Source organism: Streptomyces sparsogenes subsp. cuspidosporus, from assembly GCF_039532705.1.
Classification (GTDB): Bacteria; Actinomycetota; Actinomycetes; order Streptomycetales; family Streptomycetaceae; genus Streptomyces; species Streptomyces sparsogenes.
Map to the genome: position 1 here is coordinate 57,672 of NZ_BAAASD010000036.1, position 43,153 is coordinate 100,824.

Annotated in this window: 36 protein-coding genes (1 of these 36 running past the window's edge); 12 read left to right on the forward strand and 24 right to left on the reverse strand. The window is 74.5% G+C overall.

Going from position 1 to position 43,153, the window contains the following annotated elements:
- The 3 genes from kdpB to ABFY07_RS31695 form a co-directional block, all read left to right on the forward strand.
- Positions 1–966 carry the end of a potassium-transporting ATPase subunit KdpB gene (gene kdpB, locus ABFY07_RS31685; protein WP_346177790.1) on the forward strand. It extends 1,182 nt beyond the left edge of the window, so only the last 966 of its 2,148 coding nucleotides appear in the window; its start codon lies off the left edge, out of view; the stop codon is at positions 964–966.
- Between the two features lie 5 nt (positions 967–971).
- Positions 972–1,640 (forward strand): potassium-transporting ATPase subunit C, encoded by a 669-nt coding sequence (locus tag ABFY07_RS31690; RefSeq protein WP_346177791.1) that lies wholly within the window; start codon positions 972–974, stop codon positions 1,638–1,640.
- Between the two features lie 108 nt (positions 1,641–1,748).
- Positions 1,749–2,624, forward strand: a complete 876-nt coding sequence (locus ABFY07_RS31695; RefSeq protein ID WP_346177792.1) for a universal stress protein — start codon at positions 1,749–1,751, stop codon at positions 2,622–2,624.
- On the opposite strand, the gene fdhF is transcribed toward ABFY07_RS31695, so the two are convergent.
- Together fdhF and ABFY07_RS31705 are read right to left on the reverse strand one after the other, a co-directional pair.
- Positions 2,582–5,305 (reverse strand): formate dehydrogenase subunit alpha, encoded by a 2,724-nt coding sequence (gene fdhF / locus ABFY07_RS31700; RefSeq protein WP_346177793.1) that lies wholly within the window; start codon positions 5,303–5,305, stop codon positions 2,582–2,584. The genes ABFY07_RS31695 and fdhF overlap by 43 nt on opposite strands.
- On the reverse strand, positions 5,302–6,987 hold the full coding sequence (locus ABFY07_RS31705) for an NAD(P)H-dependent oxidoreductase subunit E (protein WP_346177794.1): 1,686 nt from the start codon (positions 6,985–6,987) through the stop codon (positions 5,302–5,304). The genes fdhF and ABFY07_RS31705 overlap by 4 nt, the downstream gene beginning before the upstream one ends.
- A gap of 169 nt (positions 6,988–7,156) precedes the next feature.
- On the opposite strand from ABFY07_RS31705, the gene ABFY07_RS31710 reads away from it, so the two are divergent.
- Positions 7,157–8,044 carry a universal stress protein gene (locus tag ABFY07_RS31710; protein WP_346177795.1) on the forward strand — a complete coding sequence of 296 codons (888 nt, stop codon included), beginning with the start codon at positions 7,157–7,159 and terminating at the stop codon, positions 8,042–8,044.
- Positions 8,045–8,071: 27 nt separating this feature from the next.
- Positions 8,072–8,731, forward strand: coding sequence for a CBS domain-containing protein (locus ABFY07_RS31715; RefSeq protein ID WP_346177796.1), 660 nt, complete (start codon positions 8,072–8,074; stop codon positions 8,729–8,731).
- Here the strand turns inward: ABFY07_RS31715 and ABFY07_RS31720 are convergent, their stop codons facing one another.
- Positions 8,732–9,979, reverse strand: a complete 1,248-nt coding sequence (locus tag ABFY07_RS31720; RefSeq protein ID WP_346177797.1) for an Acg family FMN-binding oxidoreductase — start codon at positions 9,977–9,979, stop codon at positions 8,732–8,734.
- A 152-nt stretch (positions 9,980–10,131) separates the two neighbouring features.
- Here ABFY07_RS31720 and ABFY07_RS31725 point away from each other — a divergent pair, with 152 nt between their 5' ends.
- Together ABFY07_RS31725 and ABFY07_RS31730 are read left to right on the forward strand one after the other, a co-directional pair.
- Complete coding sequence (locus tag ABFY07_RS31725) at positions 10,132–10,791, forward strand: CBS domain-containing protein (protein WP_346177798.1); 660 nt, start codon at positions 10,132–10,134, stop codon at positions 10,789–10,791.
- 76 nt (positions 10,792–10,867) lie between these two features.
- Positions 10,868–11,743, forward strand: a complete 876-nt coding sequence (locus ABFY07_RS31730; protein WP_346177799.1) for a universal stress protein — start codon at positions 10,868–10,870, stop codon at positions 11,741–11,743.
- 95 nt (positions 11,744–11,838) lie between these two features.
- Here ABFY07_RS31730 and ABFY07_RS31735 read toward each other — a convergent pair whose 3' ends face one another.
- The 13 genes from ABFY07_RS31735 to ABFY07_RS31795 form a co-directional block, all read right to left on the reverse strand.
- Positions 11,839–12,483 (reverse strand): V-type ATP synthase subunit D, encoded by a 645-nt coding sequence (locus ABFY07_RS31735; RefSeq protein WP_346177800.1) that lies wholly within the window; start codon positions 12,481–12,483, stop codon positions 11,839–11,841.
- The gene (locus ABFY07_RS31740; RefSeq protein WP_346177801.1) at positions 12,480–13,895 is read right to left on the reverse strand and encodes a V-type ATP synthase subunit B; all 1,416 of its coding nucleotides are present in this window, start codon (positions 13,893–13,895) and stop codon (positions 12,480–12,482) included. The genes ABFY07_RS31735 and ABFY07_RS31740 overlap by 4 nt, the downstream gene beginning before the upstream one ends.
- The gene (locus ABFY07_RS31745; protein WP_346177802.1) at positions 13,892–15,655 is read right to left on the reverse strand and encodes a V-type ATP synthase subunit A; all 1,764 of its coding nucleotides are present in this window, start codon (positions 15,653–15,655) and stop codon (positions 13,892–13,894) included. Before ABFY07_RS31745 ends, ABFY07_RS31740 begins: the two co-directional genes overlap by 4 nt.
- Entirely contained in the window at positions 15,652–16,179 is a 528-nt protein-coding gene (locus tag ABFY07_RS31750; protein ID WP_346177803.1) for a hypothetical protein, read from the reverse strand. The genes ABFY07_RS31745 and ABFY07_RS31750 overlap by 4 nt, the downstream gene beginning before the upstream one ends.
- The gene (locus ABFY07_RS31755) at positions 16,176–16,388 is read right to left on the reverse strand and encodes a hypothetical protein (RefSeq protein WP_346177804.1); all 213 of its coding nucleotides are present in this window, start codon (positions 16,386–16,388) and stop codon (positions 16,176–16,178) included. The genes ABFY07_RS31750 and ABFY07_RS31755 overlap by 4 nt, the downstream gene beginning before the upstream one ends.
- Before the next feature lie 11 nt (positions 16,389–16,399).
- Positions 16,400–16,825 (reverse strand): ATP synthase subunit C, encoded by a 426-nt coding sequence (locus ABFY07_RS31760; RefSeq protein ID WP_346177805.1) that lies wholly within the window; start codon positions 16,823–16,825, stop codon positions 16,400–16,402.
- Positions 16,822–18,294, reverse strand: coding sequence for a V-type ATPase 116kDa subunit family protein (locus ABFY07_RS31765; protein WP_346177806.1), 1,473 nt, complete (start codon positions 18,292–18,294; stop codon positions 16,822–16,824). The genes ABFY07_RS31760 and ABFY07_RS31765 overlap by 4 nt, the downstream gene beginning before the upstream one ends.
- A complete protein-coding gene (locus tag ABFY07_RS31770; RefSeq protein WP_346177807.1) occupies positions 18,281–19,207 on the reverse strand; it encodes a V-type ATPase subunit in 927 nt (308 codons plus the stop codon). Before ABFY07_RS31770 ends, ABFY07_RS31765 begins: the two co-directional genes overlap by 14 nt.
- Positions 19,207–19,704, reverse strand: a complete 498-nt coding sequence (locus ABFY07_RS31775) for a hypothetical protein (RefSeq protein WP_346177808.1) — start codon at positions 19,702–19,704, stop codon at positions 19,207–19,209. Before ABFY07_RS31775 ends, ABFY07_RS31770 begins: the two co-directional genes overlap by 1 nt.
- A gap of 96 nt (positions 19,705–19,800) precedes the next feature.
- Complete coding sequence (locus tag ABFY07_RS31780) at positions 19,801–20,682, reverse strand: universal stress protein (RefSeq protein WP_346177809.1); 882 nt, start codon at positions 20,680–20,682, stop codon at positions 19,801–19,803.
- 370 nt (positions 20,683–21,052) lie between these two features.
- Positions 21,053–22,495 (reverse strand): RtcB family protein, encoded by a 1,443-nt coding sequence (locus ABFY07_RS31785; RefSeq protein ID WP_346177810.1) that lies wholly within the window; start codon positions 22,493–22,495, stop codon positions 21,053–21,055.
- Positions 22,492–22,926, reverse strand: a complete 435-nt coding sequence (locus tag ABFY07_RS31790; protein ID WP_346177811.1) for an archease — start codon at positions 22,924–22,926, stop codon at positions 22,492–22,494. Before ABFY07_RS31790 ends, ABFY07_RS31785 begins: the two co-directional genes overlap by 4 nt.
- Before the next feature lie 40 nt (positions 22,927–22,966).
- On the reverse strand, positions 22,967–25,411 hold the full coding sequence (locus ABFY07_RS31795) for a glycoside hydrolase family 65 protein (RefSeq protein WP_346177824.1): 2,445 nt from the start codon (positions 25,409–25,411) through the stop codon (positions 22,967–22,969).
- Positions 25,412–25,583: 172 nt separating this feature from the next.
- Between ABFY07_RS31795 and ppk2 the strand changes: the two genes are divergently transcribed.
- Positions 25,584–26,426 carry a polyphosphate kinase 2 gene (ppk2, locus tag ABFY07_RS31800; protein WP_346177812.1) on the forward strand — a complete coding sequence of 281 codons (843 nt, stop codon included), beginning with the start codon at positions 25,584–25,586 and terminating at the stop codon, positions 26,424–26,426.
- Positions 26,427–26,706: 280 nt separating this feature from the next.
- Positions 26,707–26,925, forward strand: coding sequence for a hypothetical protein (locus ABFY07_RS31805; RefSeq protein ID WP_346177813.1), 219 nt, complete (start codon positions 26,707–26,709; stop codon positions 26,923–26,925).
- A 144-nt stretch (positions 26,926–27,069) separates the two neighbouring features.
- Here the strand turns inward: ABFY07_RS31805 and ABFY07_RS31810 are convergent, their stop codons facing one another.
- Genes ABFY07_RS31810 through ABFY07_RS31835 form a run of 6 tightly spaced genes read right to left on the reverse strand, consistent with a single transcriptional unit; the run spans position 27,070 to position 33,419 of the window.
- Positions 27,070–27,786 (reverse strand): sulfite exporter TauE/SafE family protein, encoded by a 717-nt coding sequence (locus ABFY07_RS31810; RefSeq protein ID WP_346177814.1) that lies wholly within the window; start codon positions 27,784–27,786, stop codon positions 27,070–27,072.
- Positions 27,783–28,880, reverse strand: coding sequence for an ABC transporter ATP-binding protein (locus ABFY07_RS31815; protein WP_346177815.1), 1,098 nt, complete (start codon positions 28,878–28,880; stop codon positions 27,783–27,785). Before ABFY07_RS31815 ends, ABFY07_RS31810 begins: the two co-directional genes overlap by 4 nt.
- Complete coding sequence (locus ABFY07_RS31820) at positions 28,873–29,886, reverse strand: ABC transporter ATP-binding protein (RefSeq protein ID WP_346177816.1); 1,014 nt, start codon at positions 29,884–29,886, stop codon at positions 28,873–28,875. Before ABFY07_RS31820 ends, ABFY07_RS31815 begins: the two co-directional genes overlap by 8 nt.
- Positions 29,883–30,878 carry an ABC transporter permease gene (locus ABFY07_RS31825; RefSeq protein ID WP_346177817.1) on the reverse strand — a complete coding sequence of 332 codons (996 nt, stop codon included), beginning with the start codon at positions 30,876–30,878 and terminating at the stop codon, positions 29,883–29,885. The genes ABFY07_RS31820 and ABFY07_RS31825 overlap by 4 nt, the downstream gene beginning before the upstream one ends.
- Positions 30,879–30,892: 14 nt before the next feature.
- Complete coding sequence (locus tag ABFY07_RS31830) at positions 30,893–31,822, reverse strand: ABC transporter permease (RefSeq protein WP_346177818.1); 930 nt, start codon at positions 31,820–31,822, stop codon at positions 30,893–30,895.
- A gap of 1 nt (position 31,823) precedes the next feature.
- Positions 31,824–33,419 (reverse strand): ABC transporter substrate-binding protein, encoded by a 1,596-nt coding sequence (locus ABFY07_RS31835; RefSeq protein ID WP_346177819.1) that lies wholly within the window; start codon positions 33,417–33,419, stop codon positions 31,824–31,826.
- Between the two features lie 296 nt (positions 33,420–33,715).
- Here ABFY07_RS31835 and ABFY07_RS31840 point away from each other — a divergent pair, with 296 nt between their 5' ends.
- Positions 33,716–34,669: a 2-hydroxyacid dehydrogenase gene (locus ABFY07_RS31840; RefSeq protein WP_346177820.1), complete on the forward strand. Its 954-nt coding sequence runs from the start codon at positions 33,716–33,718 to the stop codon at positions 34,667–34,669.
- Positions 34,670–34,730: 61 nt separating this feature from the next.
- Here the strand turns inward: ABFY07_RS31840 and ABFY07_RS31845 are convergent, their stop codons facing one another.
- A complete protein-coding gene (locus tag ABFY07_RS31845; protein WP_428837045.1) occupies positions 34,731–36,404 on the reverse strand; it encodes a PucR family transcriptional regulator in 1,674 nt (557 codons plus the stop codon).
- A gap of 192 nt (positions 36,405–36,596) precedes the next feature.
- Between ABFY07_RS31845 and ABFY07_RS31850 the strand changes: the two genes are divergently transcribed.
- Complete coding sequence (locus ABFY07_RS31850) at positions 36,597–38,141, forward strand: PH domain-containing protein (RefSeq protein WP_346177821.1); 1,545 nt, start codon at positions 36,597–36,599, stop codon at positions 38,139–38,141.
- Between the two features lie 154 nt (positions 38,142–38,295).
- Positions 38,296–39,744, forward strand: coding sequence for an FG-GAP-like repeat-containing protein (locus tag ABFY07_RS31855; RefSeq protein WP_346177822.1), 1,449 nt, complete (start codon positions 38,296–38,298; stop codon positions 39,742–39,744).
- 72 nt (positions 39,745–39,816) lie between these two features.
- Here ABFY07_RS31855 and ABFY07_RS31860 read toward each other — a convergent pair whose 3' ends face one another.
- Positions 39,817–42,663 (reverse strand): SpoIIE family protein phosphatase, encoded by a 2,847-nt coding sequence (locus ABFY07_RS31860; protein ID WP_346177823.1) that lies wholly within the window; start codon positions 42,661–42,663, stop codon positions 39,817–39,819.
- Positions 42,664–43,153: the final 490 nt, after the last annotated feature.

The following is a 43,153-nucleotide window of genomic DNA, read 5'->3' on the forward strand; positions in this document are numbered from 1 at the left end:
GCCGAATGGGTCGCCTTCACCGCCCAGACCCGTATGTCGGGCGTCGACGTGGACGGCAGGAAGGTCCGCAAGGGCGCGGCCGGTTCGGTCATCGCCTGGGTCCGGGGGCAGGGCGGCACGGTCACGGAGGACGCGGCCGAGATCGCCGACCGGATCTCCGCGTCGGGCGGCACCCCCCTGCTGGTCGCGGCCCGCGACTTTGCCCCGGACGGGAAGGGCGAGGCCCGGGTGCTCGGCGTCATCCACCTCAAGGACGTCGTCAAGGACGGCATGCGGGAGCGGTTCGAGGAGCTGCGCCGCATGGGCATCAAGACCGTCATGATCACGGGCGACAACCCGCTGACGGCCAGGGCGATCGCCGAGGAGGCGGGCGTCGACGACTTCCTCGCCGAGGCCACCCCCGAGGACAAGATGGCCCTCATCAGACGGGAGCAGGCCGGCGGCAAGCTGGTCGCGATGACCGGCGACGGGACGAACGACGCCCCGGCCCTGGCCCAGGCGGACGTCGGCGTGGCGATGAACACCGGCACGTCGGCCGCCAAGGAGGCCGGCAACATGGTCGACCTCGACTCCAACCCCACCAAGCTCATCGAGATCGTCGAGATCGGCAAGCAACTCCTCATCACCCGGGGCGCCTTGACGACGTTCTCCATCGCCAACGACGTCGCCAAGTACTTCGCGATCATCCCGGCCCTGTTCGCGGCGGTCTACCCGGGCCTGGACAGGCTCAACATCATGGGCCTGTCCTCACCCGACTCCGCGATCCTGTCCGCGGTGATCTTCAACGCGCTGATCATCATCGCGCTGGTGCCGCTCGCGCTGCGCGGCGTGCGGTACCGCCCGGTCAGCGCCGACAAGATGCTCCGCCGCAACCTCGCCGTCTACGGCCTCGGCGGGCTCGTCGCGCCCTTCATCGGCATCAAACTCATCGACCTGCTCATCTCGCTGATCCCCGGGATCGGATGAAGGACATGACCAACTCCCTGACGAACACCGCCCGGCTGCTGGGCGCGGGCCTGCGCGCCCTCCTCGTGCTGACCCTGGTGACGGGCGTCCTCTACCCCCTGGTCGTCACCGGCGTCGCCCAAGGGCTGTTCCGCGACAAGGCGAACGGCTCCGAGATCAGGTCGGACGGGAAGGTCGTCGGCTCGTCCCGGATCGGCCAGGCCTACGACCTGCCGCTGAAGAAGGGCCAGAAGACACCCGAGCCGGACCTGAAGTGGTTCCAGGGCCGCCCGCGGAACGGACTCGGCGGCAACACCGTCAACACCCGGTACCACCTCCTCGTCTCCGGCGCCACCAACCGCGCCGCGGACAACGCCGAGCTCGTCCAGTGGGTGAAGGCCGCCAAAGCCGCCGTCATCAAGGACAACTCGGTGCCCGGCCACCCGGTCCGCCCCTCCGACGTCCCGGCCGACGCGGTGACCTCCTCCGGCTCGGGCCTGGACCCGGACATCTCCCGCGACTACGCCGATCTCCAGGTCCACCGCGTCGCCCAGAAGAACGGCCTGCCCGTCTCCCGGGTGCGGAAGCTGGTCGAGGAGCACACCCAGGGCCGCACGCTCGGCTTCATCGGCGAGCCCCGGGTCAACGTCCTGAAGCTGAACATCGCCCTCAAGGAGCTGCTGGCGAAGAGCTGACGCGGTGCGCGTGTCGCGAGGGGCCCCGAGCGGTGCGACGGTATTACAGGGGCGCTCTCGGCGTGACAGGGGCGCTCTCAGCGGTCGGCGAGGAAGGCGGTGGGACCGATGGAAACCCCGATGGTGGTGGGCGTCGACGGGTCGGATTCCAGCCTGGACGCGGTGGACTGGGCGGTGGACGAGGCGGCACGGCACGGGGTGCCGCTGCGGCTCGTCTACGGCTCCCTGTGGGAGCGCTACGAGGGAGGGCGCCCGTCCTTCGGCACCGATCGTCCCGCCGACGAGATCATGGCCGAGCACATCATCGCCTCAGGCGCGGAGCGGGCCCGGCTCCGCGATCCAGGGGTGAAGGTGTCCGGCGAGGTGCTGCCCGAGGACGCCGTCTCCGCGCTGCTGCGCGCGGGCCAGGAGGCGAGTGCCCTGATCACCGGCTCCCGCGGCCGCGGGGAGCTCACCGGGCGGCTGTTGGGCTCGGTCGGCCTCGCGGTGGCCGGGCGCGCCGAGTGCCCCGTCATCGTGGTCCGTGGCCCGGAGCGGAACCGGCGGGGAGCCTTCGGGCGGGTGGTGGTCGGCGTGGGCGACTCGGCCGAGGGCTCGGGCGCCGTGGGGTTCGCCCTGCGCGAGGCCGAGGCGCGCGGCTGTGCCCTCGAGGCCGTGCGCGCTTGGCGCTGCCCGGCCCATGAGCACGCGGACCACCCTCTGCTCGCGGACGATGCCGCCCGGGTGCACGCGGAACGGGCGTCCGCCGAACTCACCGACGTGCTGCGCGAGGCGGTACGGGACCACCCCCGGGTCGACGTACGTCGTGTGCCGGTCGAAGGCCCGGCACACAAGGTCCTGGTGGAGATGTCGGCGGATGCCGACCTGCTGGTCGTCGGCGCCCCGCGGCGGCAGGGCCGCTTCGGTCTGCAGCTCGGCAGGGTCGCCCACGCCCTGCTGCATCACTCCCACTGCCCGGTCGCCGTCGTGCCGCGGCGCGGCTGACCGGACACGCGCACCGCCGTGACCTTGTACTCGGGGCAGGAGGTGACGGTGTCCGCGTGGTGCGAGGTGAGGCGGTTCACTCCGCTCCCGGGGAAGTGGATGGCGCAGAACACCTGGCCGGGGGCCGTCTGTTCGCTGATCCGGGCGATGAGCCGGGCCCGGCCGTGCCGGCTCTCCACGGTGACCGGCACGCCGTCGTCCACGGCGTACCGGAGGGCGTCGCCGGGGTGGAGGTCGAGGAAGTCGACCGGATCGAGCGTGAGGTTGCCGCCTCGGCGGGTCATGCTCCCGGAGTTGTAGTGGGCCCAGCGCCGCCCGGTGACCAGGAGCAGCGGATAGTCGTCGTCGGGCTGTTCACCCGGTGGCAGATAGGGGGGTGCGGCGAGGTGCGCCCGTCCGTCGGCCGTGGCGAACCGCTCCTCGTACAGCTTGGCCTCTCCGGGGCGGCCGGGGTCCGGGCAGGGCCAGGGGACGGCACCCTCGCGGTCCAGCCGGCCGTGCGTCAGGCCCGCGAAGACGGGCGCGACCCGTCCGCACTCGGCCAGCGCCTCGGCCGGCGTCGCGCATCCGAGGGCGGTGCCCATGGCCGACGCGACGGCGTGCACGATGGCGAAGTCGGCGCGAGTCCCGCCCGGCGGGGGCACGGCGGGCCTGACCCGCTGGAACCGCCGGTCGAAGTTGACGAAGGTGCCGTCCTTCTCCAGCCAGGACGCCGCCGGCAGCACGATGTCGGCGTGGCGGGCGGTCTCGGAGAGGAACAGTTCGTCGCAGATGACGAGGGGGCAGGTGTCCAGGGCTCGGGTCACCTGGTTGGCGTCGGGGTCGGTGGCGCAGACGTCCTCGCCGATGACCCACAGCGCCCGCAGCTCCCCCGCCCGCGCGGCGGCGAACATGCCGGGGATCCGCAGTCCGGGCCGCTCCGGGACCGGTACCCCCCATACCGCCTCGGCCCTGGACCGTACGGCGGGGTCGGTCACCCTGCCGTAGCCCGGCAGGACGTCGGGCAGCGCGCCCATGTCCGAGGCGCCCTGGACGTTGTTCTGGCCGCGCAGCGGCATGACCCCGTGCCCGCGGTCGGTGCCCACGGCGCCGCGCAGAATCGCCAGGTTGGCCAGGGACCGCACCCCGTCCGTGCCGTGCAGGTGCTCGGTGACGCCGAGGCCGTAGAGGATGGCGGGCCGGCGGGCGCGGCCGTACAGCCGGGCGGCGGCCACCAGGTCGGTGGCGGGCACCCCGGTGATGTCCGCGACCCGGTCGGGCGGGTAGTCGTCCAGCAGTGCGGCGAGTTCCGTCAGGCCGGTGGCCCGCTCGCGCAGGAACTCCTCGTCGATGAGGTCTTCGGCGAGCAGGACGTGGGCGAGCCCGTGAAAGAGGGCCACGTTGGTTCCGGGGCGGGGGCGCAGATGCACGTCGGCGTGCAGGGCGAGGCCGACGGCGCGGGGGTCGGCGACGACCAGCCCGGCGCCGTGCAGCACACGCCGCAGCAGTCGCGCTCCGACCACCGGGTGGGCTTCGACGGGGTTGGCCCCGACCACCAGCAGGCAGTCGGACCGCTCGACGTCGTCGAAGGTGTCGGTGCCGCCGGAGAGCCCGAAGGAGGCGGTCAGGCCGGCGGCGGACGGGGAGTGGCACAGCCGGGAGCAGTTGTCGACGTTGTTCGTGCCGACCACGACCCGCATGAACTTCTGGACGAGGTAGTTCTCCTCGTTGGTGGCGCGGGCCGAGGAGATCGCCGCCACGGCGTCCGGGCCCCCGGCGGCGACGGCCGCCCGCAGCCCGCGGGCGACCTCCCCGATGGCCTGGTCCCAACTCGCCGGTTCCAGGCGGCCGTCGCGCCGCAGCAGGGGCCGGGTCAGCCGTTCGGGGGAGGTGAGGTAGCCGTGGGCGAAGCGGCCCTTCACACACGCGTGCCCCTGGTTGACGGGGCCGTCCCGGGCAGGCAGCACCGCGGTGACCTCGCCGTCGCGGGTGACGACGTCCAGCGCGCAGCCGACACCGCAGTACCCGCAGGTCGTACGGGTGGCGCTCGGCCGGTGCGCGGAGGTGAGCCCGCGGCCCGGCCCCGGCTCGGCGATCGCGCCGGTGGGGCAGGTGTCGACGCAGCCGCCGCAGGCCACGCAGTCCGACTCGGCCCAGGGGCCGCCGGTCCCGGGGGCGACCTGGGTGTCGGCGCCCCGGCCGACCAGGGTGAGGGCGAAGGTGCCCTGTACCTCGGCGCACATGCGGACGCACCGGCCGCAGGCGATGCACAGGTCCCGGTCCAGGTGGACGTACGGGTGGGAGTCGTCCCCGCCCCGGCCCCCCGCGCCCCGGGCCGCCTCCTGGCCGATGTCCAGCGACCGGCACACCCGCGCCAGTTCGCTGCGGTTGCCGGTCGTGAGGGCCCGGGAGGGCAGGGCGGAGACGATGACCTCCACCGCGTCCCGCCGGAGCCGCCGGAGGTCGTCGGTGGCGGTCTCCACGCGGGCGCCGGGCGCGGCCGGGGTGACACAGGCCGCCGCCACCCGCCCGTCGGCCCGCACCAGACACGTACGGCAGGAGCCCGCGGGGGAGAGCCGGTCGTCGGAGCAGAGCGAGGGCAGCTCGATCCCGGCCGCCCGCACCGCCGCCAGCAGGGAGGCCCCCTCGGGGACGGCGACGACCGTGCCGTCGACCTCGACCACCGTCTCGGGGCCGGTCATGCGGCCCACCCCGGCAGCCGGCCCCCGTAGGCGCGGGCGAGGCTGTGCACGGCGGGCGGGATCCGTCGTCCGAAGGCGCACAGGCTCGCCTCGGCCAGAACCCGCGCGAGCCGTTCCCACTCCGCCCCGGGCGGGGCCCCGGTGGCCGCCAGCTCCAGCCCGCGGCGGGAGCCGACCCGGCAGGGTGAGCAGGCGCCGCAGCTCTCGGCCGCGGCGAACCCCCAGATGTGCCGCAGCACCTCCTCCGGGGGCACCCGCTGGTCGAAGGCGACCAGTCCGGCGTGGCCGAGAGCGGCGCCCCGGGACGCGAGATCGGCGGTGGTCAAGGGCGTGTCCAGCGCGTCGGGGGCGAGGAAGCCGCCCAGCGGCCCGCCGACCTGGAGAGCGGTCAGCTCACCTCCGTCCCGCAGCCCGCCGCCCAGCCCGTCGACGATCCGTGGCAGCGGGGTGCCCAGCTCCACCTCGTACGCCCCCGGCCGGGCGAACCGCTCCGACAGGCAGACCAGCTTCGTCCCGGTCTCGCCCGGAACCCCGCGCCGGGCGTATGCCTCACCGCCCCGGGACACGATCCACGGGACGGCCGCCAGGGTCTCGACGTTGTTCACCACCGTCGGCGCGTCCCACAGCCCGCGCCGGGTCGGGTAGGGCGGGCGTGGCCGGGCGCAGCCCCGGTCCCCCTCCAGGCTCGCGATCAGAGCGGTCTCCTCACCGGCGACGTACGAGCCGGCCCCCTCGACCACATCGATGTCCAGAGCGGTCGTCGTGCCGTGAACGGCCGAGCCGAAGTGCCCGTCGGCGTAGGCCCGCCCCACGGCCTCCCGCACGCGGGCGAGCGCACGCGGATACTCCGAGCGCACCAGCACCACACCCCGGCGCGCACCGCACGCGAAGCAGGCCAGCGCCAGACCCTCCAGTACCCGCTCCGGTGCCCCCTCCATCAGCAGCCGGTCGGCGTAGGAGCCGGGGTCCCCCTCGTCGCCGTTGGCCACCACCACGGTGCCGGGCGCCCGCCCGGCCGCCGCCCACTTCGCGGCCACCCCGAATCCGGCTCCGCCCCGTCCCCGCAGCCCGGACACGGCCACCTCCCGCCGGACCTCGTCGGGGGTGCCCGCCGCCACCGTCCGCGGCCACACCTGCCAGGGGAGCTCACCCGCCACCACGCCTCCCAGCAGTACGGGGTCGCCGGTGTCGTCGGCCGCCGGGATCTCCGGCGCCCGAGGGGGCTCCCGCCCCGCGAGCTGACCGGCCGCTGTCGGGCCCGTGCAGGCCTTCTCTCCGTCGAGCGCGGCGGGACCCGCGTAGCAGTACCCCAGACAGCGGACCGCCTGCACCGATGTCCCGCCGTCCGGTGAGACCGCGCCCACCGGTACGCCCAGCTCGTCCGCCACCTCGGTGAGATGCCGTCCGGCCCGGGCGGCGAAGCACGCGGTCCCCGCGCAGACCCGGACGTGACGGCGGCCGTGCGGGGCGGCGAGGTCCGCGTAGTATCCGGCCGGTCCGAGCGCGGCGGCGGCGGGCAGACCGAAACCGGCGGCGACCGCCGGGGCCCATACCTCGGGGCCGTCCGCCGTGCCCGCCCTGGCCTCGGCCAGCGACTCGATCAGCCTGTGTCCCGGGCGCCCGCGCCGGTCGGCCAGGGCCCGGAACGCGTCGAAACGGTCCGCAGGACCCGCGGGGACCATGACCTCATCGTGGAAGCATCCGCGTCATGGTGCAATTCGGGCACGGGCGCTGCCGGGCGGCCCGTCGCCGGGCGAGGAGGCGGCGCCGCCGGATGGTGACCGGCGGCGGACGGGGTCAGGCTGGAGAGGTGCGAGACGCACGGGGCGGGGCGGATCCCGGGAGGTCGCGATGACGAGTCCGCGAGGGCGCCGGCCGGTCGTGGTGGGTGTCGACGCCGACCCCACCAAGCGGATGGCGCTCGCCTGGGGCGTGGACGAGGCGGCGCGGCGCGGGTTGCCGTTGCGGCTGGTGCACGCCCAGGGTGTCCCGACCAGGGGCTACCGGTCGAGGGAGGTGCGGCCGTCCTGGGAGGAGTGGAACCAGGCGCTGCACACCGAGGGCGAGCGGGTGCTCGGGGAGGCGGTCGCCTTCGCCGAGTCCCGGCGCCCCGGGGTGGAGGTGTCCGCGCTGCTGGCGGAGGGAGACCCGGCGTGGGTCCTGCGGGAACAGGCGGCGGACGCCGGGGCGGTCGTGCTGGGCTCGTGGCATCTGAGCGCCGCGCAGGAGCTGTTCACTTCCGCCTCGGTGGCGCTGCCGGTCATCGCCCACGCGCACTGCCCGGTCATCGTGGTGCCGGAACCGGAGCACGTCACCCAGCGCCCGCCGTACCTGGTGGTCGGCGTGGACGGCAGCGCCCACTCGGCCGCGGCGGTCGACTTCGCGTTCGAGGAGGCCGCCCTGCGTGGTGCCGCCCTGCGGGCGGTCTGTGTGTGGCACCCTCCGCTGCTCGGCACCCTGGACGAGCACGCGGCGCTGGGGGAGTGCCGCCGGGTGCTCTCCGAGACGGTCGCCGGCCGCACCGCGACCCACCCGGAGGTGGAGCTGCACCACGAGGTCGTCACCGGCCACCCGGTGGAGGTGCTGACCGAGGCGTCCGCCCACGCGGTCGGTCTGGTGGTGGGGACGCGGGGACGCGGTGGTTTCACCGGCATGTTGCTGGGCTCGGTGAGCCAGGGCGTGCTTCACCACGCGCGGTGCCCGGTGCTCACCGTTCCGCGGCCGGGCCGCGTCGACTGAACCGGACGGGCTATAGAGGAGGTTTCCGTGTCCGAGACTCCGCACCAGGTGAGCGAGGTGATGACGCGCACGGTGGTCGCTGTCGGCCGGGACGCGTCGTTCAAGGAAATGGTCAGGACCATGGGGCAGTGGAGAGTGAGCGCCATCCCGGTCCTGGAGGGCGAGGGCCGGGTGGTCGGGGTGGTCTCCGAGGCGGATCTGCTGCCCAAGGAGGAGTTCCGGGACAGCGACCCGGACCGATTCGAGCAGTTGCGGCGCCTCCCCGACCTCGCGAAGGCGGGGGCGGTGACGGCGGAGGAGCTGATGAGTGCCCCGGCGGTCACCGTTCACGCGGACGCCACCCTGGCCGAGGCGGCCCGGATCATGGCCGTCCGGCGGGTCAAACGGCTTCCCGTGGTCGACAGCGAGGGGATGTTGCAGGGCATCGTCAGCCGGGGTGATCTCCTGAAGGTCTTCCTGCGGCCGGACGAGGACATCGAGGAGGAGGTCCGCCGCACGGTGATCTCCTACCTCTTCCCCGGGGTGAGCCATGCCGTACACGTGCGGGTGGAGGAGGGCGTCGTCACGCTCGGCGGGCAGATCTCGAACGCCGCGATGATCCCGGTGGCCGCGCGTCTCATCCGGGCGGTGGAGGGGGTGGTGGACGTCGAGTGCCACTTCACCAGCGCCCGGCGAGCCGACGGGTGATCAGGGCAGGAGGTCGAGAATGTGGCGGGTCGGGCGGCGCGGTGTTCTGGGGCCCGGCGGGCCGTAGCCGAGGCGCAGCACCATGTGGACGTGTCCCGCCCCGGACACGGGGTCGCGCAGCGGCCAGCGCAGGTCGGGCCATTCGAGGGCCTGGGTGACGAAGGAGCCGGCCAGTCCCTCGCGGGTGGCGGTCAGCAGGACGCGTTCCATGGCCTGGCCCGCCCGCAGCCAGTCCGCCGCCTCGTCGCCCGGGGTGGCCAGCAGCGCCAGCTGAGGGGTGCTCTCGAAATCGGCGGATTCCCGGCCCGGGACCGGCCTGCCGCCCGCGAAGTCCCGCACGGGGGCCTTGCCGCCGCGCCGGCGCGGGCCGAAGGCGTCCGGAGGCACCCCCTCGCCGGCGGACCGCGGCGTCTCGGCGGAGAGCCCGGTCCAGTGGGTCAGGTCCTCGACGCTGCCCTGGTCGGTGAGGTTGCGCGCCTCGGCCTCCGAGGCCAGGTCCAGCACCGTCCGCAGATGCCATCCCGACGCGAAGGACAGCGACACGCCCTCCGCCCCGGCCGCCTCCCGGAGGGCGGCGCGCACCGGCTCGGGGATCTCGGTCTCGGCGAACGGGGACCGGCTGGTGTGCCGGGCGTGGACGGCCGGGTACAGCCCGGCCAGGTCGTCTTCGTCTCCGTCGCCGAGGGGACCGGCCAGTGACACGGCGGCGAGCAGCGTGGGGTCGTCGGGCTCGGGCAGGAGCCGGGTCGCCGGCCGCCGGCCCGTGTGGGCGGCCGCGACGCGCAGGTTCATCAGGGCGGCACCGCAGCCCAGGTGGAGGGCGCGCAGGTCCGCGTCGGAGTGCGGCAGGGTCCTCGCCAGGTCCGCGATCACCTGGAACACGCGGTCGCGGCGGAAGTACCGGAACCGCCAGGGCTGCGCGTTGTGCATCGACGGGGCGGCCGCCGCGTCGCGCACCAGATCCGTCACCTCCGCGTCGGAGAGCGGGCCCGCGCTCGCCCGCGCTTTCGCCCCCGGCCTGAGGCCGGAGGCTCCTGGCGCCGCGTCGGAGGGGTGGCCGATGTGGTGCACATGGGCGTCCGGCCCGGGGAACACGAGGGTCACGTGTCCGGAATCCGACCAGCGCACGTCATAGGGGGGCGTCCCGTCGGCGTGATGGATCCCGACGATCTCGCCGTCACGCCTGGTCGCACCCGTCGTAGGGCTTTCGACAATCAGTTGGTCGCCGACATGGGCACGCATCGGCATCCCCGCCTCTCCGTCCTTCCGTCTTTGTCCAGGGTTTCACGATCGGAGACCATTGGTATGGGCGAAATGTCCTTGGATGGGTACCCGATGGTCCTCATGCCGCGCAAAGTGGCGGGTGCGGGGGTCCGAGCGTGTCCGAAGGGAGCCGGGAGATGCACCACAGGACGGTCGGGGAACTCATGACCCGCAACGTGGTCCGGGCGCCGCGCGAGATGCCGTTCAAGGAGATCGTGGAACTCCTCGCGGAGAACGATGTCACCGCCGTACCGGTCGTGGACGCCTCGGACCGTCCGATCGGGGTGGTGTCCGAGGACGATCTGCTGCGCAAGTCCTCCGGCCAGGCCGATCCGTCCGGCCGGGTGCCGATTCCGCACCTGGAGGCCTGGGAGCGCGCGAAGACCGAGGGCACGAGGGCCGAGGAGCTGATGTCGGGTCCCGCGGTGTGCGCGCGTCCGGAGTGGACCGTGGTCGAGGCGGCCCGGCTGATGGCGGTCCAAGGAGTCAAGCGGCTCCCCGTGGTCGACGAGACCGACAAGCTGCTGGGCATCATCAGCCGCGGCGACCTGCTGCGGATCTTCCTCCGCCACGACGACGCGCTCCGCGAGGAGATCGAGCGCGACGTCCTGCGGCGGACCCTGCGGCTCGCCCCCTCCGCGGTGACGGCGGAGGTACGGGAGGGGGAGGTCACGCTGCGCGGCTCGGTGGAGAGCAGGAGCCTGATCCCCGTCATCGAACGGCTGTGCCGCAGCGTGGACGGGGTTGTCTCGGTCACCGAGCACATCGCGTACGCCACCGACGACACACACGGCTGACACGGCTGACACGGCTGACACCCGGACGACACGGATGACACGCGGATGACCGCTACGCGCGAGACGGAGCAACGCCATGGACGAACAAGTCGTGACCGTGGGCCTCGACGGCTCGCCGGAGAGCCTCGCCGCCGCCCGCTGGGCCGCCGACGAGGCGAAGCGCCGCGAACTCGCGCTGCGCCTGCTGCACGCGTGGGTCATGCTGTCCCCGCCCACGCCGGACAGCCCCGCGGCCGACGACCAGAACTACTGGGCGAAGAGGATCGTGCACGACGCGCGCACGGAACTCGGCCGCCGCCACCCGGATCTGCCCATCACCGAGGAACTGGTCGCCGAGGAGGCCGAGACCGCCCTGCTCGACGCGGCCGCCCGGTCCCGGATGCTGGTGCTCGGGTCGCGGGGGATGGAGCCCGTGGCGAGCTTCTTCCTCGGCGACATCAGCCTCTACGTGGTCGGCCGGGCCGAGCGGCCCGTGGTCCTGGTGCGCGCCGGCGAGGCGGATGAGGCACGGACCCCCGAGGCCCGCGAGCGGGACGTGGTGGTCGGGCTGAGCCTGCACGGCCCCCAGGACAACCTCCTCGAGTTCGCCTACGTCACCGCGTTCACCCGCGGTGTGCCCCTGCGCGCCGTCCACGGGACCGGCCTGCCAGTCCAGGCGTTCGTCCCCTGGGGCGTGGACCCCGGCATCGCCAAGGAACTCGCCGAGAAGGCGCAGCGGGAGCTGGACGAGGTGCTGCGGCCGTGGCGGGAGAAGTTCCCCCGCGTCCGGGTGATCGACGAGGTCCGGCTGGAGAGCCCGGCGCAGGCTGTCGTACGGGCGGCCGCCGGCAGCGGGCTGTTGATGATCGGCCGGCGCAGGCACCGGGCCGCCCTGGCGCCCCGGCTCGGCCCCGTGGTGCAGGCGGCGGTGCACCACGCGACGTGTCCGGTCGCCGTGATCCCCCACGAATGAGCGGGCCCCGCCGCACCCCCGCATCACAAGCCGTCATGAGCTGTCGCCGACACGGAACAGGGGTCGCGGTGGGCCGGAGGGCGCGCGGCCCCGGCTCACCGGCGGTGGCCGGGGCCCGGTCCGCCGGCGGTCCCCCGGGCGGCCCACCGACGTCGTACGGCGTCCTCGTGCTCGGCCTGTTCCAGGGCGAGGACGACCCGGGCGAGCGACTCCTCCAGCCGGGGGATCCAATGGCGGCGCAGGGCCCGGACCCTCCGCCGGGTGCGCGCCACCTCGTCTCCCACGAGCCGGGCGGCCGTCCGCGCCGCCGCGCACTCCGCGCCCGCCCGCAGCGCCTCGCGGTAGGCGGCTTCCGCGTGCGTCAAGGCGGTGTTGCGGGGAGCGGCGGCCTCGGGGGAGCGCTCCGGGACGCGGCACGCGGCGAGCGTGGGGTGGCGGACCCCCGTCGTCGACTCCTCGCCCCACGTGACCTCCGCGTCGCCGACCCCCTCGGCCGCCGTCCGGAGGCCGTGCTCGCCGCCCAGGAGGAGACCCCGAAGAAGCCAGGTCTCGGCGGCCCGCACCGAGTCCCGCCACGCGCGGGCACGCGTCTCCTCGGCCCGCAGCAACTCCTCGTGGCGCGACCGCAGGACGCGCAGTTTCCGCTCCAGGAGGTCGGCTCCGCGCAGCGCGACGTCCAGGCTGTGCCGCAGGCGCAGGCGGTCGGCGCGTGAGGGCGGTGTTCCCGGGGCGGTCGTCATTCCTCCGCTCCTTCGCGCTCGCCGCCGGCCGGCACGTCCCGGCCGCCGTGCGCGTCGAGCAGTGCGGTGGGCAGCAGCGCCAGCTCGCTTCGCGGAAGCGTGAGCAGCACCTGCCAGACGGCGTCCAGGGTCTGGTCCAACGGGCGCGCCTCGTCGCGGGGCTGAGCCACGAAACGGCGCCAGAACGCCTGGTCGAAGTCGAGATAGCGGCGGTCGGTCGGGCTCAGCGCCCCCTGCCCGACCAGGTCCGACAGCTCCCGGACCTGCCGTGCCCGGGAGAGCGCGGCCAGCGTCTGGGCCGCGACATCGAGGTGGTCCGGGCGGGTACGTCCGGGGCCGGCGCCCTTGCGCATCAGACGGGACAGCGAGGACAGGGCGTCCACCGGGGGGTACACCCCCAGGGCGTGCGGCTGCCGGGAGAGCACGATCTGGCCCTCGGTGATGTATCCCGTCAGGTCGGGCACCGGATGGGTGATGTCGCCCGCGGGCATGGTCAGCACGGGCAGGACCGTGACCGAGCCGCTCCGGCCGCGGATCCGTCCGCAGCGTTCGTACAGCGAGGCCAGGTCGCTGTAGAGATAGCCGGGGTAGGCGCGGCGGGCCGGGACCTCGCCGCGGGCCGCCGAGACCTCGCGCAGCGCCTCCGCGTAAGCGGTCATGTCGGTCATCACCACCAGCACGTGGTGTCCGCGGGCGAAGGCGAGGTGTTCGGCCACGGTCAGCGCGATGCGCGGGGTCAGGATCCGCTCGATCACGGGGTCGTCGGCGGTGTTGAGCAGCAGGACGAGTTCCCCCGCCGCGGCGCGCTCCTCCAGGGCGTCCCGTACGAAGGAGGCGTCCGCATGGGTCAGGCCCATCCCGGCGAACACCACGCTGAACGCCGCGCCGCCGACGGTGGACTGCGCGGCGATCTGGAGGGCTAGCTCCAGATGGGGCAGCCCGGCCACGGAGAACACCGGCAGCTTCTGCCCGCGCACCAGCGTGGTGAGCGCGTCGATGACACCGACGCCCGTGAGGACCGGATCCGACGGCGGCTCCCGCCGGACCGGGTTGATCGGCGTGCCGCCTACGGGCGCGCTCGCCCCGCCGAAAACCGGCGGGCCACCGTCCACCGGCTCGCCACGGCCGTTGCACGTCCGGCCCAGCCAGCCCGTCCCGACCGGGACGCGCAGCGGCTCGCCGGCGAAGGACACCCGAAGCCGCGCCGGGTCCATCCCGGAGGTGTCCTCGAGCACCTGGACCACGGCGAGTTCACGGTCCACCTCCAGCACCACGCCGTAGCGCCGCTCGCCCGAATCCAGGGTGATGCGCACGAACTCGTCCCAGCCCACCCCCGAGACCCCCGCCACGACGGCCAGCGGGCCGCGCAGCTCGCGCACCGCCGTGTACTCGACCTCGCTCCAGGCGGTCACCGCGGCTCCCCGAGCCGGTCCAGCATGGTCTGACGCCGCGCCTCCACCCCCTCGGTGTCGTGCGGCCCCACCTCCTCGCGGGCCCGGAGCACCGGGCCGAAGTCCACCGCCTCCACGGTGGCCGCCGGGACCCCCGAGGCGACGAGCTCACGGCAGCGGTCGACGGTCGCGAGCACGGCGTCGGCCAGCGCCGCGGCCTTGTCCGGCCCGCAGTAGGCGTCGTTGGCGGACAACGCGCTCTGCCGCAACACCCCCTCGCGCACCAGACGCCCGGCCAGGACGCCGACGCGTTCCGGATCGGGCAGTGCCGTGACGCCGACCAGGTCGACCAGATCGGCCAGCCGGTCGGCCTCGGCGAGCACCGCCGCGAGCCGGGCCCGCCGGTCGGCCCAGGCGGCGTCGCCCGCCGCGGCACGCCGCTCGGCGAGCACCGCGGCGTCGCGCGAGAACGACCCGGACCACGACAGCGCGGGGTAGTGGCGGGCGTAGGCGAGGTCGCGGTCCAGCGACCACACCGAGCGTACGAACCGCTCGGTGTGCGCGGTGACCGGCTCGGTCAGATCGCCGCCGGGCGGGGACACCGCCCCGATCATGGTGACCGAGCCCCGCTCGCCACCCAGCGTGACCACGGCCCCCGCGCGCTCGTAGAACGCCGCGATGGCCGACGCCAGGCCCGCCGGGTACCCCTCCTCGGCCGGCAGCGCGCCGGTGCGCGAGGCGAACTCGCGCAGCGCCTCCGCCCAGCGCGAGGTGGAATCGGCGATCACGACGACGTCGAGCCCCATGTCCCGGAAGTACTCGGCGACCGTGGCGCCCGTGTAGACGCTCGCCTCACGGGCCATCATCGGCATGTTGGAGGTGTTGGCGATGGTCACCGTCCGGTCGGCGAGCCGCCCGCCGGTGCGCGGGTCCTCCAGCGCGGCCAGCTCGGCGATGACGTCCGCCATCTCGTTGCCGCGCTCCCCGCAGCCGATGTAGACGATCACGTCCGCGTCGCACCACTTGGCGATCTGCTGCAGCAGCATCGTCTTGCCCGTGCCGAATCCGCCGGGGACGGCCACCGTGCTGCCGCGGGCGACGGGGAACAGCAGGTCGATCACGCGCTGTCCGGTGCCCAGCGCCTCGCGCTCGCCACCGCGCTCGCGCACCGGACGCGGCCGGCGGACCGGCCACGAGGCGCCGATCCGCACCTCGGCCCCGCCCACGACCGCCACCACCTCGTCCTGCCGGTACGCCCCCGCGGCGGCGACGCGCTCCACCACGCCGCCCACCCCCGGCGGCACGAGAACCCGCGAGCGGACCGGCCCGCCGTCCCGGATCTCCCCGACCACGCCGCCCTCCTCGATCCGTCCCCCCTCGCTCACCCCCGGCACGAAGGACCAGGTGCGCTCCGGGGTGGCGGGGCGGACGCTCCCGGGCCGGAGCCATTCCCCGCCGCCGGACAGCGGCCGCAGCAGACCGTCGAACACGCCGCCCAGCAGGCCGGGGCCGAGGGCGGCGGACAGCGGCGCGCCCAGGGGCCGCGCCGTGTCACCGGGCGCCAGACCACCGGTGTACTCGTAGGACTGCACGGTCACCACATCGCCGCCGATGGCCACCACCTCGCCGGGCAGCCCGGCCTCCCCGAGGGAGACGAGGTCGTACATGGCCGTTCCGCCGACGTACTCCACCTCGACCAGCGGTCCGGCGACCCGCAGGATCCGACACGGGCGAGCCGGACCCTCCGGGTGCCCCGGCCGCTCCGCCGCGGTGGCGGTCATGCCGACCACAGCGTCTCCACCTCCGCTCCGAGCCGGTCCACCGCGCGCGCGGTGAGGGCCTCCAGGGTGTAGTCGGCGCGCCGGTCGGCCAGCCGGGCCACCACCCCTCCGCCGGGGGCCTCGGTGACCTCGGTGTCCGGGCCCAGCACCCGTCGGGCGCGGGAGCGCAACAGGCCGAGGTCGGCCGGGCGGGTTGTGGCGTCCCACGCCTCCCGGACGCGTGCGAGGGCCCGGGAGCGCAGATCCTCGTAGATCCGGCCACGTGTGGCCAGCTCCCGGGCGCGGGCCGTGCCGCGGGCGCGGGCCCGTATGCCGCGGGCGGCCGCCGCGCCGTCCCGCTCGCCCTGCCGGCGGGCATCCTCCAGCAGCGACCGCGCCCGGTCGCGCGCCTCGGCGATCAGCGCCCCGGCCTCCCGGTCCGCACGGTCCAGCAGCTCCCGGGCCTCGGCGGCGGCCGCGCTCAGCAGCGCGGTGCGCACGGGGGCGAGGGCGGCCTCCGCCTGGTGGGGGAGCGGCTGTGTCACGACGGCATCACCACGGTGAGCGGGCGGGTGCCCGCCCCGAGCGCGGGGCCGAGCGCGTCGGCCGCCGCGGGCGTCAGGATCACCAGGGTCACGTCGGGCGGCAGGCCCCGCCACGCGTCGCGGACCGCGCGCGGCTCCTCGGCGGCCACGACGGTGACTCCGGCCAGGGCCAGCCCGGCCACTCGGCTACGCTCCCCGACGGCCGCCACGCGTCCCACCGTCACGCCTTTCCGATCAGGATGATGGCGATCACCAGGCCGTAGATCGCGATGCCCTCGGCGAGGCCGACGATCACCATGGCGCGGCCGAAGAGCTCGGGGCGCTCGCTGAGCGCCGCCACCGCGGCGGCACCGGTGTAGGCGACGGCGATCGCCGCCCCCAGGGACGCCCCGGCGACCGAGATCGCCGCGCCGATCAGCGCCGCGGACCCGGAGCCCGTCGTCGGGGCCGCCGCGGCCACGGGGGCGGCGGCCTGTGCGGACCGGCCGTCGAGCGCCACCACCAGGAGCGCCAGGGCGGCCGCGAACAGCAGGGCGTTCGCGGCGAGCACCCAGCGCAGGGCCGTGCGGCCACGGCGTACGGTCAGTCGGCGCAGTCCCGCGGCGACCACGGCGACGAGGGGCAGGGCGATGAGCCAGGCGATCACAGGGCCTCCTTGTCCGGCGCGTCCCGCCGAGGCGCTGTCGCCGCGACGCCCCCGCCGTTCGGCCCGCCGTCCAGCACGGGGAGCCGCCAGGGGCGGAAGGGACGGCCTTGGGCCTCGAAGACGCGGGAGAACAGCTCGTAGAACTCGAGACGCAGCGCCTGCACCCCGGCGACCAGCGCCTCGAGCGCGAAGGCGAGCGCGTTGCCGACGACGAACAGCACGGCGGCGGCCACCAGCGCCGCCTGGCCCGCGCGCGCCAGCGCCGTGGTGCCCTGCCACACGATCGCCCCCAGCGCGGCATGCGTGAGCCCGAAGGCCGCGAGCCGTGCGAAGGAGACGACGTTCGACCCGATGCGCAGCACCCCGTCGAAGAGCTGGACACCGACCTGGACCACTCCGCCCGGACCGCCACCGGTCACGGCGAACAGCCCCCAGCTCGCCAGGACGAGGCCCGCGCCCGCGATCGTGGCCCCGGCGAACAGCACACCGGCGCGGCTCAGCCACAGTGCGCCGCCCATCACCGCGAGCCCCAGGTAGAGCATCGCCCCGGCGACGCCGGACAGCGCGTACAGGGCGCCCGACGGCCCGCTTTCCCGCCAGCGGTTGACGATCCCCGCCCCGTACGCGACGGCCAGCAGCACGGCGCCGAGACCCACGGCGGCGGCCATCAGCCGCAGGGGGTCGTGCAGCGGGTTCAGCCACAGCGCCGGGAGCACCCCGGTCGGACCGAAGAACTCCCCGTAGGCGATGCCCGCCAGGGTGCTGGTCACCCCGGCCCCGACGACGAACGGCCACAGGCCGCGCAGCGGCCTTGCCCGGCGGGGACGGCCGAGCCGCAGCGACAGCCCGGCGAGGAGCAGCAGCGCCCCGTGCCCGGCGTCGCCGAACATCACCCCGAACATCACCACGTAGACGACGCCCGCGGGCACGCTGGGGTCCAGGTCCGCGTACGGCACCGTCCCGTATGTGCGCACCAGACCGGCGAACGAGCGTCGCACCGCGCCGGTGCCACGCAGCAGGGTGGGAGGGTCGACGCCACGCGGCGTGCGCAGGGGAACCAGCGAGCCTCCCGCCGGGGCGAGACGCTCGGCGGTCGCCGAGACGTCCGCGGCGGGACACCAGCCGGCCAGTGCCGCCACGGCGCCCTGCCGTACCGCGCCGCCGAGACGCTCCTCGAGTTGCGCCTCGCCGGCCAGCAGATCGGTGCGGCCCGCTCGCTCCAGCGCGTCGAGATCGGGCGGAGCGGCACTGAGCACGGCGCCTCCCGGCTCGGTTCGGGCGGCCCGCAGCCGGCGGGTGGCGGAGCCCGGCGCGGTGCGGGGCGCGTGTGCCCCGCCGCCGTCGGCGGAGTCGATCTCGACGCGGCCGGCCTCGGCGACCCGCACCAGGACGTCCCGCAGCGCGGCACACGGGGCGACGATCGCCACCCGCCGCATCCGGACCGGGACCATCGGCTCAGGCCGGAGCATCGAATGCCTCCCACCGGCCACCGCCCCGGGCGGCCAGCTCGAGCGCGCCTCGCGCCCGCCACGCGTCCGCGGAGAGCACCGCCGCGGCGCCGACCACCGGCGCGCGGCCCAGCCGGGCTCCGTGCGTCAGGCCCCGTCCGTCCTCGGCGAGCCGGTGCCACCACCGCCATTCGGCCCGCCACAGCTCGCCCGGTCCTTCGACCCCGGCCACGGCCCACCGCGCGGCGGGCGGCAGGCGCCGCTGGAAGTCGGGATACGACGACGCGGCCATGGCGTCCGTACCCAGCAACCGCCCCGCCCGCAGGCCGGACGCGCGCGGGAGCGAGCGGCGGGCGACGAACGTCTCGCGCCCGACCAGCAGCGCGAGCCGCCCCGCCGCCCAGCGCGCGGCCTCCGGGACGGCCGTCGCCGTGCGCACCGCGGCCGAGACCCGCATGCCGACCGCCACCGCCGCGGGGGTGGCGGCCCCCGGGTCACCCCAGGCGGAGGCGGCCAGCGCGGCCCGCAGCTCCTGGGGCGAGCCGGTGGAGGCCAGCCGGGGCCAGGCCGTCGCCAGCGTGCCCAGCCGGTACGGCGGCCGCGGCGGCCCGCCGTCCGTCAGCGCCCGCAGATGGTCTTCCGCGTTGGAGATCTCGAACCCGCAGGCGAGCAGCCGGAGGGCGGTCACACCGCTCGGCGGCTGCCACCCGGCCAGCACCCGCAGATGCCACACCAGGGTTTCCGCCACCGCCCGCTGGGCCTCGGCGACAGACGCCTCGGACGGCAGGTCGTGGCCGTAGGCCGAGGCGCTCAGGTACCGCACGGCGGCGTCCAGACCCGGGGCCGAGGCCACCTCCCCGGCCCGCTCCGCACCGAGCGCGCGGGAGAGCATGGCCCTCGCCCGCGTCACCCCCGCCACCCATCCGGCGCCCATCACGGGCCCCGCTCCGGCGGGCCCCCGTCGGCACCTCGCGCCGGGGCCCTTCCGGCCACCGGCGGCCCGGATGCCTCGATGTCCTCGATCACCAGGCGCGCCACCCGGTCCAGGAGAGCGGGCATCCGGGCCCGGGCCCGGGCACGGGTCGCGGCCGCGTCCCGCTCCGCGGTGGCGAGGAGCTCCGCCGCCTCGGCCTCGGCGGCTCGGCGGGCCCGGTCCGCGGCCTCGGCCCGCACCTCGCCGGCCCGCGCCCGGGCCTGCCCCACGATCGCCTCCGCCTGTCGCTCGGCGTCCCGCCGCTTCGCCGCCGCCGCGCGGGCGGCCTCCTCACGGATGCGCCGCGCCTCGGCCTCCGCCGCCTCCAGATGGGACAGCGGAGGCGCCAGCTCGGCGGCGAGTTCGGCGGCGCGGTCCGCCGGGACGCCGCCGGGCGCCGCCCGGCCCGGCGAACCCACCGGACGGAACCGCAGCAGGAAATCCCGGAATCCGGCCACGCGCGCTCCTCACGGTTCGCCGCCTTTCCCCAAGTGTCCGCACCCGGAGCCGTTCTGTCGCGCCGGGCCGGCTCGTCCACGGGGGCTCGGCCACCGTCACGGGCGGTCCGGCACGACGGCCACCGGACACGCGCAGTGGTGCAGAACGGCGTGGCTGACCCGGCCGAGCTGCAGACCGGTGTGGTCGGGGCGGCGGAGGGCCCCGACCACCAGCAGGTCGGCATGCTCCGACAGGTCCAGCAGCACCCGGTGCGCGGGCCCCTCGACCACATCGCGGTGGCAGACGATCCCGTCCCGCTCACCCTCGACCCGGCCCAGCACCTCGCCGAGGACGCTCGCCGCCTGGTCCTCGTAGAGCAGGGTGGTGGCCTCCTGCGTGTGCAGCGGCCGGCCCGCGTGCCGCTCCGCCGGGCACAGCCAGGTCCGTACGGCCCGCACTTCGGCGTGGCGGGTCCGCGCCTCGGCGAAGGCGAACCGCGCCGCCGCCGAGCCCTCCGCGGGATCGCCGATCGCCAGGAGGACACGGCCGAAGGCCCCCGCGCGGTTCCGCTCCCCGCCGCGGACCACGACCACCGGGCACGGGGCGCGCGCCGCCACCGCCAGGCTGACCGAACCGAGGAGCGACCCGGCGAGCTCGCCCGCGCCGCGCGCGCCCGTGACCACGGCGAACGCCTCACGGCTGGCCGCCAGCAGCGCGGTCACGGTGTCCTCGGCCACCGCCTCGCCGCAGGCCTTGACGTCCGGGTCGCGCAGCGCCGCGCGTTCCGTGGCGGACGCGGCGATCCGCTCGGCCAGGATCTCCGCGGAGGGCGGGCGGCCGGTGTCGAAGTAGGGGAGGCTCCCCTCGTACCGGTCCCAGCGGGAGGCGTGGATCAGGCGCAGGGGCAGCCCGTGGCGCGCCGCCTCGTCCACGGCCCAGTCCACCGCCTGGAGACTCGACTCCGATCCGTCGACGCCCACGACCAGCGAGAGCGACATCGTCCCCACCGCCTTCCTGCGGCCGGTTCATCCGCTTCGGGTGCTTCCTGTGTCCACCGTGGCACCGGCCGGGCTCGCCCGGACGGGCGGACCGGCCCTCGGGCGGGACTGGTCGGCCCTTCCGCTCGGGGCGGCGCGGTGGTGTGATGGAAGTGGCACCGAGGGCGACAAGAGACACGGAGAAGCGGTCCACAACCGCGCACCGTGCAATCAGGGCCCACGAGAAGCGGGCAGCCCTCGGCGCTGTAGTGCGTTCGGGGCCCGTGAGGCGTGCCATGGGGCAGGGCCTCGGACACGGGCCCGCAAGGCATGCCGTCTGGGCCGTCTGGCCCGCAAGGCATGCCGTCCGGATCGTCTGGGCCATCTGGGGTCATCCCTTGACCACGCCGAGGGGGACCAGCCGGGCCACCGCCCTGGCGAGCCCGGCGCCTTCGGTGGCGGCGACCACCGCGTCGACGTCCTTGTAGGCGGCGGGGGTCTCCTCGGCGAGCCCGCGCCACGACGACGGCCGGACGGCGATGCCCCGGGACTCCAGCTCCTCGCGCAGCTGTTGGCCACGGACCTGGCGCAGCGCCTGGTGGCGGCTCCACACCCGGCCCGCGCCGTGGCAGGCGGACGCGAAGGCGTCGTTCCCGGGGGTGCCGACCATCACGTACGAGGCGGTGCCCATGGTGCCGGGCACCAGGACGGGCTGCCCGGCCTCGGCGAGGTCCTCCGGCAGGTCGGGGCAGCCGGGCGGGAGGGCCAGGGTGGCGCCCTTGCGGTGGACGCACAGCCGGCGCGGCACGCCCTCCACCTTGTGGGTCTCGAGCTTGGCCATGTTGTGGGACACGTCGTACACCAGGTCGAGGCCGGCCCGGGTGGCCGAGGCGAACGCCCGGCGCGCGGCCTCGGTGAGCAGTTGCCGGTTGGCGCGCCCGTAGTTGGCCGCGGCCGCCATCGCGCCGAGGTAGGCCCGGCCGGGCGGCGAAGCGACGGGGGCGCAGGCCAGCTGGCGGTCCGGGAGGCCGAAGGCGCCGGTGTACGGTGAGCGGTCCATGACCCGTACGTGGTCGGCGCACACCTGGTGGCCCAGGCCGCGTGAACCGCAGTGGATCATCACGCACACCTGGCCGGGGCGCAGACCGAAGGCGGCGGCCGCCCCGGGGTCGTACACCCGGTCCACGGCCTGGACCTCCAGGAAGTGGTTGCCCGAGCCCAGGCTGCCCACCTGCTCCAGCCCCCGGTCCACGGCCCGCTGCCCGACCTGGGACGGATCGGCCCCGGCCAGGCTCCCGTGGTCCTCGCAGCGGGCCAGGTCGCGGGGTGTGCCATGGCCGCGCTCGACGGCGTACCCGGCGCCGTGGGCGAGGAGTTCCTCCATCTCCGCGCGCCCGGACAGCCGCCACAGGCCGCCGCGCCCCGCGCCGCGCGGAATGGTGTCGCCGAGGATGTCCATCAGTCGCCGCAGGCGCGGAGCCAGCTCCGCCCGCTCGAGGTCGGCGGCCAGCAGCCGGACGCCACAGGAGATGTCGAACCCCACCCCGCCGGGCGAGATCACCCCGCCGGTGTCGATGTCCGTGGCGGCGACCCCGCCGATCGGGAAGCCGTAACCCCAGTGCACATCGGGCATGGCGAAGGAGGCGCGGACGACGCCGGGCAGTGTCGCCACGTTCACCACCTGCTCCAGTGCCCGGTCCCCGACCGCCTGCGGCAGCAGTTGCCGGCTGGCGAAGACGACGCCGGGCACGCTCATCCGGCCCCGCGGGTCGATGCGGAAGCGGAACGGGCTCTCCTCCGTCACCGTGATGTCCATGCCGGCCGTCCTCGTCACACGTCGAGTGTCACCGCGCACCGCCACCCGTCGGGGCCGGGGCCGAAACGCAGATCATGGAGGGTGACCGCCTTCAGCGCGGCCCCCGTCGCGGGGAGCGACCGGGTGTCCGCCATGTGCAGTCCGGCCCGCAGCCCGCCCGGGACGGTGGTCAGCTCCACCTCGACCGGGATCTCGTCCGCGGTGTCGAGCCAGTAGATGACCTCGTCCAGGAGATCCGCCAACAGGTCCTCGTCCGTGTCCGCCCGCAGCACGACCTCCCGCCTGCGGACACCTGCCGCGCCCGCCAGGTCGAGGCACGACGCCAGCACGCCCCGGACCGCCTGCGCCAGGCACTCCTCGCGGGTGGGGGCCCACGCCTCCACCCGGAGGTCCGCGGTGTGCGGAACACCGCGGTAACCCCCGCGCCGCGTGGCGTCCTGCGGCGGCATCCGGCTCACCTCTCTGACGCGTGGGTGGCCCCCACTCCCATCATGGCGTGTCGGGTGCGGCCTCGCGCTGTCGGCCGCGACCCCCGCCCGGCAGGGCCAGCAGGCGGGTCTCGCCCGGGGCCACGGACACCGTGCGGCCGGCCGACGCCACCTCGATCGGTTCCCGGTCGGAGACCGGCACCGTGATCCGCAACCGGCCGCCGCCCAACCGCAGGCGCACCCCCCAGTGGCCCCGGTAGCGGACCGACAGCCCGAACCGGGACAGCTCCGGCAGCGGCACGGGATCCAGCCGCAGCACCCCGCCCCGGCACTCCAGGCCGGTCAGGCCGCGCTGGACGAGGTCGAGGGTGCCGGCCATGGCGCCGAGGTGGATGCCCTCCCCGGTGGTGCCGCCCTGCACATCGGCGATGTCGCCGGTGAGGACCTCCTGGCAGAACCGCCAGGCGTCCGCCCGCCGCACCCGGGGCAGCACCCAGGCGTGGACGAGGCTGCTGAGGGTGGAGCCGTGGCTGGTGCGGCGCAGGTAGTAGTCGACGGTGCGCCGCCAGGCGGTGTCGTCCAGCTCGTGGCCGAGCCGCCGGAAGAGGCCGTGGAGCTCGGCCGGCGCGAACAGGTAGCCGAGCATCAGCACGTCGGCCTGCTTGGACACCTGGTAGCGGTTGACCGTGTCGCCCTCGGCCTCCAGGATCCGGTCCAGGCGCCGGATGTCGCCGTAACGCTCCCGGTAGCGGTCCCAGTCGAGCTCCGCCAGCTCGCCGTACCCGTCGAACTGGCTGACCACCCCGCGGTGCCAGGGCACCAGGAGGCCCCGGGACACCTCCTCCCACACGTCGAGCTCCCCGCCGTCCAGCGCGGTGCGTTCGTACAGGTCCCGGCGGCGCGGCTCGGGCAGGGAGCGCAGCAGGTCGAGGGCGCGGGCCAGCACCCACGCGGCGCTGACGTTGGTGTACGCGTTGTCGTCGATGCCGGGGCGGGAGGCCCCGGGGTAGGCGTCGTGGTACTCGTCGGGACCTACCACGCCGAGGATCCGATACCGTCCGCGGGCGCTGTCCCAGGTGGCCGCGTCGGCCCAGAACCGGGCGATCTCGAGCAGCATCTCGGCGCCCTTGGTGTGCATGAACTCCGCGTCGCCGGTGGCCTCGCCGTACTGCCACACGTTGTACGCGATCGCCGAGCCGACGTGGTGCTGGAGCCGGGAGTGGTCGGGCAGCCAGCGTCCCGAGCGCGGGTTGAGGTGCAGCCGCTGGGTCTCCTCACGGCCGTCGCTGCCGCTCTGCCACGGGTACATCGCGCCCGCCCGGCCGGCGTCGCGGGCCGCGAAACACGCTCGTTCCAGCCGCCGGTGGCGGTAGTCGAGCAGTGCCCGGGACACCTCGGGGAAGTGCAGGTTCAGATACGGCAGCACGAACAGCTCGTCCCAGAACACATGCCCCCGGTACGCCTCGCCGTGCAGCCCGCGCGCGGGCACCCCCACGTCCAGGTCCGCGGTATGCGGGGAGAGCGTCTGCAGCAGGTGGAACAGGTGCAGCCGCAGGATCCGCCCGGCCTGGCCGGGCACGTCCAGCTCGCACGCGCGCCACAGCTGCTCCCACGCCCCGCGGTGGGTGTCGGCCAGCGCCGCGAAGCCCGGCGCACGGCCCACCCGGTCCACGGCGGCGTGCAGCGGATCGCTGATCGCCGGGTCGCGCGAGGTGTGCAGGGCGACGCACTTGTCCACGGTCACCGTCCGGCCCGGCTCCATGAGCGGCCGCAGCAGGAGACAGGCGCGCCCCGGCCCATGGGCGTCGGCGATGGCGGTGTCGCCGTCGGTGGTGGTGCGGGCGGCCATGCCGACGCGGATGTCGGAGGTGCTGGTGCGGCAGCGCAGCCAGACCGCGTCACCGCTGGGCGCGGTGCCGGTGTGCACATGGGTGAGGTGCCGGCCGGCCAGCTGCCGGTACCGGGCGACGCCGGTGTTGGCGACCATCCCGTCCAGCGCCGACTCCACCTCCAGCCTCCCCGCCCAGTCCTCGGCCGTGAACTCGGTCCGCAGCGCCGCCACATGCGGGTCGCCCATGTGGACGAGGCGCAGCTGCCGCACGGACAGGTGCCGGCCGGCGTGGTCCACGTACCGCGTGGCGCGTTCCAGGACGCCCGCGCGCAGGTCCAGGGTGAGCCGGTGGTCGAGCGGCGGGGCGGTGTCCGGCGAGAGCCACGGCGCCGGGGCCTCACCACCGGAGTCCTCGCCCCTGCTCCGGAAGCGCAGCGACAGCCAGTTGGGCAGGTTGACCAGGTCCTCGTTCTCCACCCGCCGGCCCGCCACCCGCGACTCCAGCCGGTTGTAACACCCGGCGACATAGGTGCCGGGGCCGTGCACGGGATCCGCCGCGCACTCCGGGAAGGCGCCCCGGGTCGCGAAGTAGCCGTTGCCCAGGGCGCACAGGGACTCCCTCAGCCGCTCCTCGGCCGGGTCGTAGCCCGTGTACTCCCAGGTCCATCCGGGCATCGCCGAACCCATGCGTCATCCCCGCCCCGGGCCCGCCGCGGGCAGCTCCACCACGACCACCGCCCTTCCCGGTGCGCTGTGTGCTTCCACCCTGCCCCGACCCCCGCGCGGTGTCAGCCCGGGACGCGCACGAGGGGCGGCGGAACGGCCCGGCCGATGCGACACTGGTCCCATGGGCGAGCGCGGCTCCGGCCGACTGCCCCGGGCCCGGTACGAGAAGGAGCTGCGCCGTCTGCAGATCGAACTCGTCAAGCTCCAGGAGTGGGTGCGGGCCGAGAGGCAGCGGCTGGTGGTGGTCTTCGAGGGGCGCGACGCGGCCGGCAAGGGTGGCGCGATCAAGCGGGTCACCGAACGTCTGAACCCGCGCGTGGCGCGGATCGTCGCCCTTCCGGTGCCGACCGAGCGGGAACGCACCCAGTGGTACTTCCAGCGCCACGCCGCGCAGCTCCCCGCCGCGGGGGAGATCGTGCTGTTCGACCGCAGTTGGTACAACCGCGCCGGCGTCGAACGCGTCATGGGCTTCTGCACCGAGGAGGAGTACCAGCGCTTCCTGCGCCAGTGCCCGGTGTTCGAGCGGCTGCTGGTCGAGGACGGGATCCTGCTGCGCAAGTACTGGTTCTCGGTCAGCGACGCGGTGCAGGAGAAGCGGTTCCGCAAACGGCTGAGCGATCCCACCCGGCGCTGGAAGATCTCGGCGATGGACCTGGAGTCCATCACGCGCTGGGAGGCGTACTCCCGGGCCAAGGACGAGATGTTCGCGCGCACCGACATCCCCGAGGCCCCCTGGTACGTCGTCGAGGCCGACGAGAAGCGCGCGGCCCGCATCAACATGATCGCCCATCTGCTGTCCACCGTGCCCTACGGCGACATCCCGCTGCCGGACCTGACCCTGCCGCCCCGCCCCGCGCCCACCGGATACCAGCGGCCGCCCAGGCTCCTGCAGACCTACGTGCCCGACCACGCGGCCTCGCTCCTGGCGCGGGACGGGGATCCGGCCGCGGACCCGGAAGCATGACCGCCCCGCCCACCGTGGCGGCGGCAGGACTGTCGCGTGAGGAGGCGGCGCGCCGGCCGGCACCGTGGTCGTCCGGGGCCGCGGCCGCGTCCGGATCACCGGCACCGGCGCGCACAGCGCGCTCGGACGGATCGCCGTGCTGATGGGGACCCCCCGGCCCGACCCCGCTGCAGCGCCGACTGGCCCGGTTCGGCCGGGTGCCGGCGGCCGCCACCGTCGCCCTGTGCGCGCTGGTGCTCGCCCTGGGGCTGGTGCGGGGACAGCCGGTGGAGCTGATGTGATGGTCGTGGCCGCGATCAGCCTCGCCGTCGCCGCCGTACCCGAGTCCCCGCCCGCCGTGATCACCCTCGCGCTCGCGCCGGGGGCGCGGCGGATGGCGGACCGGCGGGCCATCGTCCGCCGGCTGCCCGCCGTGGAGACCCTGGGGCCGGTCGCCGTGCTCGCCACCGACAAGACCGGAACCCTGACCGAGGGCCGGATGGCCGCCGAGAAGCTGTGAACGCCCCAGAACGCCGAGGACTCGTGGGCCCGCTCCTCCCAGGCAGGCGGCCTCGCGCTGACGGCCGCCGAAAGGGCCCCATTGAAAGGGCCCCACCGAGAGGCCCCCGACGGACGGCACATGGCGGACGGCTCGGCGACCGGCTCAGAGGAACTGCTGGACCACCAGCACGGTGGCGCTCGCCACCGCAAGCACCATGGCGACGGCCCTGGTGCGCCGCGTGTCCAGTCTGCTCGACAGCGGGCGGGCGAGCAGCACTCCGATCGCCGCCGCCGGCGCCAGCAGGGCGGTGTACCGCAGGCTGTCCGGGTGCACGGAGCCGGTCGCCGCCAGGGCGGCCAGGCTCATCAGGGACCCGGCCAGGAAGAACCCGCTCATCGTGGAGCGCAGCGCCGGCCCGCTCAGGCGCTGCCAGACCATGGCCATCGGCGGCCCTCCGATGGAGGTGGCCGTGCCCATCACCCCCGACACCAGGCCGGCCAGCAGCACGGACCTGCGCCCGGGCCTCGGCACGAAGCCGCGCAGGCTCACCGCCACTCCGGCCAGGACGACCCCGGCGACGAGGAAGGCGAGGTACCGGGCGGGCAGCACGGCGACCAGCGCCGCGCCGCCCAGCGCGCCCGGCACCCGGCCGACCAGCGCCCACCCCGCTCCCCGCAGGTCCGCGTGTCCGCGGTCGAGCGCCAGGACCGCGGCCGTGACCCCGGTGGCCAGGAGCAGGACCACCACCGGGGTGAGCGAGGGATCCAGCGCCGCGATCACCGGGGCGGCGAGCAGGCCGAGTCCGAAGCCGATGGAGACCTGGAACAGCGCCCCCACCGCCACGGTGGTGAACAGCAGGGCGAACTCCGGCGGGCTCATGCTCCCCTCGGCCCGGCGACCAGCGGGAAGTGGCACAGGGCCGCGTGCCGCCGGTCCCCGGTGTCCGCCCCGGTGTCGGCCGCGGTGTCCGCCCCGGTGTCGGCCGCGCCCTCGCGGGTGACGGCGGAGGGAGCGGTCTCGGCGCACCGGGCCTCGCTCTTCCAGCAGCGGGTACGGAACCGGCAGCCCGAGGGGATGGCGTACGGGGAGGGGATCTCCCCGCGCAGCGGGATCTCCTCCTCGAGCGCCCGCCCGGACACGTCCAGCGTGGGCGCGGCCGACATGAGGGCGGCGGTGTACGGGTGCAGCGGCCGGTCGAAGACGTCCTCGGTGCGGCCGTGTTCGATGACCTTGCCGAGGTACATCACCGTCACCCGGTCGGAGACGTGCCTGACCACGGACAGGTCGTGGGAGATGAAGACGTACGAGACGCCGAGCCTCTCGCGCAGTTCGGAGAGCACGTTGAGCACCTGGGCCTGCACCGACAGGTCCAGCGCGGACACCGGCTCGTCGCACACGATGAGGTCGGGGTCGAGCGCCAGGGCGCGGGCGATGCCGATGCGCTGCCGCTGTCCGCCGGAGAACTCGCCCGGATAGCGGTGGGCGTCGCTCTCCCGCAGCCCCACCAGGGACAGCAGCTCACGCACCCGCCGCTCCCGGTCCTTCGCCGTGGGCACGATGTCGCGGTGGGTGCGCCACGGCTCACTGATGAGGTCGGCCGCGGACATCCGGGCGTTGAGCGAGGCGAACGGGTCCTGGAACACCATCTGTACCCGGCGCCGCCAGGCCAGCAGCTCCTTGCCCTTGAGGGCGAACGGATCGGTGCCGTCGAAGCGGACCCTGCCCGAGTCCGGCCGCTCGAGACCGAGCACCACCCGGGCCAGGGTCGATTTGCCGCAGCCGGACTCGCCCACCAGGCCGAGGGTCTGGCCGCGCATCAGCCGTACGTCGACCCCGTCCAGCGCGGTCAGCCGCCGGCGCCCGTGGCCGAACGCCTTGGTGACGCCCCTGACTTCGAGCAGCGGCGGGGAGCCGGCCGCCCCGGGGCCCCGTGGGTCGGGGGCGGTGGTCTCGGTGAGGGCGGTGTCAGACATGGTCGAGCTCCTCGGAGAAGTGGCAGGCGGCCGAGCGGGAGGCGCTGACGGACACCGGACGAGGACGTTCCTGGGCGCAGCGCTCCCTGGCCAGCGGGCACCTGGCCTGGAAGACGCAGCCGGAGGGCACCGCGCTCAGCTCGGGAGGGCTCCCGGGTACGGCGGGCAGCGGGCGGCCCCGGACGGCGTGTTCGGGGACGGAGTCGAGCAGCCCCTTGGTGTAGGGGTGGCGGGGGCGGGAGAAGACCTCGTCCACCGGGCCGGTCTCGACCACGTTGCCGGCGTACATCACCACCACGTCGTCGGCGCGCTGGGCGACCACCGCCAGGTCGTGGGTGATCAGGACGAGCGCCATGTCCCGCTCGGTCTGCAACTCCCGCAGCAGCCGCATGATCTGGGCCTGCACGGTGACGTCGAGCGCGGTCGTGGGCTCGTCGGCGATCAGCACATCGGGGTCGAGGGCGACGGCCATCGCGATCAGCAGACGCTGGCGCATCCCCCCGGAGAACTGGTGCGGGTACGAGCGGGCCCGCAGCCGCGGCTCGGGGATGCCGACGCGGGTCATCAGCTCGACCGCCTTCTCCGCGGCGTCGCGCCGGGACATCCCGCGGTGGATGCGGAACGGCTCGGCGAGTTGCCTGCCGACCGGCTGCACGGGGTTGAGCGCGGTCAGCGCGTCCTGGAAGACGATCGACAGCACGGGGCCGGCGAGCTTTCTGCGGCCCGCTCCGTCCAGCCGCAGGACATCGGTGCCGGAGACCCGTACGGATCCGCCCGTCACCTCGGCCACCGGGTCGAGCAGCCCGACGATCGACAGCGCGGTCATCGACTTGCCGCAGCCGGACTCGCCCAGCAGGGCCAGGGTGCGCCCCTTGCGCACGCTGAAACCGACACCGTCCACGGCACGGACCGTGCCGGAGGGGGTGCGCAGATCGACGCTGAGCCCCTCGACCTCGAGCGCGACGGGACGGTCCGCGGCGGGCGCGGGCAGGGTTGACGGCTTCACGCGATCATCTCCGGGGGAACGGCGGCTCGAGCGCCGCGTCGCTTCTTGGGCAGCGTCAGACGCCAGCGCTGGCCGGGGTCCGTGGCCAGGCGCACCCAGGCGGCGAGCACCGTGGCCGACACGGTGGTGAGCACGATGGCGATCCCCGGCAGTACGGCGATCCACCAGGCGGTCTGCAGGTACTGGCGGCCCTGGGCCACCATCAGGCCCCAGCTCACGTCCGGGGGCTGGATCCCGATGCCGAGGAAACTCAGCGAGGACTCGGTCAGCATGACGAAGCAGAAGTCGAGCGTGGCCACGGTGAGCAGGGTGGGCAGCGCGATCGGCAGGATGTGCCGGTAGATGATGTTCCGGCTCGGGGTGCCGAAGGTCCGGGCCGCGTCCACGAACAGCCGGCTTCTGAGCTCGGCCGACTCCGCGCGGGCGGTGCGCAGATAGACGGGGATGCGGGCGATGGCGAGGATCAGCACGATGTTCAGCGCGCTGGGCGCGAACACGTACAGCACGACCACCGCGATCAGCAGGGAGGGAAAGCTGAGGATGACGTCGGCGACGCGCATGGCGACGTTCTCCCGCCACCCGCCGTGGTAGCCGGCCCACATGCCCAGCGCGGAGCCGATCACCAGCGAGCACAGCACCGCGGGCACCGCGACGTACAGCGTCGTCCCGGCGGCCTCGACCAGCCGGGCCAGCACGCTGCGGCCCAGCACGTCCGTGCCGAGCAGCCCGTAGAAGCCGTGGTCGAGGGAGGGCGGGCGCAGCGAGGCGCCGAGGTCCTGCCGGATGGCCCGGTCGCCGATGAACAGCCGGCCGAACAGGGCGACGAGGAACACCAGCGCGAGGACGACGGCGGCGACGGCCGCGCCCCGGTCCCTGCCGAGCAGCCGCCACCAGCGGGGCGGCCGGGTGCCCGGGGAGCCGTTCTCGGTGCCGGTGCCGGTGCCGGTGCCCGTGCCGATGCCGGTGTCGGGGCGGGGGGTGGGGTCGGTCATCGTGACTCCTTCGCTCATGCCGGCACCGCCTGGCGCACTCGGGGGTCGATCAGCGCCTGGCAGACGTCGACGAGGATGTTCAGCGCGAAGATCGTCACCGCGGTGATCAGGACCGCGGCCTGCAGCACGGCGAAGTCGCGCTGCAGAATCGAGTCGATCATGAGCTTGCCGATCCCGGGCCACCCGAAGATCGTCTCCACGATCACCGCGCCGTTGACCAGGCCGACCGTGAGGTCCCCGGCCACGGTCAGCACGGGGGTGACGGAGTTGCGCAGGGCGTGCCCGAACACCACCCGCCCGGCGCCGGCCCCCTTGCTGCGGGCCACCTTGACGTACGGCGCGGACAGCGCGCCGACCATGCTGCCGCGGACCACCTGGACGAGCACGCCGAAGGGCCGGATCAGCAGGGTGGCGACGGGCAGCACCCAGATCTCGGGCCCGCCCAGGGTGCCCGAGGTGGGCAGCAGGTCCAGGCCCACCCCGAAGACGAGCACCCCCATGATGGCGAACCAGAAGTCGGGGATGCTGGCCGCGGTCATCGACAGCAGACCGGCGATCCGGTCGATGAGCGAGTTGGGCCGGTAGGCGGCCAGGCTGCCCACCAGCAGGGCGCCGAGGATCGCCAGGAGCATCGTCATGCCGGCGAGCTGGAGGGTGACGGGAAACGCGTCGAGCACCATCGTCGTGGCCGACTGCCCGGTGCGCAGCGAGGTGCCGAAGTCCAGTTGCGCGGCCTGGGTGAGGTAGTGCCACAGCTGCACCGGAACGGAGTCGTCGAAGCCGTGGGCGGCGGAGAACTCCGCGCGCTGCTCGGGGGTGGCGCTCAGCGGCAGGTAGAGGTCGACCGGGTTGCCGGTCAGGCGTGCCAGGCAGAACACCCCCAGTACCACGAACACCAGGGGGATGGCGCTGGAGATGATGCGCTTGCGCAGGAAGGTCGTCATGTCAGTGCTGTCCCGCCTTCACGGGGCTGACCTCGGCCAGCCGCATCTCGTCTCCGGTGGCGGAGTTCGGCCGGTACCGCACCGACGGGGACAGGCCGAGCAGTCCCCGCATATGGGCGAGGTAGGCGTACTGCGCGACGGTCCTGTTCTGGTAGCCGAGCAGTTCGGCGAAGGCCTTCTGGCGGGCCTTCCCGGACAGCTCGCCGGCCGCGGCGACGCGCCGGTCCAGCTCGCGGGTGCCGAAGGTGGACTGGGGGCCCTCGCTCAGCAGGTACTGACTGGTGGTGAAGGCCGCGTCGCCGGCCTGGTTGCCGTGCATGACCAGCATGGCGATCGGCCCGACGCCGCGGGGCAGCGGGCGCAGCTGGTACTGGAGACTGGTGGCCGTGTCCGCCATGCGAATCCTTACGTTCAGCCCGATCCGTGCCATCTCGTACTGCAGGGCCTCGGCCGTCTCGGCGATGCCGGCGAACTGACCGTTGCGCGCGACGAGGGTGATCCGCCGGTTGACGGGGACGCCGTCGGCGGCCGCCTGCCGGACCAGCTCGCGGGCCGCGGCCACGTTGTACGAGGGGGGCACCAGGTCGTCGTTGTGGCCCACCACACCGGGCGGGACGAGTTGCGCGGCGGGCTTGGCCAGCCCGCCGAGAAGGGCGTCGATGATGCCCTTGCGGTCGATGGCCATGCCGATCGCCCGGCGCACCCGGATGTCGTCGAGCGGCGCCTCACGGCCGTCCAGCCGCAGGGCGGTGGTCTCGTTGTTGGGGTAGGCGACGGAGTTGTCCTCGGTGGCGTCCATGGGGTCCAGCGAGGTGGCGATGTCGGCCTCACCCTTGTTGATCATGGCGGCGCGGACGCTGGCGTCGCTGCGCCACACATAGGTGGCGCGCGGGTAGGCGGGGGCCTTGCCCCAGTACGTGTCGTTGCGGGCGAGGGAGATCGAGACACCGGTCTGCCATCTCCTGACGGCGTAGGGGCCGGTGCCGATCGGTATGCGCACCTTGGCCTTGGTGTCGGTGGTGCGCGGCACGATCTCGATGAAGCTGATCCGCAGTGGGATGATGGGGTCGGGCTTCTTGGTGGTGACGGTCAGCCGGGTGGCGGAGACGGCGCGTACGTCGAGCTTCTCGTCGCCGAAGACATAGCCGTCCACGTTGCAGGCGAGGTCGGAGTTCACCGCGCGGTCGATGGAGAAGGCCGCGTCCTTCGCGGTGAACGGCTGCCCGTTCTGGAAGGTCACGCCGGAGCGGATGTCGAAGGTCCATGTCCTGGGCTTCGTCTGGCGCCAGCCGGTCGCCAGCAGCGGCTCCAGTTTCCCCGAGGTGGGGTCTCGTTCAACCAGCGGTTCGGTGATGTTGGAGCGGACGACGACACCGGTCGCGGTCGTCGATGACTCGCAGGGCTCCAGGGTCGGCGGTTCCTGGGTGAGAACCACCCGCAGGGTGCTGCCGTCCGCGCTGCCGGTGTCACCGGCGGTGTCACTGTTCGCCACGGCGCAGGCGCTGGTCAGCAGCATGATGCCGGAGGTGAGAAAGGTGAGGACCGCATGACCCCGGCTCGTTCCCGGGCGCGGGATGGAGCGTACGGAGGACTTCATCGTCGGCGTATCTCCGAAAGGGCTGAAGTGGTGCTGCCGGAGACGCGACTGTCGACATGGCCGTCCATACATGCGTACCCGGTCCGCATTTGTAAACGCCGAAGCTAAGGGTGAGGTGCGAGGGCGTCAAGAGATCTGACGAAAGGGCCGGTTGCCGGAGCGCGAGCCGGTGGCGGTGGCCTTCCCGGCCTCGCTTCGATACGGAGAAGGTATCGGGCGATACCCTTTCGGCCTTGGACACGCATGGGAATCGGCCCTACGCTCCCGGCCATTCCACAAGAACGGGAGTGGCTCCCATGCCCAGCTCAACCGTGCTCCAGGTCTGTCCGCTGCTGTCCTCCCTGGAGACCGCGCTGGCCGCGCACCATCACACCGTACGTCTCGCCGAACTGCCCGACCCCGACGCCTATCTGCGGGAGCACGGCGGCGAGGTGGTGGCCGCCGTGACCAGCGCCCGGATCGGCGTGTCGAACGACCTGATGGACGCCCTGCCCGCGCTCCGCGCGATCGTGCACTTCGGGGTCGGCTACGAGACCACGGACGTCACCCGGGCCCGCGCCCGCGGCATCGACGTCAGCAACACCCCCGATGTGCTCACCGACTGCGTGGCCGACCTCGCCGTCGGCGCCCTGATCGATGTGATGCGCCGGCTGTCGGCCGCCGACCGCTTCGTCCGCCGCGGCGCGTGGCAGGAGGGGGCGGCCTTCCGCCTCTCCGCCAAGGTGAGCGGGAAACGCGTCGGCATCCTCGGGCTCGGCAGGATCGGCCGCGCCATCGCCCGCCGGCTGGAGGGCTTCGGCACGGAACTCCTCTACTGCTCGCGCACGCCCGCCGAGGACGTGTCCTACCGCCGGGTGGCATCGCCCGCCGCGCTCGCCGCGGAATGCGACGTGCTGGTCGTGGCGGTCTCCGCGGGCGGCACCACGCAGGGCCTCGTTTCGGCGGAGGTGCTCGACGCGCTCGGCCCCGCCGGCTACCTGGTCAACGTCTCACGCGGCAGCGTCATCGACGAGCCGGCTCTGGTGAAGGCCCTGGTCGACGGCCGGATAGCGGGCGCGGCGCTGGACGTCTTCGCGGACGAACCCCATGTCCCCGAGGCGCTGCTCGACCTGGACACGGTCGTCCTGCTCCCGCACATCGCCAGCGCCACGCACGAGACACGCGAGGCCATGGGCGAACTCGCCTTCCGCAACCTGCACCGGTTCATGACCGAGGGCACGCTCGTCACACCGGTACCGGCGGGACGCTGACCCCGGGGGCCGGCCGGGCCGCGGGCCGGCACGCAGGGCCGGGGCGCGCCGCCACCGCCCGTCAGCCCAGCCGCGCCACGTCGAGGGCCATGAGCGCCACGTGCAGTTCGGCCCGTCGCTCGCCGGACTCCAGATCGCAGCCGAGCAGCCGCTCGATGGTGTGCAGACGCTGGTAGAGCGTCTGCCGCGACAGGTCGCCGCGGCGGGCCGCGGTCGTCTTGTTGCCCGCGGCGTCCAGGTAGTGGCGGAGGGTCGGCAGCAGGTCCGTGCCGTGCCGGGTGTCGTGCTCCATCAGCGGGCCGAGCTGCCGCTCCACATAGCTCTGGACCCGTACGTCCTCGCGCAGCGCGTGCAGCAACTGCCGCAGGCCGATGTCGGACAGCTCGTGGAAGGACTTGCCCGGGGACCCGGGCAGAGCCGCCTCCGCCACGCGGGTCGCCTCGCGGAAGGAGCGGGAGATGTGGCGCAGATCGGTGACCTCGGCGCCGACGCTCACGACCGCACGCTCGTCCAGGGTGAGCGCGGTGCGGCTCAGCCGCTCGACCGGGGGCCGCCAGGGCTGCGAGGGGCGCAGGGAGAGCAGCGCGCCGAGGCGCCCCGGGGCCAGCTCGCCCACGAGGGCCGGTACGGCCGCCATCCGCAGCTCGTGGACCATCCGGCCCTCCAGCTCCTCCGTCTCCTCCCGGGCGCGGGTGTCCACCAGGAGGGCGAGAAACCGGCTGTCCTCGGTGGGCAGACCGAGCGCGGCGGCGCGGGCCCGGGCCGCGTCGGGGGACCGGTGGCGCTGCTCGGCGATGTCCCTGAGCGCGCCGCGGTGCGCCCTGCGCTCCCAGTGCGTCGGGTGGATGAGACGGGCGATGGTCAGGGCCATCGCCACCCGCTCCAGGACGGTCACGTCCTCGGAGCCGAACGCCGGCATGTGGTCCGGTGTCCTTCCGCCCGGGGCCGGGGGAGGGCCGGGCAGCATCACCACGCGTCCCCACCGCTCGCCCTGGTACTCCACGGGTGTCACGAGCCAGCCCTCCGGCCCCGCCACGCCGGTGTGCTCACCGGAGGGGGTGGCCCGGGAGCGCCGTTCCCAGTCGGCGAGGGCGATCTCCACACCCCGGTCGGCGGGTTCGCAGATCATCGCCTGGTGCACCAGGTTCTCCAGCACCACCGTGTGGCCGCTCATCTCCGCCGCGGCGCGCACCACGTCCTCCGGAGCGGCCCCCCGCAGCGTCAGGGCGGTGCAGGTCTCGTGGATCCGCTGGGTGCGGCGCATCGCCTCCATCTGCTCGCCGAGGATCAGCGTATGGACGACCTGGGTGACCTCCAGGAAGTTGACGTCCCGGGACAGGGTGACGAGCGGCAGCCCCCGGGACCGGCAGGCGCGGATGAGCGCCTCGGGCGGGCGGTGGTACCGCCGGACGAGCTCGATCACCAGCGCGGCCGCCCCGACATCGGCGAGCTCGGCCACGTACCGGCGCACCCCGGCGGGTTCCTCCGGCAGCGGCACGCCGGTGGTCAGCACCAGCTCGCCGCCCTTGAGGAACGAGGCGGGGTCCGTCAGCTCGGTGATGTGCACCCAGCGGACCGGCCGGTCGAGGCGGTCCTCGCCGGTGACCACCCGCGGCTGTCCGGCGGCCACGACGGGCAGCGCCAGGACGTCGGCCACGGTGAGCGGACGGCCGACCGCCCGCGTTTCCCCGTCGTTCGCGTGCGGCAGCCGATCCGTTCGGTGGTTCTCGCTCACGGAGCCTCCTGACGTGTCCGGTCACTGTGACAAGCGTTCCTGACCTGCGCAAGAGCGGCCGGCGAGCGCCGCCGAGGGCCGGGCCGGCCGCTCCCGGCCCCGGGCCGCGGCTTCAACGCCTGCGCGCGGGCCCGGACTTCTCCCGGGACACCACCGGGCCAAAGCGGCCCGGCCGGTGGCAGGATTCGGTGCATGACCAATGCCCGGGAAGTGACCTGTCGTCCCCTCCGGAAGCGCACCCTGTGGTTCTTCGCCGGACTCGGGGTGGCCGGGGCGACCCTGGCCGGGGCGCGCCTGGCGTACCGGGGACGGCTCGTGGACGTGTGGCTGGGCATCGGCCTGCTGCTCGCCCTGGGTGGCGTCGCGGCGCTGCACCAGGCCACGGTCCGGACCGACGCCGACGCGCGGGGCATCCACTGGCGGACGTGGTGGCGCCGCCGGAGCGTGTCCTGGCCTGACGTCGCCGACCTGCGCGTAAGCCTGAGACATTCGAACAACTCCCGGGTCCAGAACACCCGTCGCGTCGTCCTGGTGCTGCGCGACGGCCACAAGCGGCTGCTGCCCCTGCCGCGGAGCTGGTCGTCCGAGGACCCGGAATTCGACGCCACGCTGGACGCGCTCCGCGCGCTGCACCGCCGTTACGGGGACCCCGAGTCCAGCCACCTGCCGGTGGTCTCGTACCGCACCGCCGGGGCCGGCCGGGCCGGGGCGCTGAGCGTGTGCGCGCTGCTGCTCGCGGGCGCGGGGGTGGCCGCGTGGTTCGTGCCCGGCGCCGCCTCCGACCAACAGGCGTGGAAGTCGGCCCGCCCGTGCGCGGCCGGGACGGCCGCCGCGGAGCGCCGCGAGTGCCTGACCACCCTGCCGGCCGTGATCGCGCGGACCGAGGACAGGGGGCCCAAGCGGGGCGGCAGGCTGTACTTCACCGACGGCCGGCCGCTGGAGCGGCTCGCCGTCAACCAGGAGGCCGCCCAGGAATTCCGGCCCGGCGACCGGGTCGAACTGACCGTCTGGCGCGGCGAGGTGCGCCAGGTCGCCGGCGAGCGCTTCGTGTGGCGCGAGCACGTCAGCGGCCCCGGGGAGCTGGCCGTGGTGGCCGCCGTGCTCGCCCTCGCCGCGGGCTACCCCGGGGCGCTGGTGGTGCTGCGGCTGCGGGCCCGCCGACTGCCCGATGACGACGTGCTGCCCTCGGCCCTTCCGTTCGTGGGCGCGCTCGTCGGCACCGCCCTGTGGCTGCTGCCGCTGTGCTATCTGCACCCCACGTCCCTGCTCGGCTCCCCCCGGACGGCCACCTGGGCGGCCGCGGGCTCGCTGACCACCCTGGGCCTGCTGGCCTGGGCCTGGCGCGCCACCCGGATCCGTATGCCCGAGGGTACGGACGCGGCGCCCGGGGCGGCGGAAACGGCCGGCGGGGCCGACGGGGAAGGCCAGGAGGTGTTCGTGTCCGCCCGCTTCCTGGAGGACACCGACTACAACCCGCACGGCTTCGGCACCCACATCGTCCTCGGAGACGGCCCGCCCGCGGTGATCCCCCACCCCGGCCCGGGCCGGTTCGCCGCCAGGCGGATCCCGGTCGAGCGGCTCACCGTCAAGGACGTGCGGCGGGCCCGGGGCAGCGATGGCGACACCGTCCCCAGGAGCTGGCACATAGCCGAACTCGACGACGCGGGGCGGCCGGTGCGCCTCGCGGCCGACCCGGCCGATCTGACCCGCGTCCTCCGCGAGTTCCGCGCGCGCTGACCCGGACGGCCCGAAATCCGGTCCCGCCCCACCGCACCACAACCCTTTCCCGGGCTCGATGGTCAAGGTGAACGAATGGCGTACCCAGGCCCAACCGCCGGTGCACAGACGTGCCGTGGCCGCCGGGCGAACCGACGTACGGGAGAAGACATCGATGCACCGTCCCCTCCGCCACCGGGCCGATGCCCCCACCCCCCGCCCCAAGGGCGTGGACGGCGCCCCGATCGCCGCCGTGGCCGCGCTGCTGACCGCCACCCTGGCGGTGTCCGGCCCGCTCGCCACCTCCGCGGCCGCCGCCGCGAAGGCCGAGCCCGTCGTCGACTTCAACGGTGACGGCTACGCGGACCTCGCCGTCTCCGCCCCCGGCGGCACGGTGTCGGGCGCCGCGGAGGCGGGCTATGTCTCGGTGCTGTACGGCTCCGCGGCCGGCGTCGACACCGCGCACCCGCGTCTGATCACGCGGGCCACCGAGGGCGTCCCGGGGGATGTCGAGCCGTACGGCGCCTTCGGCCGCACCACGGCCGCCCGCGACCTGGACGGCGACGGCTACACCGACCTCGTCGTGGGCGACTTCACCGCCCCGGCGGTGCTCTGGGGCTCCGCGAAGGGCCTGCGGACCGGCACCGCGCTCCCCGGGCCCGCCGACTCGCCGGCGGCGGGCGACCTCAACGGCGACGGCCACGCCGACCTCGTGACCGCCGGCGACCAGGGCCTCGACGTGCGCTACGGCCCCTTCTCCCGCGCCGGAATCCCTTCCTCCACCCAGGTCCTGCCCTTCAAGGACGGCGACCACCCCAAGGCCGTCGCGGTGGGCGACATGACGGGCGACGGCGCCGACGACCTCGTCACCAGCCACAGCTTCGACGATGTGCAGGGCAAGTCCCGCTTCTGGGCCGGTGGGAAGGACGGCGTGAGCACCACCTCCAAGACCACCGGCCACTACACGACCGGCGGGGTCGTCGCCGACGTGAACAAGGACGGCTACGGCGACCTGGTCGCCCAGCAGGGCAACCAGATGTCGGAGGACGGCGACTGGGTCGCCGGCGCCGTCCGCGTCGTCTACGGCTCGGCGTCCGGCCCCTCCACCCGCACCACGAAGATCACTCAGGACACGCCGGGCGTCCCCGGAGTGAGCGAGGAAGGCGACCACGACCAGCACCCCGGCGATCTGTTCGGCTACTCCCTTGCCGCCGGCGACGTCACCGGCGACGGCTACCCCGACATCGCCGTGGGCGTGCCCGGCGAGGACATCGGCTCGGTCCACGAGGCGGGCGCCGTCGTCCTGCTCAAGGGCGGCGCGGCGGGCCTCACCGGCAAGGGCGCGCAGGCCTTCCACCAGTCGACCCCGGGTGTGCCCGGCAGCTCCGAGGAGGGCGACTACTTCGGCCGGAGCGTGCTCCTCTCCGATGTCAACGCCGACCACCGCGCCGACCTGACCGTGGCCACCCCCTACGAGGACGGCGCCCACGCGGACTCGGGCGCCGTGTGGGTGCTGCGCGGCTCCAGGTCGGGCCTGACGACCGGCGCCGTCCAGTCCTTCGGCCCGCGCGCGCTGGGCGCGCCGGAGAAGGAGGCGCGCTTCGGGGACGGCGTGGCGCGGTAGGGAACCGCCCAGCGGCAGGACCGGCGGCAGGAGGGGCCCGGCGCGGGGGTCCGGGCCCCTCCTGCCCTGTCGCTACGGCCGGGGGCCGACAGGGTGCTCACCGCCGGACCCGGAGAAGACCGGGCGTTCCCAGGACCCCGTACCGGACGCGTTTTCCGGTTGACCGGCCGAAACCGCCTGCTCGGCCCAGATGACCTTGCCGTCAGCGGTGTAGCGGGTGCCCCAGTGCCGGGCGAGCTGGGAGACCAGGAACAGCCCGCGGCCGCCCTCGTCGGTGGCCCGGGCCCGACGCAGGTGGGGGGAGGTGCTGCTGCCGTCGGAGACCTCGCAGACCAGGCTCCGGCCGCGCATCAGCCGCAGGTGCACCGGAGGGGCGCCGTAGCGCAGCGCGTTGGTGATCAGTTCGCTGATGATCAGCTCGGCGGTGTCGGCGTCCTCCTCCAGGCCCCACGCCCGGATGCGCCGGGTGCACTCGGCGCGGATGGTGGCCACCTCGGCCACGTCGAACGGCACGTCCCACTCGGCCACGTCCTTTGGGTCGAGCACCCGCGTGCGGGCCACCAGCAGCGCGACGTCCTCGCTCGGGCGGGCCGGGAGCACGGTGGCGAACAGGCCCTGGCAGGTCTCGTCCGGGTCGAGGTCCGGGCGGTCGGCCAGGGTGCGGCACAGCCGCTCCAGGCCCTTGCCCAGGGCGCGGTCGTCGTCCTCCAGAAGCCCGTCGGTGTACAGCACCAGGCGGCTGCCCGCGGGCGGTGAGAGCTCGACCGCCTCGAAGGGCTCCCCGCCCCGCCCCAGGGGCCGGGAGACCGGCACCGCCGGGGTGTCCACGGCGCCGTCCGGGCCCACCAGCACGGGGCCGGGGTGGCCGGCCCGGGCCACGGTGAAACGGCCGCACACCGCGTCGTAGATCCCGTACAGGCACGTGGCTCCGGCGATCCGGACGCCGTCGCCGTCTGTGCCTGCGTCTGCCTCTGTGCCTGTGTCCGTGTCCGCGTCGGCGCCCGCGTCGTGTTCCAGGTCGAGGCGGGTGACCAGCTCGTCCAGGAGGGAGAGGACCTCGTCGGGGGGCAGGTCCAGGGCCGAGAAGTTCTGCACCGCCGTGCGCAGCCGGCCCATCGTGGCCGCCGCGTGCAGGCCCTGCCCGGCCACCTGCCCGACCGCCAGCGCGACCCGGTTGCCGGGGAGGGGGATGACGTCGAACCAGCCACCGCTCGCCCCGCCGGGCGCGGGCAGATAGCGGGAGGCCACCTCCACGGCCTCCTGATCGGGCAGAGTGCACGGAAGCAGGCTGCGCCGCAGGGTGCTGACCATGGCGTGTTCGCGGGCGTAGCGACGGGCGTTGTCCACGCAGACGGCGGTCCGGGCGGTCAGCTCCGCGGCGATGGCCAGGTCCTCTTCCTCGAACGGCACGCTGTCCCGGGTCCGCCAGAAGTTGGCCAGCCCCAGGGTGACCCCGCGGAACCGCAGCGGAACCGTGATCAGCGAATGGATTCCGTGGTCGAGCGGCCGCCGGCCGTCGTCGCCGTACCCGACGGCCTCCCCGGGATCGGCCCGAAGGACGGCGCGGCCGGTCCGCAGGGCCTGGTGCTGCGGCGCGGAGGGCGGGTAGACGGCCCGCTCGCCGGGGCGGAAGAGGAGGTGTCCGGTGGTGTCCCCGCCGGCCGCCGTGCGGTGCAGCACCTCGTACGGCGGCGCGGGCTCCTCGCCCCGCAGCACCGGATCCAGCAGCTCGACGGTGACCACGTCGGCGAACCGGGGGACGGCCACCTCCACGAGCTTTTCGGTGGTGCCGGTCAGCTCCAGCGTGGAGCCGATGCGCACACCGGCGTCGTACAGCAGCTCGAGGCGCTCGCGGGCCGCCTCCGCCCGGCCGGACAGCAGCCGCAGCTCGGTGGTGTCCCGCAGCGTCGCCGCGCTCCCGGCGGGGCCGCCCGCACGGTCCGTGGACCGGACGTTGACCGCCAGGAGCCGGTTTCCGGACGGGTACACCTCGTCCGTGGCGGGGCGCCCCGACGCCAGCAGCTCCGCCAGGCGCGGCTCGATGCCGAGTTCGCCGATGTGGCGCCCCTCGGCGTCCGGAGCGAGTCCCAGCAGTTCCCGGGCCTCCTGGTTGGCCAGCAGCAGCCGCCCGTCCGCCGCCAGCACCAGCACTCCTTCGCGGACCGAGTGCAACACCGCGTCGTGGTGCTCGTACATCCGCGTCATCTCCGCGGGCCCCAGGCCGCGGGTCTGCCGCCGCAGCCGCCCGCTCACCAGCGCCGTCCCGCCCGCGGACAGGGCCAGCGCTCCGGTGGCGGCACCGAGCAGCGCCGGCAGCCGACCGTTCACCACGCCGTTCACGCTCTCGATCTTGACCCCGACCGACACCCCGCCGGCCAGGCTGCCGTCGGGCTTGGCGATGGGGACGGCGGAAACCACGGAGGGGCCCTGGCTCGCCCGGAAGATCCGGGTGATCGTCTCTCCGGCCAGCTCCCTGCGGACCACCCAGGCGGGCCCGATGATCCGCTTGCCGATCAGCCCCGTGTCGGGATGGGTGAGACGGATCCCGTGGGTGTTGAACACCACGACGCTGTCGACACCGGAGCCCTTCCGCGCCGCCTCGGTGGGGGACTGGAGCAGCGCGGTCGGATCGTGGGTGGTCATGGCCTCGGACACGCCGGGGGACCGGGCGAACGTCTCGGCCACCGCCAGGGATCGCCGCCGGGCGTCCGTGATGCTCTGGCTCCGGGCCTGGAGCGCCAGGATCGCCACCCCCGCGGCGACCAGCACCAAGATCAAGAGAAGCTGCAGGACGAACACCTGACCGGCGACGCTTCGCACACTCCGCAGCGGCCCCCTCCGTCCGCGCGACGGTATGGAGGCTCCGGGCAGGGGCCGCGGCCGGTAACGGCTCCGAGCCGTCGCGGCATGTCTGCTCATGTCCGCATTTATACATTCCTTTCGTCGTGGGTGACAGGGTCGGCCGTGATCAGGCCCCTGAGCTGGGCGTTCGCGCAGCGCGGCGCCGGGCCGTTCCTGGGGCGGCCGGATCCCGTCGAGCAGGCCGATGAGCCGGTCGTTCAGCGCGGACGGGCTCGGCCCGGTTGCCGACGAGGGGGCGCCGGTGCCGGTCCCCCTGCCGGGGCGCGGGGCGACGGCGGCTCGTCCATGGGATGGTCAGCGGCGCGGCTTCGAGGCCCACGCCGCCGCCGGGTAACTCACGGAACACTCCCTTTCGTTGTTCCGTTCTGTTACCTTCCTTGTCCTGCCATGAAGACCATAAAAACCAAGCCGATACCCTTCCCGGGTGGCCCGTCGGGGAGCTGGTGATCCGCGCCGTGGTTACCTTCGCACAGTTGAAGGCGCTCGACCCCGCCCAGTTCGAGGAGGCGGCGGACGGCTGGCACAAGGTCAGCAGCAGCGCGAGCGC

Bases quoted from the DNA above. Each gene is read 5' to 3' on its own strand.
- ABFY07_RS31695 (WP_346177792.1), top strand. From the start codon at position 1,749: ATGGAAACCCCGATGGTGGTGGGCGTCGACGGGTCGGATTCCAGCCTG.
- ABFY07_RS31690 (WP_346177791.1), top strand. From the start codon at position 972: ATGACCAACTCCCTGACGAACACCGCCCGGCTGCTGGGCGCGGGCCTG.
- ABFY07_RS31810 (WP_346177814.1), bottom strand. From the start codon at position 27,786: ATGAGCCCGCCGGAGTTCGCCCTGCTGTTCACCACCGTGGCGGTGGGG.
- ABFY07_RS31780 (WP_346177809.1), bottom strand. From the start codon at position 20,682: ATGTCGCTCTCGCTGGTCGTGGGCGTCGACGGATCGGAGTCGAGTCTC.
- ABFY07_RS31830 (WP_346177818.1), bottom strand. From the start codon at position 31,822: ATGACGACCTTCCTGCGCAAGCGCATCATCTCCAGCGCCATCCCCCTG.
- ABFY07_RS31735 (WP_346177800.1), bottom strand. From the start codon at position 12,483: ATGACGACCGCCCCGGGAACACCGCCCTCACGCGCCGACCGCCTGCGC.
- ppk2 (WP_346177812.1), top strand. From the start codon at position 25,584: ATGGGCGAGCGCGGCTCCGGCCGACTGCCCCGGGCCCGGTACGAGAAG.
- ABFY07_RS31725 (WP_346177798.1), top strand. From the start codon at position 10,132: ATGCACCACAGGACGGTCGGGGAACTCATGACCCGCAACGTGGTCCGG.
- ABFY07_RS31835 (WP_346177819.1), bottom strand. From the start codon at position 33,419: ATGAAGTCCTCCGTACGCTCCATCCCGCGCCCGGGAACGAGCCGGGGT.
- ABFY07_RS31795 (WP_346177824.1), bottom strand. From the start codon at position 25,411: ATGCCCGGATGGACCTGGGAGTACACGGGCTACGACCCGGCCGAGGAG.
- ABFY07_RS31745 (WP_346177802.1), bottom strand. From the start codon at position 15,655: ATGACCGCCACCGCGGCGGAGCGGCCGGGGCACCCGGAGGGTCCGGCT.
- fdhF (WP_346177793.1), bottom strand. From the start codon at position 5,305: ATGACCGGCCCCGAGACGGTGGTCGAGGTCGACGGCACGGTCGTCGCC.
- ABFY07_RS31825 (WP_346177817.1), bottom strand. From the start codon at position 30,878: ATGACCGACCCCACCCCCCGCCCCGACACCGGCATCGGCACGGGCACC.
- ABFY07_RS31850 (WP_346177821.1), top strand. From the start codon at position 36,597: ATGACCAATGCCCGGGAAGTGACCTGTCGTCCCCTCCGGAAGCGCACC.
- ABFY07_RS31805 (WP_346177813.1), top strand. From the start codon at position 26,707: ATGGTCGTGGCCGCGATCAGCCTCGCCGTCGCCGCCGTACCCGAGTCC.
- ABFY07_RS31730 (WP_346177799.1), top strand. From the start codon at position 10,868: ATGGACGAACAAGTCGTGACCGTGGGCCTCGACGGCTCGCCGGAGAGC.
- ABFY07_RS31765 (WP_346177806.1), bottom strand. From the start codon at position 18,294: ATGCTCCGGCCTGAGCCGATGGTCCCGGTCCGGATGCGGCGGGTGGCG.
- ABFY07_RS31790 (WP_346177811.1), bottom strand. From the start codon at position 22,926: ATGCCGCCGCAGGACGCCACGCGGCGCGGGGGTTACCGCGGTGTTCCG.
- ABFY07_RS31770 (WP_346177807.1), bottom strand. From the start codon at position 19,207: ATGGGCGCCGGATGGGTGGCGGGGGTGACGCGGGCGAGGGCCATGCTC.
- ABFY07_RS31815 (WP_346177815.1), bottom strand. From the start codon at position 28,880: ATGTCTGACACCGCCCTCACCGAGACCACCGCCCCCGACCCACGGGGC.
- ABFY07_RS31705 (WP_346177794.1), bottom strand. From the start codon at position 6,987: ATGGTCCCCGCGGGTCCTGCGGACCGTTTCGACGCGTTCCGGGCCCTG.
- ABFY07_RS31860 (WP_346177823.1), bottom strand. From the start codon at position 42,663: ATGAGCAGACATGCCGCGACGGCTCGGAGCCGTTACCGGCCGCGGCCC.
- ABFY07_RS31840 (WP_346177820.1), top strand. From the start codon at position 33,716: ATGCCCAGCTCAACCGTGCTCCAGGTCTGTCCGCTGCTGTCCTCCCTG.
- ABFY07_RS31855 (WP_346177822.1), top strand. From the start codon at position 38,296: ATGCACCGTCCCCTCCGCCACCGGGCCGATGCCCCCACCCCCCGCCCC.
- ABFY07_RS31710 (WP_346177795.1), top strand. From the start codon at position 7,157: ATGACGAGTCCGCGAGGGCGCCGGCCGGTCGTGGTGGGTGTCGACGCC.
- ABFY07_RS31720 (WP_346177797.1), bottom strand. From the start codon at position 9,979: ATGCCGATGCGTGCCCATGTCGGCGACCAACTGATTGTCGAAAGCCCT.